The 55,801-nt window shown below is 65.3% G+C and carries 53 protein-coding genes, 1 tRNA gene and 4 pseudogenes (1 of these 58 cut by a window edge); 28 read left to right on the forward strand and 30 right to left on the reverse strand.

Annotated features, from left to right (window positions below; genetic code table 11):
• The first annotated feature begins 45 nt into the window (after positions 1-45).
• Positions 46-336: an ATP-binding protein gene (locus NED97_RS23310; protein ID WP_407075228.1), complete on the forward strand. Its 291-nt coding sequence runs from the start codon at positions 46-48 to the stop codon at positions 334-336.
• A 30-nt stretch (positions 337-366) separates the two neighbouring features.
• Here the strand turns inward: NED97_RS23310 and NED97_RS00010 are convergent, their stop codons facing one another.
• Positions 367-1,356 carry a replication factor C small subunit gene (locus tag NED97_RS00010; RefSeq protein ID WP_252488694.1) on the reverse strand — a complete coding sequence of 330 codons (990 nt, stop codon included), beginning with the start codon at positions 1,354-1,356 and terminating at the stop codon, positions 367-369.
• Positions 1,357-1,528: 172 nt separating this feature from the next.
• Here NED97_RS00010 and NED97_RS00015 point away from each other — a divergent pair, with 172 nt between their 5' ends.
• Together NED97_RS00015 and samp2 are read left to right on the forward strand one after the other, a co-directional pair.
• A complete protein-coding gene (locus NED97_RS00015; protein WP_252488695.1) occupies positions 1,529-2,611 on the forward strand; it encodes a bactofilin family protein in 1,083 nt (360 codons plus the stop codon).
• A gap of 714 nt (positions 2,612-3,325) precedes the next feature.
• Entirely contained in the window at positions 3,326-3,595 is a 270-nt protein-coding gene (samp2, locus tag NED97_RS00020) for a ubiquitin-like small modifier protein SAMP2 (RefSeq protein ID WP_252488724.1), read from the forward strand.
• Here samp2 and NED97_RS00025 read toward each other — a convergent pair.
• The 4 genes and pseudogenes from NED97_RS00025 to NED97_RS00040 form a co-directional block, all read right to left on the reverse strand.
• A pseudogene (locus NED97_RS00025) lies at positions 3,531-4,242 on the reverse strand (TOBE domain-containing protein). The gene samp2 and the pseudogene NED97_RS00025 overlap by 65 nt on opposite strands.
• Positions 4,243-4,264: 22 nt before the next feature.
• Entirely contained in the window at positions 4,265-5,032 is a 768-nt protein-coding gene (locus NED97_RS00030) for an amino acid ABC transporter ATP-binding protein (protein WP_252488698.1), read from the reverse strand.
• Positions 5,029-5,745, reverse strand: a complete 717-nt coding sequence (locus NED97_RS00035; protein WP_252488699.1) for an ABC transporter permease — start codon at positions 5,743-5,745, stop codon at positions 5,029-5,031. Before NED97_RS00035 ends, NED97_RS00030 begins: the two co-directional genes overlap by 4 nt.
• 12 nt (positions 5,746-5,757) lie before the next feature.
• A pseudogene (locus tag NED97_RS00040) lies at positions 5,758-6,693 on the reverse strand (substrate-binding domain-containing protein).
• Between the two features lie 327 nt (positions 6,694-7,020).
• On the opposite strand from NED97_RS00040, the gene NED97_RS00045 reads away from it, so the two are divergent.
• Genes NED97_RS00045 through NED97_RS00055 form a run of 3 tightly spaced genes read left to right on the forward strand, consistent with a single transcriptional unit; the run spans position 7,021 to position 8,748 of the window.
• On the forward strand, positions 7,021-7,878 hold the full coding sequence (locus NED97_RS00045) for a methylenetetrahydrofolate reductase (RefSeq protein ID WP_252488701.1): 858 nt from the start codon (positions 7,021-7,023) through the stop codon (positions 7,876-7,878).
• A gap of 32 nt (positions 7,879-7,910) precedes the next feature.
• Positions 7,911-8,327: a GNAT family N-acetyltransferase gene (locus NED97_RS00050; protein ID WP_252488725.1), complete on the forward strand. Its 417-nt coding sequence runs from the start codon at positions 7,911-7,913 to the stop codon at positions 8,325-8,327.
• A 58-nt stretch (positions 8,328-8,385) separates the two neighbouring features.
• The gene (locus tag NED97_RS00055) at positions 8,386-8,748 is read left to right on the forward strand and encodes a hypothetical protein (RefSeq protein WP_252488703.1); all 363 of its coding nucleotides are present in this window, start codon (positions 8,386-8,388) and stop codon (positions 8,746-8,748) included.
• A 209-nt stretch (positions 8,749-8,957) separates the two neighbouring features.
• Here NED97_RS00055 and NED97_RS23185 read toward each other — a convergent pair.
• From NED97_RS23185 to NED97_RS00075, 4 genes and pseudogenes are all read right to left on the reverse strand, one after another.
• Positions 8,958-9,491: pseudogene (locus NED97_RS23185) on the reverse strand (CHRD domain-containing protein); the annotation flags it as partial.
• 92 nt (positions 9,492-9,583) lie between these two features.
• A pseudogene (locus NED97_RS00065) lies at positions 9,584-10,928 on the reverse strand (tryptophanase).
• Positions 10,929-11,175: 247 nt separating this feature from the next.
• Entirely contained in the window at positions 11,176-11,322 is a 147-nt protein-coding gene (locus tag NED97_RS00070) for a DUF1328 family protein (protein WP_252488706.1), read from the reverse strand.
• A 193-nt stretch (positions 11,323-11,515) separates the two neighbouring features.
• Positions 11,516-12,694 carry an aspartate kinase gene (locus tag NED97_RS00075; protein WP_252488726.1) on the reverse strand — a complete coding sequence of 393 codons (1,179 nt, stop codon included), beginning with the start codon at positions 12,692-12,694 and terminating at the stop codon, positions 11,516-11,518.
• Between the two features lie 304 nt (positions 12,695-12,998).
• On the opposite strand from NED97_RS00075, the gene NED97_RS00080 reads away from it, so the two are divergent.
• Complete coding sequence (locus NED97_RS00080) at positions 12,999-13,442, forward strand: hypothetical protein (RefSeq protein ID WP_252488708.1); 444 nt, start codon at positions 12,999-13,001, stop codon at positions 13,440-13,442.
• Here NED97_RS00080 and NED97_RS00085 read toward each other — a convergent pair.
• The gene (locus NED97_RS00085) at positions 13,435-15,030 is read right to left on the reverse strand and encodes a DNA-directed DNA polymerase II small subunit (protein WP_252488709.1); all 1,596 of its coding nucleotides are present in this window, start codon (positions 15,028-15,030) and stop codon (positions 13,435-13,437) included. The two genes, NED97_RS00080 and NED97_RS00085, sit on opposite strands and share 8 nt — an antisense overlap.
• Positions 15,031-15,126: 96 nt before the next feature.
• Between NED97_RS00085 and NED97_RS00090 the strand changes: the two genes are divergently transcribed.
• Positions 15,127-16,176, forward strand: coding sequence for a S26 family signal peptidase (locus tag NED97_RS00090; RefSeq protein ID WP_252488710.1), 1,050 nt, complete (start codon positions 15,127-15,129; stop codon positions 16,174-16,176).
• A gap of 211 nt (positions 16,177-16,387) precedes the next feature.
• Here NED97_RS00090 and NED97_RS00095 read toward each other — a convergent pair whose 3' ends face one another.
• The gene (locus tag NED97_RS00095; RefSeq protein WP_252488711.1) at positions 16,388-18,118 is read right to left on the reverse strand and encodes a Cdc6/Cdc18 family protein; all 1,731 of its coding nucleotides are present in this window, start codon (positions 18,116-18,118) and stop codon (positions 16,388-16,390) included.
• Positions 18,119-19,498: 1,380 nt separating this feature from the next.
• On the opposite strand from NED97_RS00095, the gene NED97_RS00100 reads away from it, so the two are divergent.
• The 5 genes from NED97_RS00100 (at position 19,499) to NED97_RS00115 (ending at position 22,933) form a co-directional block, all read left to right on the forward strand.
• On the forward strand, positions 19,499-20,137 hold the full coding sequence (locus tag NED97_RS00100; protein ID WP_252488712.1) for an Era-like GTP-binding protein: 639 nt from the start codon (positions 19,499-19,501) through the stop codon (positions 20,135-20,137).
• A gap of 5 nt (positions 20,138-20,142) precedes the next feature.
• The gene (locus NED97_RS00105; RefSeq protein WP_148856824.1) at positions 20,143-20,544 is read left to right on the forward strand and encodes a DUF2073 domain-containing protein; all 402 of its coding nucleotides are present in this window, start codon (positions 20,143-20,145) and stop codon (positions 20,542-20,544) included.
• Positions 20,544-21,656, forward strand: coding sequence for an OapC/ArvC family zinc-ribbon domain-containing protein (locus tag NED97_RS00110; protein WP_252488727.1), 1,113 nt, complete (start codon positions 20,544-20,546; stop codon positions 21,654-21,656). Before NED97_RS00105 ends, NED97_RS00110 begins: the two co-directional genes overlap by 1 nt.
• Before the next feature lie 405 nt (positions 21,657-22,061).
• Positions 22,062-22,151, forward strand: a complete 90-nt coding sequence (locus tag NED97_RS23420) for a hypothetical protein (protein WP_455429865.1) — start codon at positions 22,062-22,064, stop codon at positions 22,149-22,151.
• Positions 22,151-22,933: a DUF7089 family protein gene (locus NED97_RS00115; protein ID WP_252488714.1), complete on the forward strand. Its 783-nt coding sequence runs from the start codon at positions 22,151-22,153 to the stop codon at positions 22,931-22,933. Before NED97_RS23420 ends, NED97_RS00115 begins: the two co-directional genes overlap by 1 nt.
• A gap of 33 nt (positions 22,934-22,966) precedes the next feature.
• Here NED97_RS00115 and NED97_RS00120 read toward each other — a convergent pair whose 3' ends face one another.
• The 4 genes from NED97_RS00120 to NED97_RS00135 all read right to left on the reverse strand — a co-directional run bounded on the left by NED97_RS00120 (position 22,967) and on the right by NED97_RS00135 (position 26,882).
• Positions 22,967-23,284, reverse strand: a complete 318-nt coding sequence (locus NED97_RS00120; RefSeq protein WP_252488715.1) for a nucleoside triphosphate pyrophosphohydrolase — start codon at positions 23,282-23,284, stop codon at positions 22,967-22,969.
• Positions 23,285-23,321: 37 nt separating this feature from the next.
• The gene (locus NED97_RS00125) at positions 23,322-23,900 is read right to left on the reverse strand and encodes a DUF7090 family protein (protein ID WP_252488716.1); all 579 of its coding nucleotides are present in this window, start codon (positions 23,898-23,900) and stop codon (positions 23,322-23,324) included.
• Positions 23,901-23,997: 97 nt separating this feature from the next.
• Entirely contained in the window at positions 23,998-25,578 is a 1,581-nt protein-coding gene (locus tag NED97_RS00130; RefSeq protein WP_252488717.1) for an ABC transporter permease, read from the reverse strand.
• A gap of 161 nt (positions 25,579-25,739) precedes the next feature.
• The gene (locus tag NED97_RS00135; RefSeq protein ID WP_252488718.1) at positions 25,740-26,882 is read right to left on the reverse strand and encodes an extracellular solute-binding protein; all 1,143 of its coding nucleotides are present in this window, start codon (positions 26,880-26,882) and stop codon (positions 25,740-25,742) included.
• Between the two features lie 295 nt (positions 26,883-27,177).
• On the opposite strand from NED97_RS00135, the gene NED97_RS00140 reads away from it, so the two are divergent.
• Positions 27,178-27,858: a class I SAM-dependent methyltransferase gene (locus tag NED97_RS00140; protein WP_252488719.1), complete on the forward strand. Its 681-nt coding sequence runs from the start codon at positions 27,178-27,180 to the stop codon at positions 27,856-27,858.
• Positions 27,859-28,035: 177 nt separating this feature from the next.
• Here the strand turns inward: NED97_RS00140 and NED97_RS00145 are convergent, their stop codons facing one another.
• Entirely contained in the window at positions 28,036-28,617 is a 582-nt protein-coding gene (locus tag NED97_RS00145; RefSeq protein ID WP_252488720.1) for a DUF1684 domain-containing protein, read from the reverse strand.
• Positions 28,618-28,752: 135 nt separating this feature from the next.
• Here NED97_RS00145 and NED97_RS00150 point away from each other — a divergent pair, with 135 nt between their 5' ends.
• Positions 28,753-29,379 (forward strand): metal-dependent hydrolase, encoded by a 627-nt coding sequence (locus tag NED97_RS00150; RefSeq protein ID WP_252488721.1) that lies wholly within the window; start codon positions 28,753-28,755, stop codon positions 29,377-29,379.
• A gap of 121 nt (positions 29,380-29,500) precedes the next feature.
• The gene (locus tag NED97_RS00155; protein ID WP_252490663.1) at positions 29,501-31,873 is read left to right on the forward strand and encodes an ATP-dependent DNA helicase; all 2,373 of its coding nucleotides are present in this window, start codon (positions 29,501-29,503) and stop codon (positions 31,871-31,873) included.
• On the opposite strand, the gene NED97_RS00160 is transcribed toward NED97_RS00155, so the two are convergent.
• The gene (locus tag NED97_RS00160) at positions 31,859-33,037 is read right to left on the reverse strand and encodes a thiamine ABC transporter substrate-binding protein (protein ID WP_252488728.1); all 1,179 of its coding nucleotides are present in this window, start codon (positions 33,035-33,037) and stop codon (positions 31,859-31,861) included. The genes NED97_RS00155 and NED97_RS00160 overlap by 15 nt on opposite strands.
• 135 nt (positions 33,038-33,172) lie before the next feature.
• Here NED97_RS00160 and NED97_RS00165 point away from each other — a divergent pair, with 135 nt between their 5' ends.
• Together NED97_RS00165 and NED97_RS00170 are read left to right on the forward strand one after the other, a co-directional pair.
• A complete protein-coding gene (locus NED97_RS00165) occupies positions 33,173-34,261 on the forward strand; it encodes an AI-2E family transporter (RefSeq protein WP_252488729.1) in 1,089 nt (362 codons plus the stop codon).
• Positions 34,262-34,333: 72 nt separating this feature from the next.
• Positions 34,334-34,957: a DUF5518 domain-containing protein gene (locus tag NED97_RS00170; RefSeq protein WP_252488722.1), complete on the forward strand. Its 624-nt coding sequence runs from the start codon at positions 34,334-34,336 to the stop codon at positions 34,955-34,957.
• A 13-nt stretch (positions 34,958-34,970) separates the two neighbouring features.
• Here the strand turns inward: NED97_RS00170 and NED97_RS00175 are convergent, their stop codons facing one another.
• Positions 34,971-36,257, reverse strand: coding sequence for an ABC transporter permease (locus NED97_RS00175; RefSeq protein ID WP_252488730.1), 1,287 nt, complete (start codon positions 36,255-36,257; stop codon positions 34,971-34,973).
• Positions 36,257-37,027: an ABC transporter ATP-binding protein gene (locus NED97_RS00180; protein ID WP_252488731.1), complete on the reverse strand. Its 771-nt coding sequence runs from the start codon at positions 37,025-37,027 to the stop codon at positions 36,257-36,259. Before NED97_RS00180 ends, NED97_RS00175 begins: the two co-directional genes overlap by 1 nt.
• Positions 37,028-37,637: 610 nt before the next feature.
• On the opposite strand from NED97_RS00180, the gene rpiA reads away from it, so the two are divergent.
• Complete coding sequence (gene rpiA, locus NED97_RS00185; protein ID WP_252488732.1) at positions 37,638-38,345, forward strand: ribose-5-phosphate isomerase RpiA; 708 nt, start codon at positions 37,638-37,640, stop codon at positions 38,343-38,345.
• A gap of 75 nt (positions 38,346-38,420) precedes the next feature.
• Here rpiA and NED97_RS00190 read toward each other — a convergent pair whose 3' ends face one another.
• Positions 38,421-38,837: a hypothetical protein gene (locus NED97_RS00190; RefSeq protein ID WP_252488733.1), complete on the reverse strand. Its 417-nt coding sequence runs from the start codon at positions 38,835-38,837 to the stop codon at positions 38,421-38,423.
• 308 nt (positions 38,838-39,145) lie between these two features.
• Positions 39,146-39,313, reverse strand: a complete 168-nt coding sequence (locus tag NED97_RS00195; protein ID WP_086888072.1) for a DUF1931 family protein — start codon at positions 39,311-39,313, stop codon at positions 39,146-39,148.
• Between the two features lie 264 nt (positions 39,314-39,577).
• On the opposite strand from NED97_RS00195, the gene larB reads away from it, so the two are divergent.
• From larB to NED97_RS00210, 3 genes are all read left to right on the forward strand, one after another.
• Positions 39,578-40,336, forward strand: a complete 759-nt coding sequence (gene larB, locus NED97_RS00200) for a nickel pincer cofactor biosynthesis protein LarB (RefSeq protein WP_252488734.1) — start codon at positions 39,578-39,580, stop codon at positions 40,334-40,336.
• A gap of 122 nt (positions 40,337-40,458) precedes the next feature.
• Entirely contained in the window at positions 40,459-40,608 is a 150-nt protein-coding gene (locus NED97_RS00205; RefSeq protein ID WP_252488735.1) for a DUF7563 family protein, read from the forward strand.
• Positions 40,609-40,708: 100 nt separating this feature from the next.
• Positions 40,709-40,963 (forward strand): GIY-YIG nuclease family protein, encoded by a 255-nt coding sequence (locus NED97_RS00210; protein ID WP_252488736.1) that lies wholly within the window; start codon positions 40,709-40,711, stop codon positions 40,961-40,963.
• Positions 40,964-41,495: 532 nt separating this feature from the next.
• Here NED97_RS00210 and NED97_RS00215 read toward each other — a convergent pair.
• Positions 41,496-42,089, reverse strand: coding sequence for an NADPH-dependent FMN reductase (locus NED97_RS00215; protein WP_252488737.1), 594 nt, complete (start codon positions 42,087-42,089; stop codon positions 41,496-41,498).
• Between the two features lie 129 nt (positions 42,090-42,218).
• Between NED97_RS00215 and NED97_RS00220 the strand changes: the two genes are divergently transcribed.
• Positions 42,219-43,613, forward strand: coding sequence for a phosphoglucomutase/phosphomannomutase family protein (locus tag NED97_RS00220; RefSeq protein ID WP_252488738.1), 1,395 nt, complete (start codon positions 42,219-42,221; stop codon positions 43,611-43,613).
• 88 nt (positions 43,614-43,701) lie between these two features.
• Positions 43,702-44,082: a hypothetical protein gene (locus NED97_RS00225; RefSeq protein ID WP_252488739.1), complete on the forward strand. Its 381-nt coding sequence runs from the start codon at positions 43,702-43,704 to the stop codon at positions 44,080-44,082.
• A gap of 23 nt (positions 44,083-44,105) precedes the next feature.
• Here the strand turns inward: NED97_RS00225 and cysE are convergent, their stop codons facing one another.
• Together cysE and NED97_RS00235 are read right to left on the reverse strand one after the other, a co-directional pair.
• Positions 44,106-44,615, reverse strand: coding sequence for a serine O-acetyltransferase (gene cysE, locus NED97_RS00230; RefSeq protein ID WP_252488740.1), 510 nt, complete (start codon positions 44,613-44,615; stop codon positions 44,106-44,108).
• A gap of 253 nt (positions 44,616-44,868) precedes the next feature.
• Positions 44,869-45,537, reverse strand: a complete 669-nt coding sequence (locus NED97_RS00235; RefSeq protein WP_252488741.1) for a metallophosphoesterase family protein — start codon at positions 45,535-45,537, stop codon at positions 44,869-44,871.
• 129 nt (positions 45,538-45,666) lie between these two features.
• Here NED97_RS00235 and NED97_RS00240 point away from each other — a divergent pair, with 129 nt between their 5' ends.
• On the forward strand, positions 45,667-46,833 hold the full coding sequence (locus tag NED97_RS00240; protein WP_345781214.1) for a pyridoxal phosphate-dependent aminotransferase: 1,167 nt from the start codon (positions 45,667-45,669) through the stop codon (positions 46,831-46,833).
• Between the two features lie 90 nt (positions 46,834-46,923).
• On the opposite strand, the gene NED97_RS00245 is transcribed toward NED97_RS00240, so the two are convergent.
• The 4 genes from NED97_RS00245 to NED97_RS00260 all read right to left on the reverse strand — a co-directional run bounded on the left by NED97_RS00245 (position 46,924) and on the right by NED97_RS00260 (position 51,142).
• Positions 46,924-47,652 (reverse strand): SDR family NAD(P)-dependent oxidoreductase, encoded by a 729-nt coding sequence (locus NED97_RS00245; protein WP_252488743.1) that lies wholly within the window; start codon positions 47,650-47,652, stop codon positions 46,924-46,926.
• 54 nt (positions 47,653-47,706) lie between these two features.
• A complete protein-coding gene (locus tag NED97_RS00250; protein WP_252488744.1) occupies positions 47,707-48,297 on the reverse strand; it encodes an IMP cyclohydrolase in 591 nt (196 codons plus the stop codon).
• A 172-nt stretch (positions 48,298-48,469) separates the two neighbouring features.
• Complete coding sequence (locus NED97_RS00255; protein WP_345781215.1) at positions 48,470-50,479, reverse strand: alkaline phosphatase PhoX; 2,010 nt, start codon at positions 50,477-50,479, stop codon at positions 48,470-48,472.
• Between the two features lie 243 nt (positions 50,480-50,722).
• On the reverse strand, positions 50,723-51,142 hold the full coding sequence (locus tag NED97_RS00260; RefSeq protein WP_252488745.1) for a hypothetical protein: 420 nt from the start codon (positions 51,140-51,142) through the stop codon (positions 50,723-50,725).
• A 306-nt stretch (positions 51,143-51,448) separates the two neighbouring features.
• On the opposite strand from NED97_RS00260, the gene NED97_RS00265 reads away from it, so the two are divergent.
• Together NED97_RS00265 and NED97_RS00270 are read left to right on the forward strand one after the other, a co-directional pair.
• Positions 51,449-51,521: transfer RNA gene (locus tag NED97_RS00265), tRNA-Gln, on the forward strand.
• A 126-nt stretch (positions 51,522-51,647) separates the two neighbouring features.
• Positions 51,648-52,325 (forward strand): rhodanese-like domain-containing protein, encoded by a 678-nt coding sequence (locus NED97_RS00270; protein WP_252488746.1) that lies wholly within the window; start codon positions 51,648-51,650, stop codon positions 52,323-52,325.
• A gap of 15 nt (positions 52,326-52,340) precedes the next feature.
• Here NED97_RS00270 and NED97_RS00275 read toward each other — a convergent pair whose 3' ends face one another.
• Positions 52,341-53,684 (reverse strand): oxidoreductase, encoded by a 1,344-nt coding sequence (locus NED97_RS00275; protein WP_252488747.1) that lies wholly within the window; start codon positions 53,682-53,684, stop codon positions 52,341-52,343.
• Positions 53,685-53,741: 57 nt separating this feature from the next.
• Positions 53,742-54,785 (reverse strand): NAD(P)-dependent alcohol dehydrogenase, encoded by a 1,044-nt coding sequence (locus tag NED97_RS00280; protein WP_252488748.1) that lies wholly within the window; start codon positions 54,783-54,785, stop codon positions 53,742-53,744.
• A gap of 185 nt (positions 54,786-54,970) precedes the next feature.
• Between NED97_RS00280 and NED97_RS00285 the strand changes: the two genes are divergently transcribed.
• Positions 54,971-55,801 carry the 5' portion of an amidohydrolase family protein gene (locus tag NED97_RS00285; RefSeq protein WP_252488749.1) on the forward strand. 234 nt of this gene lie beyond the right edge of the window, so 831 of the gene's 1,065 nt are visible here — the first part of the coding sequence; it begins with the start codon at positions 54,971-54,973; its stop codon lies off the right edge, out of view.

Below are 55,801 nucleotides of genomic sequence, written 5' to 3' on the forward strand. Positions count from 1 at the left end.
CGACTGTTCCGGCGGAGCGACTCCAGGGGCAGGGGTGCCGAACCGATGACGATCCACGTCGGCTCGAGTTCGAACGGGTTCTTCGTCGCCGACGACGGCGACGCGATTCCCGAATCGAAGCGCGAGGATCTCCACGAGACCGACGCCGAGGCACTGGATCGTCGCGGCGACGGCTTCGCGCTCGTCGGACGGATCGCCGAAGCCCACGGCTGGTCGGTGTCGATCGGCGAGAGCGACGAGGGTGGGACTCGCGTCGACGTCACTGGGACGGCGGTCGACTGGAAGAACGCGTTCGACGGCACCTCGCTCAATTCGGAACTCGAACTCGAGCGGTGATCGATAACCGCGGCCGGATCGCGGTCGCGGTTATTCGTCCTCGAGCGCCAGCGACGCCAGCATCGCCTCGAGTTGCAGCCGTTCGTTCGCCCCCTCGGTGATCCGGTAGTCCACTTCGCCGAGGCGCTCGAGCAGCCGAACGGTGGCCTGTTCGGGGAGGTCGAACTGCCACGCCGAACGGTGAAGCTGGTCGATGACGTCGCCGCCGGCGAGGCCGCGGTCCATCAGGAGGTCCTCGAGCGCCGCTCGGGCGGCGGTGAAGTCGCCGTCGATGGCGTGCTGAACCATCTCCTCGACCTCCTCGGGGCGGGCGGTGGCGGTGATCGCGAACACCGTCTCCTCGTCGACGGTCTCGCCCATCACGGCCGCGGCCTGCAGGGCGTTGATCGCCTTTCGCATGTCGCCGTCGGCGGCGTAGACCAGCGCGTCGACCCCGTCGTCGGTGACCGCGATCCCTTCAGTTTCGGCGATCTCGCGGACCTGCGCCTCGACGGCTTCCTCGGTGAGTTCGGTGAACCGAAAGACCGCACACCGCGACTGGATTGGGTCGATGATCTGACTCGAGTAGTTGCACGAGAGGATGAAGCGCGTGTTGTTCGAGAACTGCTCCATCGTCCGACGCAGCGCGGACTGGGCGTCGCTCGTCAGCGCGTCGGCCTCGTCCAGGAAGATGATGCGGTGGTCGTAGCCGCCGAAGGACGAACGCGCGAAGTCCTTGATCCGGTCGCGGACGACGTCGATCCCGCGCTGATCGGAGGCGTTCAGCTCGAGGAAGTTCTCGCGCCAGTCGTCGTCGTAGATTTCGCGGGCTATAGCCTGTGATGCGGTCGTCTTCCCGGTTCCGGCTGGCCCCGCGAACATGAGGTGCGGGAGGTCCCCCTGCTCGACGTAGCGTCGCAGCCGCGGGACGATGTTCTCGTGGCCCTTGATCTCGTCAAGCCGCTCCGGGCGATACTTCTCGATCCAGACTTCGGTCTTGCCGGGAGTCGGCTCCGCCGCCTCGGCGTCGGCCTCGCTCATACCGGTCGCAAGGGGCGGCCGGCAGATAAATCGCCCGAAGGGCGTCCTCGAGACGGCCCACGGAACGGCTACCGATCCAGCCGCTCCGTCCGGAACCGGAAACGCGATCGAACTGTTCTAACTGGCGACGGGTGAGACACATGTTTTTCATCTCACACGATGTGCGGTGTGTATGGGGTTTCGAACGGCCATCGGAGCGCGAGTCGCGATCGTCCTGCTCGTCGTCGTCCTTCTGGGGACGATGCCGGCGTCGGTCGCCGCCCAGTCGGACGAACGGGCCGGCGGGACGATCGTCGTCGAGGAGGGGGAGACGGTCGACGAGATCGAAGCCTTCGCGGGCACCGTGATCATCAGCGGTACCGTCACCAACGACGTCAGCGCGTTCGCGGGCAACGTCCACATCGACGGCGAGGTCGGCGGCGACGTCGAAGCCGTGTCCGGCAACGTCGAGATCACCGGCACCGTCGACGGCGACGTCAGCGGCGCCGGCGGAAACTTCGCCGTCGCCGAGGGCGCGACGATCGGCGGCTCGCTCGAGGCCGGCGCCGGAGCGGTCGAGATCGACGGCACGATCGCAGGCGACGCGGCGGTCGGGGCGGAGACGATCCGGCTCGGCGAAAACGCGGCCATCGGCGGCGATCTCCGGTACAGCGGCACGCTCGAGGGCAACACCGACGCGGTCGCCGGCGAGATCACGGAGGACTCGCGGATCGGCATCGAGCCGACGCTCCAGCCGTTCGCCGGGTGGCTCTTCGCGGCCTACGCGTTCGTGCTGAACCTGTTGCTCGGTGCGATACTGCTCGGCTTGTTCCCCCGGTTCTCCGACGGCGTCGCCCGCCGCGTCGCGACCGATCCCGTCAGGAGCGGCCTCGCGGGGCTGGGCGTCCTCGTCGGCGTGCCGATCCTGCTGGTCGCCGTCGCGATAACGATCGTCGGGATCCCCGTCACCGTCGTCGGCGCGCTCCTGTTCGTACTCCTGGTCTGGATCGGCGTCGTCTACGGCCGGTTCGCCGTCGCCGCCTGGCTCCTCTCGTACGCCGACGTCGAGAACCGGTGGCTCGCGCTCGTCGTCGGCCTGCTCGGCGGCGCGGTGCTCGCACAGATTCCCTTCGTCGGCGGGTTGCTCAACTTCCTCATCCTCCTGCTCGGACTCGGTGCGCTGGCCCGGGGACTGTACGGCCATCGGCGGACGGCGAGGGCTCGAGAGCCCGAGCGACGGGATCGGATCGGTCCAGACGAGTCGGCGAGCGATTAACGTCGACCGATCCCCTCTGCCAGCGCCCGTTACGCAGGCCCACGTGTGACTGCTGTGCGGCGAACCATCACCTCTCTCAGCCGAGCGAACACCTCGCGGTGGCGTACGCTGGGCTATTGCGAGCGGAGCGAGGCGCGAGCACCGTGAGCGCCTCGGAAGGCGAGCGGTGACCACGGGGAACCGCGAGCGAACAGCGAGCGATAGGCCGACGCCGTGCGAGGGATGAGTGAGCGAACGGGGAGAAACAACCCGTCAGCGAACGAATCGGTTGGGGAGGACGTAGACATTCCTTGGTCCAGTAGGAGTATCAGCTGAAGGGTATCGTTATATCCAGGTGAGACAATGAGCAGCCGCAATGTATCGTACAATTGTTATAATTTATAAGCCATGACAGCTATTTTCAGATATGAGTGATATTTTTCAATCTCCGTTTCGGAGAGCCATTCAGGACTGTTCCTTGGTTTAGGTCTGGGGTTTGTAATCGGGATCGGCGGGTTTGGGGAGTCTTGGCAGGAGGCGACTTTCTCCGCTATTGGGACTGGAATCGGTCTTGCATTCATTTTCTATGTTGTTTTCCCCCTAACTGTACCCGCTGATGGGTGATTCGGCAGGTGATGATACGTTCGCATCTCTACGTAACGGAACCGTGGTCGTACGATCTCGAACCCCTCGCCCAGTCGACGCGCTCAAGTCCACACTCGAGCAAGGACGACCATGCACGTCACCGTCGACGTCAAGGGTGAGGGGAGCCACGAACTCGCGCTCGAGGACGTGGCGACCGACGCGCCGGAGCCGACCTACGCGGACCTGCTCCGCGAGGTCGACCTCAGCCCCCACGAGGTGAGCGTCCTGGTCGACGGACGGCCCGTCCCCGAGGATCAGCCGGTCGAGAGCGAGCGCGTGACGGTGTTGCGGCTGATCAAGGGCGGCTCCCTGAGTCCCGTCTGGACTCGAGTCGCGTCCCCCTCGCCGCGGTCGCCTTGAACGAGGCGACGACCTCCCGGCCGGGTTCGAGCGCCAGTCGCTCGCGGCTCGAGCGCGTCACGAGCGCCTCGAGATCGACCCCTCTGCCAGCGAGAGCGTTACGCTGGCGATCTCCTCGCCCGCTTCGACGTTCGTTACCGTTCCGTCGAAGCGGTTTCGAGGCTCGTCCCGTCGGGTTCGGGCGTTTCGTCCGGGTCGGTCAGGACGACCGCGTCCGAGCGAACGCCGATCTGGACCTCGCGCGCGGTCCGCGGCACTGCTACGACCGAACCGGCGGCCGTCTCGACGGTCGCGAGTTCGCCGGTTCGCTCGTCGACGGTTCCCGTGAACACCGACTCCGTCACCGTCGCCACGCCGTCGAGTTCGGTCTCGTAGCGGTCGAACCGTCGGCGTAGCTCGTGGGCGGTATCGGTTAGCCTGGTCCCGCCGCCGCCGCGGCCGCCGCGCTGACGTTCCGTAAGCTGGCCGACCTCCGCCTCGAGTTCGACGATCCGGTTCTGGAGCCGAGCGTAGGATCGTCCCAGTTCCTCGGCCGCCCCGTGCATCGATCCCTCTCGGTCGACGGCCGCGAGCATCTCGATGTCGCGGCGATCGATCGTGACGTCGCCGGCCGAGAGTTTCGTGCTGAAGTCCTTCTCGATGCCCATCGCTGTCTCCGTGCGGTCTTGCTCAATAGAGCAGTTCGCCGTCGATAAACTTCCGGGTGCGTTCGTCCCGCGGGTCGTCGAAGACCGTCGCCGTCTCGCCGACCTCGATGATGCCGTCGCCGAGCAGGACCGCGACCCGATCGGCGACGCGCTCGGCCTGGTTCATGTCGTGGGTCGCGACGACGACGCCGATGTCCCGGTCGCGCGCCTCGAGCACCGCGTCCTCGATGACGGCCGTGTTCCGCGGATCCAGGTCCGACGTCGGCTCGTCGAGCAACAGGACGTCGGGATCGTACGCGAGCGCGCGGGCGAACGCGACGCGCTGAGCCTCGCCGCCCGAGAGCGACCCGGCGCTCTGCTCGGCGTCGTCGGCGAGGCCGACGATATCCAGCGCCTCGAGGGTGGTCCCCGCGCCGGGCGCGTCCCCGGTGAGGGACTCGAGCGTCCACTTCGCCCGCTCGAGCCAGGACCGACGGACGCGGATCCCGTACTCGACGTTCCGGCGGACGCTCGCGTCGAACAGGTTCGCCTCCTGGAACACCATTCCGATCCGTCGGCGACAGGCGAGGCGCCGCCGCTCCGAGGCGGCCCAGACGTCGGTACCGTCGTACTCGATCCGTCCGCGCTCCGGCCGCTCGAACAGCGCGAGCAGGCGCAACAGGGTCGACTTACCGACCCCGGACGGACCGATTATCGCGACGACTTCTCCGGGCGATACCGACAGCGAGACGTTCTCGAAGACCGGGTCGCCGTCGTAGCCGTGGTGAACGTCGGCGACGTCGAGCGTCACCGGTACCCCCCGGAGTCGCTCCCCAGCCGAACGACGATAGCGTTGACGAGCAGTACCAGGGCGACGAGCAGCGCCCCGAGGATCAGCGCGGTCTCGAACCGGCCCTGTCGCGCCTCGAGTTGAATCGCGGTCGTGAGCGTTCGGGTGTAGGATTCGCCGTCGGGTCCGGCGATGTTCCCGCCGACGATGAGGACGGAGCCGACCTCGCTGATCGCCCGGCCGAAGCCGGCGAGGACGGCCGTCGCGATGCCGTATCTCGCTTCCTTGATCGTGACGAGGGCGACGTCGAACCGCGTTCCGCCGATCGCGAACGCCGCGTCGCGGACGCCCTGATCGACGCTCGAGACGGCCGCGAGACTGACGCCGGTGATGACCGGCGCGGCGAGGACGAACTGCGACACGATCATCGCCTCGCGGGTGAAGACGAGTTCGAACGACCCGAGCGGCCCCTGGTTCGAGACCGCAAACAGAACGAGGAGGCCGACGACGACGCTCGGAAACCCCATCCCGGTGTTGATGAGCGACGCGAGTAGCCGCTTGCCCCGGAACTCCGCGAATCCGATCAGGAGCGCGACCGGGAGGCTACACAGCGTGCTCAGCGCGACCGCGATAAGACTCACGTACAGCGAGACGTAGACGATGCTCCGGATGTACGTCCACTCGAAGGGGAACTCGATCAACAGCGGCACCAGCGATCCGGTTCCAGGTATCATCCCTATCGCGTGTCAGTCGTCGTCGGTCGCTCCCTCCCAGTCCTCCGGAACGTACTGCTGGAAGTTCGGCTCTTCGGCCAGCGCCTCGGGGAAGAACAGCTTGTTCGCCGTCGACGGCGTACTCCTCGATGAGCCGCTGGCCCTCGGCGCTCGTGAGGTAACCGATGTACGCCATCGAGAGGTCATACTCGACGTTCTCGTGGACCGCGGGGTTAACCGCGGCGATTCCGTACGGATTCGCGAGCAGTTCCGGGCCGCCCTCGATCGGTCCCTCGACGAGAATCTCGAGGTCGATGTCCGACTGCATCGAGAGGTACGTTCCGCGGTCGGCGAGCGTGTAGCCGCCGCTCTGATCGGCTTGCGTGAGCACTTCCCCCATCCCCTGGCCGGCTTCCCGGTACCACTCGCCGAGATCGTCGTCGGTCGTTTCGGCCGCGTCCCAGATCGCGAGTTCCTTCGTGTGCGTCCCGGATTCGTCGCCGCGCGAGACGAACGTCGCTTCCGCCGCGGCGATCGCGTCGAACGCCTCGGTGGCGCTTTCCGTCCCGATCGCCGCCGGATCGTCCGACGGCCCGACGGTGACGAAGTCGTTGAACATGAGATCGCGACGGTTGACGCCGTACCCTCCCTGAGGAACTCGTCTTCGAGCGAGCGTGCGTGAACCAGGACCACGTCCGAGTCGCCGTTGCGGGCGGTTTCGAGCGCGGCACCCGTTCCCTGCGGGACCGTTTCGACGCTCACCCCGTACCGGTCCTCGAACGACGCGTTCACCTCGTCGAGCAGACCCGTGTCGTAGGTGCTCGTGGTCGTCGTGAGCGTGATGCTCTCGCCGTTGATCGCGGGTCCGTCGTCGTCTTCGCCGCCGTCATTCATGGCCGTACAGCCGGCGAGTCCGGCAGCGACACCGCTCCCGGCTAACGCGAGGAACTCGCGTCGTTGTATCGTCATAGATACCACGATCCACCGAACCGGCAAATAGTTTTGGGACGACGAGTAACCGAATGCAGTTTCGCCTCGAGCGTTCTCCGCATCCGTCGGTTCTCGAGCGGCGTTTCCAGAAGAGTTTCTACAGGCGATAACCGGATCACGTTACGGATCGGGAGAGACGATCCGGGATCCCTGCGGAGATCGGCGACGTCGCGGTACCGACCGTTCGCGCCCGGACGCGCTCGGTGCCGCCCGGTCCGCGAAGCCAAACATACGTAGCGATCCGCGTCTAACGTAGCGAGCGTCGGGAGCCTCGGTTCTCGACGCGCCGCGATCCGCACGATACGCATGACACCAGACACGGAACCGGCGCCGGGAGTGCGCGCGTTGCTCGGCGAGCCCCGATTCGAACTGCTCCCCCTCGAGGGGTTCGAGGAGCAACTGCGACGGCTGCCCGACGGCGCGACGGTCGCGATCACCACGTCGCCGTCGCTGGGACTCGAGGCGACGATCGACCGCGCCGAGACCGCGGCCGCGCGCGGCTACGCGGTCGTTCCTCACGTCGCGGCCCGCTACGTCCGCGACGAGGCCCACCTCGAGGGGATCGCCGCTCGCCTCACCGACACCGGAGTTACCGATATTTTCGTGCCGGGCGGCGACCGCGACGAGCCGATCGGCGCGTTCGACTCGTCGCACGCGCTGCTCTCGGCGCTCGCGGACCTCGAGTACGGGTTCGAGGAGGTGGGTATCACCGGCTATCCCGAGGGCCACCCCGTCATCGACGACGAGACCCTCGCCGACTCGCTGGCGCGAAAGGCGCCGTACGCGACCTACGTCGTAACGCAGCTCTGTTACGACCACGAGACCGTCCTCGAGTGGATCGCCGACCTTCGAGCGCGCGGGATCGAGCTTCCCGTCGAGATCGGGATTCCAGGCGTATTGGACTCGCGTCGCCTGCTGGACGTCTCCCGGCGAATCGGCGTCGGCGAGTCGATCAGCTTCCTCCGGAAAACCGAGGGGATCGTGGGGCTCCTCCGCCGCCTCGTCGGTGCGCGCGGAACCTACGCCCCCGACGAACTGATCGACGGCCTCGCGCCGGCCGCGACCGATCCCGCGTACGGCGTTCGCGGCGTCCACATCTACACGTTCAACCAGGTCGCAGCCCTCGAGTCGTGGCGACGCGACAGGCTAGCCCGAGACCGATGAGTTGTTTGCGCTCACCGCCCTCCGTTCGACCGATGCACGTCCGGACGGCGACGCCCGACGACGCGCTCGAGGTCCGACGGATCCTCGACGGCGCGATGCTCGACCCCGGCGACGTCGAGACGCGGATCGGCGACGGCGACGTCTTCGTCGCCGGGGACCGCCGCGGCAGAAGCGGGGGTGCCGAGGGAACGGCGGAGCGGATTCTCGGCGCGCTCGTCCTCGAGCCCCGCGAGCGCGGCGCGCACGTCTCGGCGGTCGGCGTCCGGCGTCGCCACCGGGGGCGCGGTATCGGGCGAGCGCTGGTCGAACGCGCGCTCGAGCGAGAGCGGCGGCTCACGGCGCGGTTCGACGACGGCGTCCGCCCGTTCTACGAGACGCTCGGGTTCGCGATCGAACCGATCGACGACCGGCGACACCGCGGCGTCGCCGTGGCGAGCGAGGAGCCGTGACGGAAGCCGTCGGTTGCCGGCGGAACTTTAACACCCAGCGCGTGGTACGAGCCTTCGCATGGCGATACAACGGATGCTCAGCGGAGACCCGTCGAAGAGTTCGAAGCTGTACCTCGCGATCGGTATTATCTCGCTCCTGAAGGCAATCGCGGTACGGAAGGACCGGGAACGGTTCCGGACGGAACTAATCGACGCCGGCCTCTTCATCGGCGTCGGCGTAGCGCTCCGGAAGTACAGTCAGCTCAAGGCGGAAAAACGGGAAGAGATCGAATCGCAGGTGCCGGACTGGCTGGCCAGCGCCGCGGAGTCCGAAGCGGCACGAGAGGGCGTTCGTACCCTCGCGAAGCGAAAGTTTGGTAGCCAATCCGAACCGGAACCGACGTTCCGCGGCCGCGCGAAGGACGCGATCTCGGGCCGATAGCTCATCCGCCGGCCCGCGAGCGATTTTTTTACGCCAGCCAGAATCGAGGAAGGACGCCGCCGCGCGACAAAAATAGGAGAGCGCCCCGTTACAACTCGAGGTCGCGGAGGTGGCGTAAGTCGAACGGCTCGATCTGGCCGGCAGCTCGCCCCCGGATACTCCTCGGTGTGGACGTTGACGTACGCCTCACCCGCCTCGATCTTCGCGACCAGTTGCTGGACGGTCTGGGACTCGGCCTCCGGAGCGCGTCCAGCCTGGATGACGTCGTCGGTGATCGTTCCCGCGTCCAGCAGGCCGGTGAACGTGCCCTCGACGAGTTCCTCGTCCTGCGTCTCGAAGTCGTGTAGCCAGACCGCGATGGGTCCGAGGGGCTCGTCCTCGTGGATGTGCGCCATGAACGTATTCTCGATGTTCGCGAGCGTGAGCGCGAACGTCAGTTCGCCGTCGCGGTGCTGGAAGACGGCGAGCCCGCTCGCGTCCGTTTCGACGCCCTCCTGGGGCATCAGTCGCGCGACGTAGAGGCCCTGGACGTCGGCCTCGTCGGGGCGGTCATCCGCGTTCTCGTTTTTCTTCTCGGCGTCATCGTGATCCGGTTTCTCGTCGTCGTGGTGATCGGCCGCGACGAGGCCGGAACCCGCGGTCGCGGCGGCTCCGACGCCGAGGAGTTTGAGCGCTGTTCGTCTAGTTGAATCGTGGTCAGTCATCGATCGACACCCGAAACGGGCATCGGACGATGCCACCATAGTTTTCGTTCACGTACAGTGAGCGAGCCGTCGTAAGGCCGCCGTACAGCCGCGTACGATCCACCTACAGCAGCCGCTTCGCATCGGCGGCGTCAGGGCGTGATCGGCTCGAGCGTCGCCGTGAAGTGTCGGATTTCCTTCATCTCCGGCTCGTCAACGATCTCGAGGCCGGAGACCTCCTCGCGGCGCTCGAGAACCCCGGCCGCGGTCTCGGCGACGTGTTCCAGGTGCTCCCGGTGGTACATTCGTCGCGGGACGGCGAGTCGGACGAGTTCCGGTCGATCCGTTCCCGGGAACGCGAAGCTTCCGAGTTCGACCCCGCGAACGCCGCCCTCGCGGTAGAGTTCACAGACCAGCACCTGTCCGGGGAACTCCTCGGCTTCGAGGTGCGAGAAGAGTGCGCCGGCGTCGAGGTAGACCGCGTGTCCGCCCGCGGGCGTGTACAGCGGGACGCCGACCGACTCGAGCATCGAGGCGAGTTCCTGGATCTGTTCGACGCGGTCGGCGACGTAGGCCTCGTCGACCGCCTCGCGAAGACCGACTGCCATCGCCGCGACGTCCCGGCCGGCCATCCCGCCGTAGGTCGGAAAGCCCTCGTAGAGAATCGCTCGCTGCTTGCACTGCTCGTACAGCCGTTCGTCGTCGGTCGCGACGAAGCCGCCGGCGTTCGACAGGGCGTCCTTCTTGCCGCTCATCACGAGCGCGTCGGCGAGTGAAAGCTGTTCGCGGGCGACCTCGGCGACCGAGACGTCGGCGAACTCGGACTCCCGCTGGGTGACGAAGTAGGCGTTCTCGGCGAACCGGCAGGCATCGATGACGAACGTCGCGCCGATCTGATCGGCGAAGTCCCGGACGCGGCGCGTGTTCTCGACGCTGACCGGCTGTCCCGCCGCGGAGTTGTTCGTGATCGTCTGAACGACGACCGGAACCCGCTCTGGACCGTACTCGTCGACGACCGCGCGGGCCCGCTCGAGCGAGAAGTTCCCCTTGAAATCACCCTCCACGTCCGGATCTGTGGCGTCGTCGACCGGACAGTCGACCGGCTCCGCCCCTGGTTGGCGATGTGAGCGCGCGTCGTGTCGAAGTGCGTGTTGTTGGGGACGATATCGCCCTCAGAGATCAGCGTCCCGTAGAGGACGTTCTCCGCGCCTCGCCCCTGATGGGCCGGCACCACGCGTTCGAACCCCATCACTTCCTCGACGGCGGACTCGAGTTCGTCGAAGCTCCGCGACCCCGCGTACGATTCGTCGCCACGGATCAGCGCCGCCCACTGTTCGTCGCTCATCGCGCCCGTCCCGCTGTCGGTGAGCAGATCGACGAACACGTCGTCCGAGGAGAGATTGAAGACGTTGTACCCTGCCGCTTCGAGGGCTCGCTCTCGCTGCGCTCGCGAGGAAGCCGGATCTGTTCGACCAGCTTCGACTTGTAACCGACCATACAACCGGTTCGCGCGCCATACAGTTCAATTCGAGTGAGAGGTCCTGGGCACGAACGTCACGACCCTCCCATCGGCGAATCGATGTGGAACTCGCTGTCCGAATGCTGCCAGTAGTGAGCAAAACGTCACGCTACGGGTCAGCGATCGGCGTAAAAACCGCGCGGCATCCGCGGTATGTTCAGCGGGTGGTTCGTGTCCGTGCTCGAGACGGCGGTCCGGGATCGGACTACAGGCCGTCGCCTGCTATCAGAGCAGGAACGACAGCACGGCGAGCACCAGGAACACCAGTACGAGCCACTTGGCGATGGTCATCGAGATTCCTGCGACGCCGGTCGCACCGACGGCGGCGGCGATCAGTGCGATGACGAAGAACAGGATTGCGAGTTCTAACATACTTCGAGTTTCGGGCGGACGCTAAAAGTGCGTTGAGCCTGAATCTGCCATCTGTAACTTCTCAGGAAACGTAACGGTGAGTGAAAGCGCCGGTTTCGGTGCCCTCGGCGGCCTCAGTTCCGCGTTCTCGTCGTGAAAGCCACCGTCCCGCACGAGGAGGAGTAAAACGGCCGCGATCGGACGGTGGTCGAGCCTAGAACAGGTCCTGGGTCAACTCGAGCGTCCGCTCTCGATCCTCCCAGTTGACGAAGATGGCGACGCTCGTCGCGCTCGTGATGATGTCGTGAACGTTGATACGCGCCTCGGAGAGCGGGTTGACGATGTCGCTGATGATGCCCGGCTGGTTGGGCAGTTCGCCCCCCGTGACCCGAACGACCGCCAGCGGCTCGTCGACGGTGACGCTCGAGAGTTCGTCGCGCGCGATGACCTCGCGGTGGAGGATGTTCTCGGCGCGTTCGGCCTCCTTCTCGTCGACGTAGAACGTGACGCTGTCGAGTCCGCTCGCGACGGCGTCGACGTTGATATCGCTCTCGCTGAGCGGTTTCGAGAGGTGGTTGAAGACGCCGGGCTGGTTACGGATCGCGCGGCCTGCGACCGTCAGACAGGCCAGCGGCCGCTCGCGAAGGTCGACCAGGTTGTGAAACTCGCCCTCGATGCTCGTCCCGCCGGAGAGGAGGTCGCCGTGCTGGTAGTGGACGACGCGGACGTCGAGCTTTCCGCCCTTGTAGGAGAGCGCGGAGGGGGCGACGACCTCGGCACCGCGGAACGAGAGGTTCCGGAGTTCGTCGACGGAAATCTCGCCGACGTTTCGGGCACCCTCGACGACGTTGGGATCGCCCGTCATGACGCCCTCGACGTCGGTGACGATGACGACCTCGTCGGCGTCCATGTACTTGCCCATCATGACCGCCGTCGTGTCGCTGCCCCCACGACCGAGCGTCGTGATCGAGCCGTCCGGCCCCTCGGCGAGGAACCCGGTGATCACCGGCACCGTCTCGTCGAGATCCTCGGCAACCTCGAACGCGCGGTTCTGGGTCTCCTCGACGTCGACCTCGCCGTACTCGTCGGTGACGATGGGCCAGTTCTCGCTACCGGGCTCGAGGAAGGTCGCGTCGACGTCGCGGGCCGTCAGTGCGGCCTTGAGCATCCGAACTGAGGTTCGTTCCCCCATGCTGACGATCTGGGCGCGGTCCGCCTCGTCGGTCTCGAAGGTGATCTCGTCGAGCAGGTCGTCGGTGGTCGACCCCATCGCACTCGCGACCACGGCGATCTCGTGACCGTCCTCGACGGCGGCCGCGATCGAGTCCGCGGCCCGGTTGATCCGGTCGCCGCTGCCGAGACTCGTTCCGCCGAACTTCACTACGACGCGCATGCTACCACCTCACCGAGAGGAAGCGCACTGGTGGATTGACTCATGGCAGGTGGTTGCAAGAGCGAGCAGATAACTGTGTCTCATCGTCCTCATTTTTACCCGAAGCCGGGTATACTGTCGGCTGGAAGTCAGTGTGGTTAATTCGCCGGACGACCGCGGCAAATCCCACAAACGGTTACAGTCGACAGTACGACGATCGCGTCGTCACGCGACGACTCGCGAACGCCGACGGTCGTGATGGGACCCTCTTCTATCGTCGGATGCCGACTGGATTTATGTTCGTGCGCATCATTACCACATTCGAATGAACGTACGGGACGCACTCGAGGCCGACGCCGACGCGCTGGCGGCGATCGCCGACTCACCCACCGACGTGATGCGAAATCTGGTCCACGACCGAACGGTGCGTGTCGCGGAGGACGGAACCCACGATCCGAACGCGGACGTCTCGGAATCGCAGTACAGCGGCTCGGATCCCGAGGATCTGCTCGGATTCGTCAGTTTCGACGCCCGCGAGGACACCGTTCACGTCACCCAACTCGACGGCACCCCCGAAGCGTGCAAACGGCTGCTCGCCGAACCGGTTCGGTTCGCCCGACGCGAGTCGATGGCCGTCGAGGTTCTGGTCGCGTCCGGCGCTAACCCGATCGAGGACGCCGCCGAGGAGTTGGGATTCGAGAAACGAGGACGGGGGCCGCAGTTCGAAGGCGCCTCGACGGTTCGGTTCCGGCTGGACCCCGCTAGCTGAACTTCTGGACCGTGACGTCGAGCGTGTCGAGATCGACGATAGGCGCGTAGCCGGCGTCGGGATCGATGTTGACGCTCTTCTGGAAGTCCGTCTGGGCCTGCCAGCAGCCGGAGTTGATCGCGAGCACGTCGTGGTACTTGCCGAAACCGAGCTTGTGAACGTGGCCCGTGTGGAAGATGTCCGGGACCTCCTCCATGATGAGGTAGTCCCGTTCTTCGGGGGCGAGTCGAGTGTGACCGCCGAACTGCGGCGCGACGTGACGTTTCTTCAGAAGCTGGTACATCGCCCTGTGGGGATCGTCGTAGCTCGCCTTCTCCTCCGGAAGTTCCGCGATCACCTCGTCGAGCGAGACGCCGTGGTACATCAGGACGGAGACGCCCTCGAGCGTCACCGTCGACGGGTTGCTCACGATCTGGGCGTCGTGCGCGGACATGATCCCCCGGAGCTCCTCGTCGAATCCGGGCTGAGGTTCGGCGAGGCGGACCGCGTCGTGGTTCCCCGGAATCATGACGATCTCGATGTCGCCCGGAACCCGTTTGAGATGTTCGTTGAACAGTTCGTACTGCTCGTAGATGTCGACGACGTCGAGTTCCTCGTCCTGGTTCGGATAGATGCCGACGCCCTCGACCATGTCGCCCGCGATCAGCAGGTACTCGACGTGCTGGGCCTGCTCCGTGTGGAGCCAGTCGGCAAAGCGGTTCCAGGCGTCGCCCATGAACTCCTGGCTGCCGACGTGGACGTCGCTGATGAGCGCCGCCTGCACGTGACGATCGGCGGTCGAGGGCTCGTGCGTCCGCGGAACGTCCGGGAAGTACATCGAGTCGACGAACGCGATCCCCGAGTCGTCGGCGAGCGTCCCCTCCATCGCCAGCACCTCGTCACGGAGCAGTTCGTCGACGAGGTCGACGTACTCCCGATCCTTCATCACCAGCCACGGGAAGGTTCCGGTGGCGTCCTCGAGTTCTATCAGCCAGTGACCGCTCGCCGTCGACCGGATGTCGTTGACCAGACCGACCATCGCGGCGTCGCTACCGCCGGGCATCGACTGGATGGCCGTCGCCGGCCGGTGGTTGACGCGGCCGCGAAGCTTCGACCCCAGTCGCTCGAGTCGGTCCCGGAAGACGGAGACGAAGTCGCCGTACTCTCCCGTCCCCGTACTCTCGCCGGTCATGTCGCCGACGATCTCGAGCGAGCGTTCGTCGGGATCCGACGACCTGCCGGCGCCCTGAGACACCCCCTTCGTTTCAACTGGACTACCTCCTGCAGTGGGCTGAGTATTCGTCTGCGGAGCTCCAGTTGAAGCGGAGGAGTCGGTCGGCGAGGACGGGGCATCCGGTCCGGCGGTTCGGGCGTCGTCGGTGGCGTTCGATCCGCGATTCCGTCGGTCCGACCCGCTCAGTTCGTTCGGGACCGATTCGACGTGTTCGAGACGAACGACCAGCGCGTCCGACGGAAGCTCCTCGATGACGCGCTCGAGCACCGTTACCGGGTCGTCCGCGGACGCAATTCGGGTTACTGCCTCGCGTTCGGCGTTGTAGCCGCGGCTCGTGAGTTCGCTGACGATCCGGGCGGGCCCCTCGAGTGGCACACGCCTCGCATTCGCGACCGGGGGCAAAAGGATAGCGGATGCAGATCGGTACGGCGAACAGAACCTTGATTGTCGGTCCCGGAATAAGACGGGACGATGAGCGGTCCCGACCCCGGAGACGTCGACGACAGCAGCGATAACACCGGTGAGTCCAGCCGCCACGATCCGCACGACGACCGATCGGACGGGACCGGCGATCCGGACCACGGTAGAGCGCCGCCTCCCGACCAGGACGAGATGACCGCCGGTGGGACTCGTCAGGGCGTCCCTGACGGCGCTCGAGACGGGAACGCGGCCGCACGCAACGGGCGCGCAGATAACGGCGACGGCGCCGGCGTCTCGATCGAGGACGACGGGGTCCTCCGCTGGTTCCTCAAGACGAACGACGACTCCGCCGTCCTGGTGCGCGACGTCCTGAGCAGCGTCGCCATCGTCGTGGTCATCGGACTCCTCCTCTTTGCGGTCAGTGGCATCTGGCCGCCGCTGGTCGCCGTCGAGAGCGGCAGTATGGAACCGAACATGGAGAAGGGTGATCTCATCTTCGTCGTCGCGGACGACCGCTTCGTCGGCGACGATCCCGCCGGCGAGACCGGCGTCGTCACCCTCGAGAGCGGCCAGGGGAACGGCCACGAGAAGTTCGGACAGCCGGGTGACGTCATCATCTTCGAGCCGAACGGCGACGAGTTCCGGACACCCGTGATACACCGCGCTCACTTCTGGGTCCAAGAGGATGAAAACTGGGTCGACACCAAGGCGAACGAGGAGTACGTCAACGGTGCGACCTGCGAACAGCTTCAGACCTGTCCCGCCAATCACGACGGCTTCGTCACGAAGGGTGACGCCAACAGCTACTACGACCAGTACCAGCAGGGCCCCGGCGCACAGACTGACGTCGTCCAGCCCGGGTGGGTCACCGGAAAGGCGACCTTCCGGATCCCGTGGCTCGGCTACGTCCGGCTGACGTTCGACTCGATCCTGGGTGAACTCGTCGCGCCTCAGCCGACGATCGAAACGGTCAGCAGTCCGCTCGAGAACGAGGCGGGACTGTCCGACGAAAGCGCCGTCGTCGGCGGAATCGGTGCGACGGGCGCCGCCGCAACCGGAACCGGCGTCGCGATGGCCGCCGGCCGTTTCCGCCGCGAGTAATCCCGCCGCGCGTAACCCCGTCTGGCGTAACACGCCATCGATCCCCCGTCTCGCTCGGTTTTTCGGCCGTCCGTATCGATCGAACGCTCGCCCAGCCTCTCGTGTCGCTCGTGGTCTCGAGCAGAATGCTGGCGGTCTCGAGTCGCCGAAACGGTCGATCCGAACCGGTCTCGAGTCGAAATGAGGGGTTCCGGGACGCCGTTCCCGATCGTCAGTTCTCGAAGCGGGCCTGTACGAACGGCTGAACGTCGTCGATGTTGCTCAGGCGCGAGTCGCTCAGGAGGACGGCCTCGGTCTCGTCGATCGGAACCGAGAGACTGATCTCCTTCGTTCGGCCGTACCGTCCCTTCGAGACGACCACGGCGTTGACGATGCCGAGCATGTCGAGTTCGCTGATGAGGTCGGTGACGCGGCGCTGGGTCAGGACGTCGGCGTCGATCTCCTCGCAGAGGCGCTTGTAGATGTTGAACACCTCGCCGGTGTTGATGCTGTGAACGCCGTTTTTCTCGAGCAAGATGGTCGAGAAGAGGACGAGTTTGCTCTGAGTCGGGAGCGTGCGGACGACTTCGACGACGCGGTCGAGTTCGATCTTGTCCTGGGCCTGCCGGACGTGCTCCTCGACGATCGTCTCGGCCTGAGATCGCTCCGCGAGTTCGCCCGCTGTCCGGAGGAGGTCGAGCGCCCGACGGGCGTCCCCGTGTTCCTGTGCAGCGAAGGCCGCACACAGCGGGATCACGTCGCCCGAGAGCGCGTTCCCCTTGAACGCGACCTCCGATCGGTGCTGGAGGATATCTCGCAACTGGTTCGCGTCGTACGGCGGGAAGACGATCTCCTCCTCGCCGAGACTCGACTTCACGCGCGGATCCAGAAAGTCGGTGAACTTGAGGTCGTTCGAGATGCCGATGATCGAGACTCGCGAGTTCTCGAGTTCGGAGTTCATCCGCGAGAGGTTGTAGAGCGTGTCGTCGCCGCTCTTCTCGACCAGTTTGTCGATCTCGTCGAGCATGATAACGACGACGCGCTCGTCGTAGTCGACGGCGTCGAAGAAGACGCTGTAGACCCGATCCGTCGGCCACCCCGTCATCGGGACCTCCTCGAAGGACTCCTTGTCCGCCTCGAGGGAAGCGATTCGATCCTCGACTTCGGCGACGGCGGTAAACGGCGTCGACTCGAGCGGATGCGTCGGCGATGGTTCGTCCTCGACTGAGTCGGATGTAGACCCCCCTGTTTCTAGTGGAGAATCACGGGACACAGCGTCGGTTTCGGTTGCAAACGAAACGCCACTGCCGTCCGTTTTTTCCTCGCCGGTGAGCGGGTCGCCTTCGGCGGATCGGCCCTGCTGGACGGCGGACTCGAACGGGTCGTCGCTCGTCCCGCCGTCGGTCGGTGATCCATCCTCGGATCGAGAGGGGGCCTCGTTCTCGTACTGTTCGACGGTCTCGAGGAGTTCCTCGAGGGAGGCGACCTTTTCGTCGATTCGCGCCTTGTTCTTCTCGATGAACTTGTTCGCGAGCTGTGCCAGGACGCGATACTGGGTGTCGGTAACCTCGCAGTTGATGTACTCGACGTCACAGGGGACGCTGTACTTCTGGGAGGTGCTCTCGAGTTCCTTGCTGACGAACTTCGCACTCGCGGTCTTCCCCGTTCCCGTCTTGCCGTAAATCAGGATGTTCGACGGCGTCTCGCCGCGGAGTGCGGCGACGAGGATCGTCGCCATCTTGTTGATCTGATCACTTCGATGCGGGAGCTCGTGTGGCGTATAGGAGGGTCTGAGAACCTCCTTGTTCTCGAAGATCGGCTCCCCGCTGAGCAGGTCGTCGAACAATCCCTGATTCGGCTCGTCGTCGCCGATTGCCGTTTCCTCGAGCGGCGTCGAAAATCCGTGTGTTCCGTCGGGTTCGACCTCGTCCGCCCCTGGTATCTCCGAGTTGTCATCTGACATCAGTCGTTCGAGTACCCCCTTGTTTCGTGTGGAACACTGGTCCAGAAAGCAGGAATATCGGCGCCAGGATGGCCATTGAAGCCGATCCAGTATGACGGTTACCCGATCCGGATCCAGTTGATGCAAACGAAACAGAGGAAGACCGAGATATTAAATTCTTCCCTTTCACTCACGCACAGTGTAACGTGTTTTTCACGCGGGCGGGCACATCGGTTAGTAGTGGAGGCCGAGTACCCCCTCTACAGGAACTGGAACCGGCTATTGCGGCGATCAATCTATCTCCGAACGACTCGTGTTCGTTTCGCCCCGAAGCGTTTAGCCGACGTCGGATCGGTTCGGGTACCTCTCCTTCACGTCGAACGCGACGATCACCGCTGCACCGAGTCGAACGCTAACACATCGTACCGAACGCTGCGTCGATCAGCGCTCGAAAACTGACGGTGGCGGCTCCTCCGTTTGCTCGGTACTCGGTCACTCCGAGAGAGCGTCGAACCAGCCGGCCGTGAGTAGCGTGTTCCAAGGTCAAAAAGAGCGGAACGCCGGAAAAGGATGGAGCGAGCGCTGGAACGTACCGGGCAATTCGTGTGATAGCGAATCCTCACGTCGTGTGTCTCCGAAGGTGTCATCACAGATAGTGTAGTGGTCGATCGATAGGTGAGCGGGATTCTGCCGGAAGGAGAGGAAGATGACCACGGGGAGTGATAACGCTGGTCACGATGGACGGGGTAACCCCCCACCCCTTCGTTTCAGGTGGAACCGTCCGAAGGAGGGGGTGGGAACGAGAGTTTTTGGGATGGAAGGTTTTATAATAGTAGGGCAGAAACAATATCCGCAGCACTAGCAAAAGAGCGCTGTTACTAGGAGAGGGCGTTTATATTACTAGTTACTACTAGAATTCTCTTTCTAACCCGCTCGAGTTACTAGTCCCTTCGTTCTCCCCGAATTTCCGGTCGAGACGGCTCGAGCGCCCGTCTCGAGAGGAAACCAGGGTCTCTCTCGAACCGTTCTCCACCGATCCTCCCCCATACCATCGTCACTCTCCAGTTGAAACGAAGGGGTGGGGGTGGGTCCGCCGGGATAACACCCATCGAAATAGCGATCGACCACTACCGATAACGTGAACTCGACACTCTTACTGTAGAACGGTACCATCCTACTATCGATTCATGTTACCGCCCCTCTTAGATGGTGACTGACTACATCTTTTCGCAGGTTACTGCAAATCGACGATTCGGCCGTCGCTCGCACGTATTCGATCAGTTCACCGCGGATACTGATAATTCAAATCCGTTGGATAGTAAACACGTCTGACGTAGGCTTAAGTGGGTTCAGTTTGTAGTACGCGCAGATGCACCCCGCGGTGCTGGAGGGCCCCAAAGGATGGGATTGTTAACAGAACTCAAGGATAGTGTCTCCCGGGTTACGGATCGGTTGTTTACCGACGCGGAACCCAAACGAATCGGTATCTACGGACCGCCCAACGCTGGAAAGACGACCCTCGCGAATCGGATCGCTCGTGACTGGACGGGCGACGCGATCGGTACGGAGAGTCACGTTCCACACGAAACACGCCGTGCACGCAGGAAAGAAGACGTCGAGATCGAGCGCAACGGCAAGTCGGTGTCGATCGATATCGTCGACACGCCCGGTGTAACGACGAAAGTCGACTACGAGGAGTTCACCGACGAGATGGAAGAGGAGGACGCGATTCGTCGGTCTCGCGAGGCGACCGAGGGGGTCGCCGAGGCGATGCACTGGCTCCGCGAGGACGTCGACGGCGTCATCTACGTACTGGACAGCGCAAAAGATCCGATCACGCAGGTCAACACGATGCTGATCGGCATCGTCGAGTCACGCGATCTACCGGTACTCATCTTCGCGAACAAGATCGACCTCGACGAGTCGAGTGTCAAACGAATCGAGGACGCGTTCCCGCAGCACAAGACGGTGCCGCTGTCTGCAAAGGAGGGAGAAAACATGGACGAGGTCTACGACAACATCGCAGAGTACTTCGGGTGATTACGATGCCGAAAGCAACTAACGCAGACGACCTGGACGGCCCGGACGGTGTGCAAATCGACCTCATCAGCGGCGAGCGGATGGATCGGATGGCGACGACGGAAAAGATCCGGATGATCCTCGATGGGGTCCACGACGGAAATATCGTCATTCTCGAGGAGGGGCTGACCCCGGACGAGGAGAGCAAACTCATCGAGATGACGATGGCCGAGATCAGCCCCGACGGCTTCAACGGGATCGAGATCGAGACGTATCCGAAATCGGAGACGCGTGATTCGTCGCTGCTCGGCCGCATCATGGGGTCGAACGAGTCGACTGCGAAGCTGACGGTGATCGGGCCGGCGAACCAGATCGAAACGCTCCACAAGGACGAAACGCTCATCAGCGCGCTGGTGTCCCGTAACTAATGCCACACCAATGCACGAACTGCGGCCGCACGTTCCCCGACGGCTCCAAGGAGATGCTCTCGGGCTGTCCCGACTGTGGCGGGAACAAGTTCCAGTTCGCGCCGAGTTCGGGCACGACGGCCGCTGGTACCGCTTCTGAACCGAATGCTGAAGCCGGTGGAGAACAAACGGGCGCGGCCGAGACGCCGTCCGGGGATGAGTCCGAACCGAACCCGGACGGCGTCGCGTCCCGCGCTGCGGAGACAGTTCGTGGATGGGTCTCTTCGGGGTCGAGCGGCGGGTCGACGGCAGACCCAAGGGTCTCTTCGGGGTCGAGCGGCGGGTCGACGGCAGACCCAACGACGACAGATCCGGCGGACACGACGACAGCGGACGCAGCGACGACGAACGCAACGGCGACAGAGACGACGGACGCCGAGTCACCGTCGACGACCCCCGAGAACGCCGAGCAGCGGCGTCCGTCGGAGCCGGCATCGTCCTCGAGCGAAACCCAGTCCGGGACGACGTCGGCTGCCGAGAGCGACGGGTTCTCCGAGTGGCCGGACTCGGCTCGCCGCCCGGAAGACCGGTCGTCCGGAACCGAGTCCGGAGACGATCGGTCCGTGACTACACAGTCGTCGACCGAGCAGACTACGGCTCCACGGTCTGTGACGAACGATCAATCCGCTGGAGTAGCGAACGATCAGCCCGCTGGGATAACGGAGGTCGAGACGACCGTACATCCGGTCGAATCAGAGGACTCTGCACAGGCGAGCGCTCGTAGCGAAGTCGTTCCGGCGGACGATCTCCCGACGGACGCCGGACAGGACGGCGGCTCCGGAGTGGTCACCGATGTCGGCGGAAGCGCGGAAACCGGCGCAGGCAGCGAGGACGACCAGCCGCCGAACGACGGCCGGGTCGTTAGCGAGCCGTCAGGTGAACAGCCGTCGATCGAGGATCTCCGGGCGGAACTCAACGAGCAGTTCGAGAGTATCAAGATCGTTCGTCCCGGACAGTACAAGCTCAACCTCATGGAGCTCTACAACCGCGACGAGTACATCATCTCTCTCCAGGAGGACGGGCGGTACGTTATCGACGTCCCGGATTCGTGGCACGACGGCGCGGACGAGTAACTTCGATCGCACCGATTTCGTTCGACCGATGGTGCCGACCCTCATACCGCACCGCTCTCCCTTTAGAGCACTCCGATACGACCGTACTTATAGCACCAACTGAAACGATTTACACACCGATCGCACTGTCCGCGGTTCTCGCTTGCGTCGCTCGCTCCGAACCGCGCTCCTGTCGTGCGATCGGGTGTGCACTGATTTTCAGCGACTACTATCGTTTCCTTCCCGGCTCGAGCCCGGTTTCGAAAATCACCGCCGTGTGGCCTCGTTCCGGGGAAACGATGCCCTCGGGTCCAGTCCGGGAAGGACGATCCCCGGGAGACAGCGACGGCCCGTTAAAACGCCGATCCGGGCGTGATTTCGGCCGAGACAGATGGATTTAAGCGACGCGACCGATAGCCTCAGCATATGAGTACTGCAACCAAGGTCGTCCTCGCGACGGTCGCTGCATCGGCGCTGCTGTCGGCCCTGACAATCTTCCAGACAGTCTTCGTCTGATGTTCGAGCTTCGAGAGCTCTCGAGCCCGGTCGAGGCGATCCGGGCGGAGCACGCGCCCGACGCCGTCGTCGTCGACTGCGAGCGGGACTTCGAGACGCTCCCGCCAGCCCAGGCCGAGGACGTGGGACTGTTCGTCGACGCGCTCGAGCCGACGAGCTACCCTACCGAGTGGCTCCCGACGGACGCGCCGAAACTGCTCGCTCGCTACGCGGGTTCCGATTTCACGATCGGAATGCCGGGCGACGGCAGCATCGCCTGGACGCGCCAGACCGAACCGCCGACGATCATCGTCAAACCCCGCGTGGGGGGATCGCCGGAGCCGTTCCTGAACTTTCTGCTCGCGGAAGCGCTCGTCGAGGTCGGACTCGACGTTCCAGAACACTTCATCGGTTTCTTCGAGGAGGAGTACCGCGCGCTCGATAGGGCGACGGCCCTCGACGCCGGCGGTACCTATCAGGTCGCCGCCGCGCTCTACGACGGTTGGAAGGGACTTCACACGCGCGAGGTGTTTGCCGGATGGCGCACCGACCATCCCGAACTCGCCGACGCGTGGCAGGACGCCGGAACACGACTCGAGGACCGCGTCTCGGGGCTCCCGCGCGCCGTCGCCCGCGGCGAGACCGACTTCGCGGACGCGACGGAGCTAGCCTGTGCGGCGCTCAAGCACGCGATCGAACTCCCGGCGCCGTTCGCCGCCCTCGACACCGAGGCCTACCGGGAGCACGGCCCCGACTACGCGATCACGTGGGCCGAGAAGACGTTCGACGCGCTCGAGGAGTAGCGAGCGTATTTTCGCGACGGAGACGGCGCCGACTCAGTCGTCCTCGACGCGCTCGAGGACGATCCGCTCCTCGAACCTCCCGCGTTCAGCTCGCTTTTCGCGACGCGTGCGTTCGATGGATTCGCGGGATCGATTCTGCGCCTCGAGAATCGCGTCGACGACCTCCAGCACGTCGGCCAGTTCCTCGGGGTCTCTCGACTCCTCGAACTCCCTCGCCTCCTCGAGAAGCTTCGCCGCGAGTCTGTCGGCGTACTCCTCGTCGTCGGCGACGTGCGTTACCGGGCGCTCGTCCTGTTCTTCGATGATCTCGGGAATGCGATCGCGGACGAGTTTGTTGTACCCAGTGGGCATGAGTGTGGTGAACGGTGAAATACCGCGGCTCGTGCGTTCAGAAGCTCGCGTCGACGCTGCCGTCCTCGTCGAGGTCGATGGTACCGTCGAACAGCGCGCGGAACTCGTCGACGAACGCCTCGTCGTGTGGATCCTCCGAGAGGTGGAACAGTCCGACAGCGTCGTGTTCCTCGAGCAGCGAGAGGATCCGCTCGGCGGCGGAAAGGGCCTGTTCCTCGCCGGCGTAGTAGGCGAGTTCGGTGACCGAGTCGAAGCTGATCCGGAGTTTGCCGTCGTGATCGTCGAGGAAGCCGTCGATGTGGTCGACGATGCCGTCGACGTCGTCCGGTGCGGCGACGTAGTGAACGGCGTCGCTGGAGCGTCGCGAGTAGCCGCGTTCGATGCTCAGCGTGTCGAGAATCTCGGCGCGGTTCTCGTCGACGTCGTAGTACTCGAGTTTCTGTCTGACTTCGCGGGCGGTCGTCCGCGTGGAGACGACGAGAAAGTTGTCGGTGTCGGTCTTGAGGAAATCCGTGTCGATTCGGTCCGTCTCACCGGTGCTCGGGTGAAGCAAGAGAATCCCGGTCCCCCCTGGAACCGTCTCGGGCGTCCCGTCGATCGCCAGTTCGTACTCCATATTGCGTGATCAATTTCCGGAACGGACTTAATACTGCGGATGTGTCTCGCGGGGGCACGGGCGGTCGGTTCGTGCGATACAACCCGATTCCGGACCGTCAGACGTCCTCCTGGCGCAAAAGCACGAGCATCGACAGTCCGGAGATAACGACGAGGATGAGCGCGGGAAGCGCGGCGTACCGGTAGTGGGCGGTTCCGTGGGCGCTCCAGATGAGGGTCACGAGCGTTTCCATTCCGATCGGTTGCAGCATCAGCGTTGCCGGAAGTTCCTTCATCGTGGTCAGGAAGACGAGGACGCCCCCGGCGACGACCCCCGGCGCGATTAGCGGCAGCGTTACTCGGCGGAAGGTTTCCAGTCGACCGGCGTTCAGCGTTCGCGCCGCTTCGGGGAGTCGATCGTCGACCTGGAGTACGGACGTCCGCGTGCTCCCGACGGCTTGCGGGAGGAACCGAACGACGTACGCGAACACGAGAAGGACGACGCCCTCCCGATAGATGAACGGAACGTAGTTCGCACCGAAAAAGACGAGCGCGAGACCGATGACGATTCCGGGGACTGCGAAACCGACGTACGTAACGCGTTCGAACAGTCGGGCGAGTATCGATTCTGACTGCGACGACAGATAGCCGACGGGAATGGCAAACGTACAGGCGATGACCGCGGCGAGGCCGGCGAGATAGACCGAGTTGAGGGCGTACTCCCACTCGAACGCGTACGTCGAGGCTTCGGCGCCGATCCCTCGAACGATCCAGACGCCGAAGATCGCGATCGGCACCGCGAGCGTCAAGATACCGATCCCGGCGACGGTGCCCATCGCCGGCCACTTCCACCGGCCCAACCGAATTTGGGATCCACTCGGAGTTCCGCCGCTCGCATCCTCATCGCGTCCAACGTTCGCCTCGATCAGGAGGACGATGCCAGTTACCGCGAGCAACTGCAGCGACAACAGGGCCGCGTACTCCACGTTGAGCGCGCCGAACTCCCAGTAGATTGCACTCGTGAACACCTCGACGTGCATGAACGCCGGCGTTCCGAAGTCCGAAATCGCATAGAGCGCGGTCAGCAACGCGCCGGCGGCGATCGCCGGCCGAATCTGCGGGAAGGTCACGCGACGGAACGCTTCGAACCGGTCCGCATTCAGCGTCCGTGCGGCGTCGACGAGCGAGGCGTCCATCGACAGAAGCGCGGCGCGTGCGGTGAGAAAGACGTACGGATACGTATACAGGGTGATGACCAGGACGGCGCCCCAGAACCCGCGAACGTGGGGCATCGGAACACCGAGGAGCGAACTCACTTCTCCGTACGGACCGAACGCGGAGACGAACGCGAACGCGCCGATATAGCTCGGAATTACCAGCGGCAGCGCGGCGACGATGGTCCAGAACCGGCGAAATGGAAGATTCGTTCGGGTCGTCAGAATCGCCAACGGGAGTCCGATGGCGACCGAGAGGACGGTCACCGAGACCATGAGCCCCAGACTGGTAAGGAGAATACCGGCGGTCCGGGCTGAAAATACCAACTCGCCCGCTCGAGTCGGATTCACCTGCAGTGCCCGCAGGACGATCCACAGTAACGGCGACGCGACGAGCAGCGCGATCAACCCGCTAATAATCGTCAAACCGGGGTATGAGACTTTCTCGCCCGCGTTCGACAGTTTCTCGAATCGGTTCGATGCCACGATAGTAGTTCGACCGGTGTGTTTCGGCGGAACGGATTTAGGGCTTCCTAAAATTACCGGTCAGCCGGATCGTTCGAGTCCCGGTCTGGACGGCGGCGATTCGCGCCGCTGAACGGAGTGCGGACCGCATCGGAGACGGAGAACCGGCGCGAGATGTCCGATTAGACCGTCATTCCTTCTTCGCGGAGCAGGTCGATGGCGGGCTCGACGTCGCCGAGTTTGTTCAGGTCGAACTCGAGCGGATCGATCTCGTCGAGGGTCGGGAGTTCGCCGACGTACTCGACGCCGTCGACGACGGGATACTCTCCGTTGACGTCGACGAAGAAGTCCTGTCCCTGTTCGGCGATGATGTGGCGGGTAAACTCCGCCGCGAGGTTCGGCTTGTCCGCTCCCTCGAGAATGGCGACGCCGGAGACGTTGAACAGGCAGCCGGGATCGTTACTGGTGAACGTCACGTCGAGGGGAGCGTCCGGATCGTCGTCGACGATGCGGCCGGCGTAGTACTGGTTGCCGAGCGCGATCTCCTGTTCGCCGCTCGCAACGGCCTCGGCCTGGTCCGAGCCGCTACTGTACAGCGTCGCGTTCTGATCCTCGACCATCGCGCGGACCCATTCGCGGGTCGCGTCTTCGCCCTCTTCCTCCATCATCGCGACGATGAACGAGTGGAAGGTCCCCGAATTCGGGCGCGTCGAGATAACGTCCCGGAATCGCTCGTCTTCGGCGTACGCGAAGATGTCGTCCGGAAGATCGTCGCCGTCGAAGTGGTCGGTGTTGTACTGCACGGCACGAACCCGGCCGGACGCACCGGTCCACTGTCCGTCCGAGTCTCGGTAGTTGTCGTCCACCGCGTCGATAACGTCTTCCGGCAGCTCGCGCGCGAGCCCTTCGTCCTTGAGTCGCGCGAGTTCGCCCGAGGATTGCGTGTAGAAGACGTCCGCCGGGCTGTTTTCGCCCTCCTCCAGGATACTCGCCAGCTGATCGCCCTCGTCGTCGTAGTCACGCTTGATCGTGAAATCGTCGTACTCGTCCTCGAGTTTCTCGAACAGGGGATCGATCTGATCCTGGGTCCGAGCGGAGTAGATCGTCAGTTCGCCCTCGAGGTCGCCGAGGTCGTCCCAGGAAACGGCGCTCGATTCCGCGGCCGCTTCCTGGGGCTCGTAACTATCGAACGGGTCCTCGTCTCCACCGCCGAGACCGTCGAGACAGCCGGCGACGGCGAGCGTGCCGACCGCAGCCGAACCCGCGCCGAGGAATCGCCGGCGGTTGATCGTCGTTCCCCGCCCGCTGAGATCGTGTCGTTGCATATATAGTTTAGGCCAGCCTAAAACACTAATACCTTCCGGTTACCCGCAGCAGAGCGGTCGAGAGGGTGAGACAGCGAACGCTGTCCGATCGCCGGCCGTCCGATGCCCACGGTTTTCGGCCGACCTAAACCTCTCCGGTCACACCTTTTTAGGCCAACCTAAAGAATCTGTCGGTCACTACTTCGAGCGGAGCCACCCGGCCGCGTGTACGCCTCCGATGCGACGGAGCAGACCGCTCTCTACGGCCTGTGCTCGAGTCGAACTCGTTTTGATGCTCTGGGCTGATGAGTCTCGTATGAGCGTTCGCGAGGAGTTCGACGACTGGGCCACGAGCGGAAAGGACAGGGGGATGGAGGAGCGCCACTGGCACACCGCCAAGCACGCGCTCGCGCGGATGCCCGTCGAACCGGGCGATACCGTCCTCGATCTGGGCTGTGGCAGCGGCTACGCCGGTCGGGCGCTGCGAGACACCAAGGGTGCGGGCCGAGTCTACGGACTCGACGGCTCGCCGGAGATGGCCCACAACGCCGCGGGTTACACGGACGACGGCCAGGTCGGCTACGTCGTCGGCGACTTCGGTTCGCTCCCGTTCGCCGACGACTCGATCGATCACATCTGGTCCATGGAGGCGTTCTACTACGCCGCCGATCCCCACGAGACGCTCGAGGAGGTCGCCCGCGTGCTTCGTCCCGGCGGAACGTTCTACTGCGCGGTCAACTACTACGAGGAAAACGTCCACTCCCGCGAGTGGCAGGAGTTCATCTCGATCGAGATGACCCGCTGGGACCGCGACCAGTACCGCGAGGCGTTCCGCGACGCGGGACTCCTCGTCGCCGAACAGGACAACGTTCCGGACCGCGAGATCACGATCCCCGGCGAGGCCGAGTTCCCGCTCGAGGACTGGGACACCCGCGAGGCGATGGTCGAGCGCTACCGCGAGTACGGCACCCTCCTGACGGTCGGCGTAGCCCCTTGATTTCGGGTCGAACGGCGCGGCGCACCCCTTGGTTTCCACTCGAACCGGGCTCGACGCTCCGCTCTATTCGGCTCACGTCAGTCGATTCACACCCTTCGTGCAGCTTCGAGCCGATACTGCTCACTCGGGCTCGCTCGAGTCGAAACGATCCCCCGTGTCTCACTCGCACTGACTGCGTCAGTTCGATTCGAACCCCTCGCCCGCCGGAATCGCGATCTCGAGCCAGTTCTCCTCGGGGGGCAGCGGACAGTCGAAGGTCTCACTGTAGGCGCAAAACGGCGTGTACGCGAGGTTGAAGTCGACGACGAGTTCGTCGCCGGTCTCGAGGTCCCGATCCGGCGCGAGTTCCATGTATCGCCCGCCCCGGTAGCTCTGCTGACCGGTCGTCTTGTCCCGGAACGGGATGAAGATCGGCTCCTCGTCGGGGCTCTCGAGTTGATAGCCGGCCAGTTCGAACGTCCCGTCCTCGAGGTCCTCGTCGTCGCGTTCGAGTTCGAACTCGAGCGTGACGGTCCGAAGATACCGCATCTCTCGATCCGCGGTCGTATCCATCAACACGACCTCCGGATCGTCGTGGACCGTAGCGGTCGCGGCGACGCGGTAGTCCGAGTCCGGGCTGAAGTACTCGAGCCCGTCGAAGCCGTCGCGATCCTCGGGCGGAATCGGCGACTGGGGATGCTCGGCGAAGAACTCGTCCTTCTCGGCGCGCTTTGACTCGAGTTCGTCGCGCCACTCGTCGACGTCGATAGAATCGCTCATACGGTCCGTTGGAGGAAGATTGGAAGGCGTTGCGTTTGCCGTCTTCTCGTCCCTCGCGACCGGGACGTCTGTCCCCAACGATCGTTACTAACTCGGGAAGAACGATTATTATACTGGCCGCCCGAGGGTCAGATCATGTGGCCGTGGGAACACGCAATCGTGGGGTATCTCGCCTACTCGCTGTTCTGTCACACCTACTACCGGGACTCTCCCGGCGGCCTCGAGGCGTTCGCGGTCGTCTTCGCGTCGGTGCTTCCCGACCTGATCGACAAACCGTTGACGTGGGAGTACGAGATTTTCGAGGTCGGATACGCGCTCGGCCACTCGATCTTCTTCGCGATTCCGCTGTCGGTCGCCGTCGGTGCACTCGCCAGGTCCTACGACCGACCCCGAACTGGCGTTGCGTTCGCCGTCGGCTACCTCCTGCACCTGCCCGCTGACATCGTCGACGGCTACGTCCGGAACGACCACCTCATCTTCTGGATCGTCCTGTGGCCGGTCGAGAGGGGCGACGCTCACCTCCACGCCCACGAACACGGTCCCGGCTTCATCGACCAGTTCTTCGTGTTTTTCACGCATTACCGACACGAACTGTTCTCGAGCGATCCCTCGACGTACATCCTGCTCCAGTTCGCCATGGCCGCCTTCGCCGCGCTGATCTGGCTCTACGACGGCGCACCCGTCCTCCGCGAGTGTCTGCTCGGCGGAAAGCGACTCGTCGAAGCGACGATCGAACGAGCAACCGAGTCCCGGAACCGGTAACCCGCTGCTGCTGTCGCCCGCCAGCGGGCGATTGCGCCAGCCGGTCCGCACGTTTATATTCGAAGCCGCCGCAATCGCAGTTCGTCAACGCTATGGACGACCGACGATGAGTACGGCAAGAATGACGGACTGGCGCTCGATCTTCGGCCACGAGCAACCCTACGACGAGCAGGTCGACGGTATCGAGACCGCAATCGAGACCGCTCGAGACGACGGCTACACCGTCGTCGAGGGGGCCTGTGGCACCGGAAAGACGATGATTGCGCTCAGCGCGGGGATCGACCTCGTGCGCGATCCCGACACCGACTACGAGCGCGTGTTCGTGCTCACGAGCGTCAAGCAGCAACTGCGCCAGTTCGAGGCCGACCTCGAGACGATCAACGCGAACCTGCCCGACGACTGGAACCCGATCTCGGGACTGACCCTCGTCGGCAAGGCCGACGTCTGCCCGTACAACCGGGAGGGAGCGGGCGGGATCGACGACGGCAACGTCTACGACCGCTGTGAGACGCTGCGGGACCGAACCCGCGACCTCACCGGTGAGGGCGGGGAGACGACGGCCGGCACGCTGACCGCGCGGGCGCGCCAGCAACAGACCGGACTCGCCGACAGCGGGACGGCCGGAACGACGGGCCGGTTCCTCGAGACCGCCGGGGAGACGGCCGCTTATCCGCCGGAAATGCCGACGTACGGCGACGGGGGAGCGGTCGGCGCCGAAACCGAGTACTGCCCGTTCTACGCGCAGTACCTCGAGGACCTGCCCGAAGAGGAGAGCGACGGAGACGCCTCGGAGGCCGTCCCGTTCGACTTTACGAGCGCCGGCCTACTCACTCCCGAGGATCTCGTCGCGCGATCCGTTCGACACGGCACCTGCCCCCACTCCGTGATGGGGGCGCTGCTCGGCCACGTCGAGGTCGTCCTGGGAAATTACTACCACGCGTTCGATCCGACGACGACGAACACCTTCACCGGCGCGCTGCTCGACGACTCGACGTTCGTCGTCTGCGACGAGGCCCACATGCTCGAGCCCCGGGTGCGGGACCTGGTCAGTGACGGCGTCGGCGACACGACCCTGCGCGACGCCGAAACCGAACTCTCGCGGGTCATCCAGCCGATCAGGTTCGAACGCGAGGGACGCCAGGCGGAGGGCGGATCGAAGACGGCCGACGCCGAACTCGTTCGCGGAGAACTGGCGGACAGCGACGTCTCGTTCGAGGAACTCGCACGCACGCTCGAGTTCGTTCGAGACCTTCGGCAGGAACTCGACCGCCGGGTCACCGCCCATCTCGACCGGACTCACCGGGGGTGGAAGTCGAACCTGACCGAACTCGCGGACGACGAGATCCCGCTACGCGACCCGCAGGAACCCGCCGAGGACGAACTCTCCGAGTGGGCCGTCGACGCCGGCTACAGCGACGCCGTCTGGGTTCGCGCCGAGGCCGCCGGCGCCGTCGTCGAGCGCGTCCTGAACGAGGCCGAGGACGAGGAGCGCACCCGCGCCGCGCCAGCCGTCGGTCGCGTCCTCGGCGAGTGGTACCGCCGCGACCACACCGACTACTTCCGGGAGATCGAACTCGAGCGGACCTGGGACGACACCGAACCCGCCGACTCGTGGCGCCGGGCCTACACCGCCCGACTCGCCCTGCACAACTGCGTGCCGAGCGACGCCATCGGCGAGCGCCTCGGGAGCTTCGGCGGCGGGATCCTGATGAGTGCGACACTCGAGCCCATGGATGCCTTCACCGAGGTGACGGGCCTCGACTACCTCGCTCGCGAGGAGGACCGCCCGGTCGTCGAACGGCGGTACGGACTGCACTTCCCGGAGACGAACCGCGAGAGCTTCGCGGTCGCCGCGCCCAAGTACACCTACGAGAACCGGGGGCGACCCGGAGAGACCAATCCGACCAGAACGCACTACGCCGACGCTATCGCGAAGGTCGCTCGTCTCCCCGGAAACGTCCTCGTCGGCATGCCGAGCTACGCGGAGGCCGAGTGGGCCGCGGGCGTCGTCGAGGAGCGGATCGAGAAACCCGTCCTGCTCGACGCCGCGAGCGACGACGAGACCACCCAGTCGCTCAAAAGCGAGTTCTTCGCGGGCGACGGGAAGGTGCTCGTCACGAGCCTCCGGGGGACGCTCACCGAGGGCGTCGACTACAGCGGTGACCGGCTCTCGGCGGCCGTCGTCTGTGGCGTCCCGATCGTCAACACCTCGAGTCCCCGGACGAAGGCCGTCCGCCGAGCCTACGACGACGCCTTCGAGGACGGGTTCACGTACGCGCTGACGATTCCCGCGGTGCGGAAGGCGCGCCAGGCGATCGGTCGCGTCATCCGCTCGCCAGAGGACGTCGGCGTTCGCGTGCTGTTGGACGAGCGCTACGCTCGCGATAGCTGGGATTCGGTTCGACCGTACCTGCCCGACGACGACGAGTTCCAGCCCGTCAGTCCCGATATGCTCGAGCACGGCCTCGAGCGGTTCCGGTCACGGTTGTCGTAACGACGGCTGCTCTTCGATGGTGTCCACCGCGCCGCCCTCGACCGCGCTGCTCCAGTTACCGAGCCACTCCTCGAGGCTGCCTCGCAGTCGATCGTATTCGATAGTCACGGACTCCGCGGGAATCTCGGCGCGCTCCTCGAACCCCTCGTCGAGATCGACGAACGCGTTGCTGACCGCGGGAATCTGGGCCCGTCGTTCGGCGAGTTCGACCTGCACCTCGCTCGAGAGGGCGAAGTTGAGGAAGTCGTAGGCGAGATCGATCTTCTCGGCCTGATCGAAGATGGCCACCCCGAGGGGTGTCTCGTACCCCTGTTCGTCCGGGAACGCGACCCGGTAGCGGTCCGGATCTCGATCCTCTCGATCGGCGATCACCGGATCGGTCGAGTAGGCGACTGACAGCGGTCGCTCCGCCGCCGCGTAGAGCTCGTCGGACGCCGCCCAGCCGTCGGTGATCCGGGCGCCGTTCTCTCGGAGTCCGCTCCAGTAGTCGAGGTAGCCGTCGGTTCCGAAGGCGTCGATCGTCCAGAGGAGAAACGCCAGCCCCGAGTCGGCGCGCTCGGGATGGGGAATCAGCAGCGTCTCCTCGTACTCGGGCTCGGTCAGGTCAGCGAGCGTTTCGGGGGCCTCGAGTTCGTCGTCATCCGCGTGGAGGAGACAGCTGTATCGCACCCCGGAGGGGAGAACGCGACCGTTCGGATCGCCGAACTCGAGATCATCGCGGATGCGGTCGGTCGCTGTGATCCGATCCTGGTTGAGTTGGCGGAAGAGTTCGCGCCCCTCGAGTTCGCGGTCGACCGCTGCGAGCGCGGCCGGAGTGAGCCCGAAGTAGACGTCCGCGTCGATTTCGGCCTCCTGGTGGACGCGCCGGACGTAGTGATCGAGGCCGGCTTCCGGGATCGTCCACTGGAGTTCCGCGTCGGGAAACTCCTCCTCGAAGAGTTCCCTGAGTCGCTCGTCGGCGGCTCGCTCGCCGCGGACCATCGACTCGGTTGTGGCGATCCGGAGCGTCCCGTCGAGGTCGGGCTCTTCGGGCTCGGGGTCGTCCCGGTCGTCGACGTCGGCCGGTTCCGCTTCCTCCTCGTCGTCCGCTTCGCGGGTGAAACAGCCGGCTAACCCGGCGAGCCCACCGCCACCGACGGCCCGTACGACCGAACGCCGTTTCATAGCGGTAGTGATACGCCGTATCGCCTTAAGCGCCGGGATCACCCCGTATCGACCGACGTCCGTCTTCTCGCGGCGATTTCCCCGGCATCGGGTCCGGGACAGAAAGGTTTTATCCGACGGCTGAGACTCACCGGTGTGACAGCGAACGCGAACGGAGCGCGACGACGCCGCCACGTGCTCGCTGGTGTGGTTGCTGCGCTCGGCGTCGTAACCGGGGCGATCCTGCTCGAGGTCCTCGGAACGATCCTCTTCGCGCTGACGGTCGCCTACGTTCTGCTTCCCGTACAGGGATGGCTGGTCAGGCGGGGGCTCTCCGAGTGGACGTCCGCCGTCGCCGCGACGCTACTCGGTTTCGTGGGCGCGGTCGCCGTCTTCTCGCCGATCGTCCTCACGCTGTACTTCCGAATCGACGAGGTGATCGCCCTCGTCGAGGACGTTCCGCCGGAGATGCCGGTCACGGTGCTCGACGTGACGTACACGATCGAGGCAGGGGAGGTCCAGACGCTCGCAGTGACCTTCCTGCGCGACCTCGCCGTCTCCCTCGCGTCGTCGCTTCCGGTGCTCGCGATCAAGTTCGCCCTCTTCGTCATCCTGCTGTTCGCGCTACTGTACAAGGGCGACGCGGCCGGACGAGCGGCGATCGCCCCCGTTCCACACGAGTTCCGCGACGTCGTCCACGCGCTCGCCACTCGAGCCCGGGAGACGCTGTACGCGATCTACGTGCTGCAACTCGCCACGTCTGTCGCCTCGCTGCTGATCGGCTACCCGCTGTTCCGGCTGCTGGGTTACGAGATGGCCTTCACGCTCGCGCTCTTCGCCGCAATCTTGCAGTTCGTCCCGATCATCGGCCCGAGCCTGCTCGTCGCACCGATCGCGCTCTACCACGTCGCCGCGGGCGAACTGGCCGCAGCGGCGCTGGTCGGCGTCCTCGGAATCGGGCTGGTTGCCTGGTTTCCCGACATCGCCGTTCGACCGCGACTCGCCCGCCGCTCCGCCGGCTTGCCGGGCAGTCTCTACTTCGTCGGCTTCACAGGCGGCCTCTTTACGCTCGGCGCGATCGGAATCGTCGTCGGCCCGCTGATCGTCGCGGTCTTCGTCGAGGCCGTCGACCTGCTCGCCGAGGAGGTCAACGGCGACACGACGCTCGAGGACTTCGCGAGGCCGGAGTCGGAGACGCCGGCCGAACCCGTCGAGGCGGAACCTGGCAACTCGTCCGACGACTGACGCTCGAGTCCGCGTCTCGTCCCCAGCCCACTCAGCCGTCCAGCTTTTCTATCTGCCCGTCGTCGGTCACGTATGGCCAGTGGCCGAACGATCATCAACGCGATCATCGGTGCCGTCGTCGGTATCGTCCTCTCGTTCGTCCCGTTCTCGACGATCATCGGCGGCGCCGTCGCAGGATTTCTCGAGGGTCCGGACGAGCGCGACGGGGCGCTCGTCGGCGCCCTCGCCGGCGCGGTCACGTTCGTCCCGATCGCCGCCGTCGCACTCCTCGCGATCGGGGTCGTCGGCTTCGGGATGGGCGTCGCCGCCGCCCCGGCAGAGGGATTCGCGTTCGTCGTGCTCGTGATCCTCGCGCTCGTGCTGTTCGCGTTCCTCTACACCGTCGGACTGTCGCTGCTCGGCGGGTATCTCGGCGCCTACCTGGCGCGTGAGTATCCGGAACGGCACGCGAAGACGCGAGAGACGATCGGAATGAGCGGGCGCGAGTCGAGGCGGAAACGAACGCCGACGACCGACGACCGACCTCGATCGGAGACGCGAGAGCCGCGGGAGCCGTTCGAGACCGACCGCGACGATCCGGACCGCTCGAACGTATCGAACCGCGAGGACCGGCCGGAAGCCGCCGAAGGCGCCGAATCCGATCCCTCCGACCCGCTGCGATGGCACGAGGAACACGAGTCCGACCGGGACGAGTGACGCTCGCGACGACTCACTCGTACCGGAGCGCGTCGATCGGATCCGTCCGCGCCGCCCGCCAGGCCGGGTACAGTCCCGAGAGGATCCCGACGAGGATCCCGACCGCGATCGCGAGGGCGACGTACTCGTAGGGGTAGACCAGCGGGAGATCGATGTACCACGCGCCCACGTAGCCCGCGACGAGACCGAGCGCCGTTCCCAGTACGGCGCCGATGACGCCCAGAATCACCGCCTCCGTGAGAAAGAGGCCGAGCACGTCCCGGTTCTGTGCGCCGACCGCTTTCATGATCCCGATCTCGCGGGTGCGCTCGGTGACGCTGACGAGCATGATGTTCGCGATGCCGATCGACCCGACCAGCAGGGAGATGGCGGCGATGCCGACGATGAAGTTCTGCAGGAGATCGAGAACGTCCTGCAGCTGCTGGAGCAGCTCCGTGCTCGTCCGGAACGTTATCTCGAGGTCGTTGCCGAGGAACTCGCTCGCGTCGGCTGCGTCGCTCTCGAGGTACGCGACGGCGCTCTCGCGGGCGGCGTCGATATCCGCCTCGCTGGCGGACTCCCCCTCGATGATGATGGCGATGAAGCGGGCGTCGCCGGTCTCCGCGGTTCCGTCGGCTTCGCCTCCTCCGGCGTCTCCCCCGATCCCGGCCGCCCGCTCGACGTAGTAGGGATCGGTCGGGACGTAGATCCGCGGCGACGATTCGAACCCCTCGAACGGACTCAACCCCTCGCTGTTGTCGGTGATTCCGACGACTTCGACCGTGATCCGCTCGCCGCCGATGACCGTGATCGCGAGTTCGTCGCCGACGGTGACGTTCTCCTCGAACTGCTCCGCGGCCGCGGGGTTGATCACCGCCTCGCGTTCGCCCGTCTCGAACTGTCTGCCGTCCGCGAGTCGCTCCTCGCGGATGTACGACGGCCCGGACGCGACCAGTCCGTCGCCCTGGGCGATCTGCTCGTCGCCGTTCGACACCGACTGGCTCTGGATCGGCGCGTAGCCGTAGGCCGCCTCCACGTCCTCGAGTTCCTCGACGCCCTCGAGGTCGTCCTGACTAAATACCGGTTGCGCGCCCGCCAGCGGTCCGCCCTCGGTATCGGGGTCGGCGGCCCAGCCGTAGACGTTGCGCTGGTCGTCGGGGCTGATGTCACCGATGATCCCCGCCTGCAGGCTCGCGCCGAGCGTGACGAAAGCGATCACCGCCGCGATTCCGATGACGACTCCGAGCGTCGTCAGCGCCGAGCGAAGTTTGTGCCCGCGGATCGACCGCCAGGCCAAGCGAAGACTCGCACGCGGTCGCATCAGCGGTTCGCCCCGTCGGTCGTTCCGGGACCGTCGCTCGCGCCGGTGTCGTCGTTCGTGCCGGTTCCCCCGTTCCCACCGCCGAGTTCTTCGACGCGGTCGATCGCTCCGTCGAGAAGGTGGACGATCCGTTCGGCGCGCTCGGCGACGTGGCGTTCGTGGGTGACGACGACCATCGTCGTGCCGGCGTCGTGGAACTCGCCGAAGAGGTCGAGCACCTCGGCTTCCGTCTCGGTGTCCAGATTCCCCGAGGGCTCGTCGGCCAGCACGATCGACGGATCGTTCACCAGCGCCCGCGCGAGCGCGACTCGCTGGCGCTGGCCGCCGGAGAGTTCGTTCGGCCGGTGGTCCTCCCGGTCGGCGAGACCGACCCGCTCGAGCAGTGTTCGCGCTCGTTCGCGGCGGTCGTCCCGGTCGGCGCCCTGGAACAGCCGCGGCAGCGCGACGTTCTCGAGGGCGGTCAGCCGGGGCATGAGGTTGAACGTCTGGAAGACGAAGCCGACCTCCGTTCCCCGGAGGTTAGTCCGCTCGCGTCCGCTGAGGCTTCCGACGTTGCGATCGTCGATGAACACCTCTCCTTCGGAGGGCGTGTCCAGACAGCCGACGAGATTCATCAGCGTCGACTTTCCCGACCCGCTCGGCCCCATGATCGCCGTGTAGGAGCCGCGATCGATCTCGAGCGAGACGTCGTCGAGCGCGTGGACGGGTTCGCCGACGCGGTAGGTCTTGCGGACGTTCGAGAGCGAGACTGCCGTGTCGGTGGTCGCCATAGGGTCCCGTCTACGGAATCAAGGAAAAAGATTCGTCACCGAAGGGGTGGTGAGCCGCGTCGCTCGAACTGTCCGTACGGATCGGTTCGGTAGTTGTTCGAACGTTGCGCGCGGAGCCACGCTCGCGTCCAAACCGCGGGACTCGAGGCAAAGAGGGGCGGCTGAGACCTCCGATGGAAGATTGTGACGTCTGACGACCGTAACTCACCGTGTGGCCCCAGCCGTTTCGCACTCTCGCCGAGAACGACAAGTATCTTCCCTTCAACACATGTTACGCGGTATGAAACAGGGATCTCGTCTCGACGGACTCGAGTTACGACCGCGCGATCGCGCAGCGCTGGCAGACGGCTTTCCGAACCGATATCGGAGCAAGCGTCTCACAGAGTGAAAGTATACGAATAGTACAAAACAGACGGCGTCGAACACCGAGATGGCCACAGGGGATGGCCAGCAGGGAATACAGCCAGCCACGCGCGTGGCGTTCGAACCATCATTTTTGTCGAAACCGTCGATACCGCTCGAGCGTCGAGTGAGCCGCTCGCCGACGCTGGTTCGCCGTCTCGTCGGAACGACTGCAACGTTTTTGCCGCCGGGGTTCGCTTCAAGACGTATGAAGACCGACGGAGGAGCCGACGCGGCGAAGCGACGCGCGGGTGAACGCGCGGCCGAGGAAGTCGAGGACGGATTCGTGGTCGGACTCGGAACCGGCTCGACGACAGCCTACGCGATCGAAGCGATCGGGCGAGCCGTCGACGAGGGACTCGACGTGCGCGGTATCCCGACCTCCTTTCAGTCCCGTCGGCTGGCGCTCGAGGTCGGCATCCCGCTGACTTCTCTCGACGCCGTCGAGAACGTCGACCTCGCGATCGACGGCGCCGACCAGGTCGTCGACGACGCCGATGCGGCGGCGTTCGGCACCCTGATCAAGGGCGGGGGCGCGGCACACGCGCGCGAAAAGTTCGTCGACGCGGCGGCGGACCGGTTCGCCGTCGTCGCAGACCCGTCCAAACTGGCCACCCGACTCGAGCGTCCGGTTCCAGTCGAAGTCCTCCCCGACGCCCACACCGTCGTCGCCGACCGCGTCGGCGAACTCGGCGGCGAACCGACGCTGCGAAGCGCCGAAGGGAAGGACGGTCCCGTCGTCACCGACAACGGAAACCTGGTGCTCGACTGCGAGCTCGGCGCGATCGACGATCCCGAGGCGCTTTCGAACTGGCTCTCGAGCGTTCCCGGGGTCGTCGAGCACGGCATCTTCGTCGGACTCGCGGACGCGACCTACGTCGGGACGGACGACGGGGTCGAAGAACGGCGGTACTGAGCGCGCCTGCGACACCGGAGCGCCGCGACACCCGCCACCCGATCACCGTCTTGGTCGAATCCCAACCCGTGCAGCTCAGTTCTGGTGGCGGTCGACGTCTCGCGTCGAGTCGTCGCCGAACACCGAGAGCGAAACGACGATCAGGTACAGCACGCCCAGGAGGCGGGCTGCGGGCTCGATCCACGGTTTCAACTCGAGATCGTCGACGTTCTCGTAGACCAGCCGCTGGCTCAGTTCGATGATCGGCTGCGGGAGGACCACCAGCATCACCCCGGCGAGTCCGAGAAGCGTGCTGACGATCGTCGATCCTGACTCCCGGCGAGCGAGCAGCCAGACGAACACGGCGCCCTCGAGTCGAGCGCCCTGAAGCGCCCAGGGGCGCAGTTTCGCTTCCGCAGGATTCTCGAGCCCGATCCGTTCGCACGCGTCGATAACCGGCTGTGGCATCGCGATCTCGAAGATGCCGAAGGCGATCAGTAGTTTGCGCAACATACCCGCTCCCGCTGTTCGTCGGGGATCGTCAAAAAATCGATCCCGGCGTTCGATCGGCGCGATATCGATCGATACGCCCCCGGACGTCGAGTACGTGGTCTTCGCCGAACGACAAAGACCTCTCGAGCAGCACCGCTAACGCGTCTATCACTCCGTTTTGGCCGCCGGAACTCGGTGTGAAGCAGTGTGACTCTCGGAACCACTGGCAGGAACTGCGTCTCGTCGACAATTTCGCATATCAATCCGTTATACCTTCAGCCAGCGCTATCCGGTCGTTGCGTCGATAAAAATTGTTTCGAGCGGACGCCTTACAGGTCGCGAGGCTGGACCGTCTTCCGGTCGTTGGCCTCGGCGCGTCGAGCGGCGTCCTCGAGGAGCTGGTCGACTTCCTCGTCGAGTGCGTCGTAAAAGTCCGAAGCGACGTTCTTGTCATCGAGCGCTTCCTTCACAGCGGCTTTGACGATAAGGTCTGCCATACGCTGTATCCGTTCCTGTTTCCCTATTATAAGTGTTGTGGTTATTTCGCGGGATACCGGGGTTGCAGCGGTTAGTTCGCCTGTTTGGCCACCTCATTCCACCGGAAAATATATGTTTGATGAGTTCGGCGACCCGATTTCCCGGCGCTGGAACCGGAGGAACCGGCTCGCGCGCGGTCTGGGTCCGCTCGCGCGCGTTTCCGAAACCGATCCGACTCGACGGTCGGTCGACGGATTCGAGTGGATCCGTCACCGAGAGCAGGTATGCGCGAACTCCTCGAGGCCGTCGCCGACGGCTCGCTCTCGCCGACCGAGGCGGAGGCCGAACTCAGAGGCTACGTGACCGGAGACGCGGGCCGGTTCGACGCGGCCCGACAGCAGCGTCGCGGAATTCCGGAGGGCATCTTCGCGGCGGGCAAATCCGCCGCCCAGGTCGTCGCCCTCGCCGAAACCGCACTCGAGACGACCGGCCGAGCGCTGATCACCCGGGCCGACGACGACCAGATCGAGACGCTCGAGTCGACCCTCCTCGAATCGTTTCCCGACGCCACGCTCGAGCGGTGGAGCTCGACCGTCCTCGTTCGCACGGCCGGCCACGAACGACCGTCGCTCGAGGCGACGGTCGGTATCGTCACCGCGGGAACCGTCGACGGACCGGTCGCAGACGAGGCCGCAGCCGTCTGCCGGGACGCCGGAGCGGCAGTCGACCGCGTCGACGACGTCGGCGTCGCGGCGCTCGATCGCATGCTCGACCAGCTCGAGCGGCTTCGCGAGACGGACGTGTTGATCGTCGCCGCCGGTCGCGAGGGAGCCCTGCCGACGGTCGTCGCCGGCCTCGTCGACACGCCGGTGATCGGCGTTCCGGTCTCGAGCGGCTACGGCCACGCCGGCGACGGCGAGGCGGCGCTTTCGGGGATGTTGCAGTCGTGTACGGTCCTGTCGGTCGTCAACGTCGACGCGGGATTCGTCGCGGGCGCACAGGCGACGCTGATCGCGCGGGCGCTCGACGACGCTCGAAACTGACCCGATCGATACCAGTTTACTAAAAATATTCTTCCGCCGTTCGAAATCTAGACAGTGTATGGGAAAGGCTATTTATTCATACACCCGGTAGCTTTGGGTACCGGCTGAAGCCGGTGTGACCAATGCCCAAGTGTGACCACTGCGACGCGCACGTGTCCGAACGCTTCGCACGCGTTTTCGCCGACGAGTACGGCGAAATTCACGCCTGCGTGAGCTGTTCGGCGAACGCTGGGATCGCGGAAGCCGCGAAGGAGCGCGCTCGCGGCTCCTGACGTTCGAGCATCGCCACTGAACACGAACCCGGACCCCGACCCTAGCCACCGAACCCGCGGACGAGACGCTTTTTACGAGGCGGCGCCGTACTGTCGCTCGATGGCCGACGCCGACCACGTCGTCTACGTTCTCGAGTGCGCCGACGGCTCCCTTTATACCGGATACACGACCGACCTCGAGCGACGCGTCGCCGAACACGACGCGGGGGACGGAGCGAAATATACCCGCGGTCGAACGCCGGTCGAACTCCGCTATCACGAGGGGTACGAGTCGAAGTCGGCCGCGATGTCTCGCGAGTACGAGATCAAGCAGCTAACGCGGGCGCAGAAGGAACGGCTGGTCGACCTCGAGTAAGTGCCAGTGCCCGTCGGTTCGAGTTCGTTATTTGATGTTTCAGATGTACTCCGAGCCAGTCGATCCGTTGCGTAGCGGTGCGAACGTACCAGTGCTGTCTTTGCCGGAGTCGCTGAGAATTCGAGCGCCCTGCCCAAACTGGCGACAGGGGATCGCCACGTCCTCCCCAGCCGATTCGTTCGCTCACGGGTCGTCCCTCCCCGTTCGCACGTTCATCCACCGTCAGAGCAAGCTCTGACGAGCGGCTCAAAAACCAGAGATCACGGTTCCCTGTGGTCACCGTCTGCTCACGGGTGCTGCGCACCCGTTCGCGTGGTCCGAAGGACGCTTTGCGTCCTTCGCTATTCGCTTCCGAGGTGCTCGCAAGCTCGCACCCGATCGACAGCGCGCGCCACCGCGACGCGGATCGATCGGTTCGGGCGATACGTGGTTCGCTCGGACGCAATAGCCGGTCCGCGGTCGAGTAAAGGCGTGAATCGCTCGGAGTCAAGCCCCGAACTCTCCGATACCGCTTGGAAAAACGGCGTTCTGATTACTGCGATTCGTTCGTCGCCGTTCGCGGCGAACTCACGTCGGGTTCGATGAAGGCGTACTCGGTGAGCATCCGCCCGAGCTTTCTGGTTCGCTCCTCGAGTCGCTCGTCGACGAACGCGCGGCCGTCGATGGCGTCCGGATCGGCGTTGAACTCGCCGGACGCGCCGCGGATGCCGACCTGGTGGGGGAGCGTCCAGCCGTGAACGCCGCGAACGGTGATCCGGAGGTGATCGAGCGTCGAACCGTAGCTGCCGCCGCCCGCGGTCGCGAGCAGGCCGACGGTGGTGTCCTCGTACTCGTCGAAGCCGCAGTAGTCGTGGAAGTTCTTCAGCGCGCCCGAATAGGAACCGTGGTAGACCGGCGTCCCGAGGGCGACGGCGTCGGCCTCGCGGACGAGTCGCGTCACCTCGTCGCCGTCGCCCTGCCCGTCGAGGTCGGGATCGTAGACCGGGAGGTCGTACTCCTGTAAGTCGAGCAGGGTCGTCTCGGCGCCGGCCTCGTCGGCGGCGTCGAGAACGTATCGCAGCGCCGTGCGAGTGTAACTCTCGTCGCGAAGGCTGCCGGAGACGGCGAGAACGGAGGGTGCGTTCATACTGATAGTATCGGACTGATCGCTAAAACAGCGTTGGCTTCAGATGCGGTCCGGCCACCTCGAGCGACTCCCGCTCGGCGCCGCGATTCCAGCGTCGCCTTTTTCGCACCGGACGATGAGGGGGCGAGTATGGAGACGATCTCGTTCGGAACCGACGGATGGCGGGCGACGCTCGAGGAGTTCACGACGCCCCGAGTTCGGATGGTCGGCCAGGCGGTCGCGACCTACCTTCAGGACGAGGGTCGCGAGGGACCGGTTGCGATCGGCTACGACGCGCGCGAGACCTCCCGCGGCTTCGCGGAGGAGTTGACGCGCGTGCTGTGTGCGAACGGCTTCGACGTGCTCCTGCCGGGCCGGGATCGTCCGACGCCGCTGTTCGCCCACGCGATCGTCGAACGCGACCTCGCAGGGGCGCTCGTCGTTACCGCCTCGCACAACCCTCCGGAGTACAACGGCGTGAAGTTCATCCCCGAGGACGGCGCGCCGGCCCTGCCCGAAGTAATGGACGCGATCGGGGATCGCCTCGCCGAACCCGACCCGCTGCCGGCCGAGGAACACGGCACCGCCGAGGAGGTCGACTTCGTCGAGCCGCACGCCGACGCCGCGCTCGAACTGGTCGAGGAGACGACCGGAAGCACCGATCTCGACGGGCTGACCGTCGCCTACGACGCGATGCACGGCAGCGGCCGGGGGACGACAGACGCGCTGCTCGAACGAGCAGGTGCCGACGTCGACCGTCTGCGCTGTGACCAGGATCCCGACTTCGGCGGCGGTGCGCCCGAACCCGCACCGAAGAATCTCGAGGAACTCGTCGAACGGGTCGCCGACGGAGAGGCTGACCTCGGCCTCGCCAACGACGGCGACGCCGATCGTATCGCCATCGTAACGCCCGAACGGGGCTACCTGGACGAGAACCTCTTCTTCGCCGCGCTGTACGACTACCTGCTCGAGAACGAGTCGGGACCCGCGATCCGGACGGTGTCGACGACGTTCCTGATCGACCGGGTCGCTGCGACCCACGACGAGGACGTCCACGAGGTGCCGGTGGGATTCAAGTGGGTCGCGAAAGCGATCGCCGACCACGACGCCCTGATCGGCGGCGAGGAGTCGGGCGGGTTCACGATCCGCGGGCACGTCCGCGAGAAGGACGGCGTCCTGCTGGCGCTGCTCGCGGCGGCGATGCACGCCGACGAGCCGATCGACGACCGCGTCGACCGACTGCTCTCCGAACACGGCACCGTCGTCCAGGACAAGATCAGCGTCGCCTGTCCCGACCACGAGAAGGTGCGGGTACTCGACGACCTCGAGGACGAGATCCCCGACGACGTCGCCGGTACGCCGGTCGAGAACGTCAACACCGCGGACGGCTTCAAACTCCAGCTCGAGGACGGCTCGTGGCTGCTCGTTCGCCCCAGCGGTACCGAACCGAAGCTGCGGGTCTACGCCGAGGCGACCGACGAGGAGCGCGTCGCGGAACTGCTCGAGGCGGGTGAAGGACTGGTCGAGCCGCTCGTCGAAGCGTAAAAAACCGACACACGGCTAACCCGTCGCTCGAATTTGTGGTTGCGTACTCCGGGCTCACGTTTACCCGCTCACACACCGACGCCTGATTATGAGCAAACGAAACGAGGACGCGGCGTACACGGAGTTGACGCCGGACGCCTGGCATCAGGAGGAAGGAAACTACTCGATCGACTGTCCGGAGTGCGGCTCCAAAGCGACGCTGATGAACGTCGTCAAACACGGCCGTTGTAACGGCTACCTCAGTAAGCACGAAGCGGACACCGAACTCGACACGCAGCCGATGGACTGTACGGCCAAGCTCTGGTTCGAACTCGGCTACGTCTCCGATCCCGAAGAGGAGATGACCGACGACGCCGTCGGCGAGACGGAGTCCGAAGCTGAAGACGACAGCGTCGAGAACGAAGACGGCGTCCCGGCCTCGGATCAGCCGCCAGGATCGGAGGGGACGGTCGACGAGGAGCAGACGTAGCGGCCGCTCTCGTACGCATCTCGTCAGTCGATTCGCTTCGCGGGTATTCCTGCAACCGTCGTCCCGGGATCGACGTCGTCGGTGACGACCGATCCCGCACCGACGGCCGCATCTTCGCCGATCGTGATGTCGCCGAGCAGCGTCGCGTTCGCGCCGATCCGAACGCCGTCCTCGACCGTCGGATGACGCTTGACCGGTTCGTTCGTATCCCCGCCGAGGGTAACGCCGTGATACATGTGGACGTCGTCGCCGACCTCAGCCGTCTCGCCGATGACGACGCCCATCCCGTGGTCGATGGTAACGCGCTCTCCGACCGTCGCGGCGGGATGGATCTCGACGCCGGTCAGCAGGCGGACGAGGTAGGCGAATACGCGGGCGATGAGCTCGAACTCCCGGTTCCAGAGCCGGTGTGCGATTCGATGGCCCCAGATGGCGTGGACGCCCGGGTACGTCAGCCAGACGACGCGACACCCCGTCGCCGCGGGGTCGCGATCGCACATCGCCCGAACGTCTTCGCGAAATTTTCCGATCATCGTCCCTCGAGGCGGTCGGCGAGTTCGACGTGGACTATCCTCGCGATCGATAGCGTTGATTCGGAGCGACGACAGCGGGCCACAGCGAGTGCCGAACGGTTGCCGTCGATACACGCGGTGTGGCCGGGAAGAGGCATTGCTGGCACTACTTCGAGCGACGGTCTAAAGTGGATCGCTTCGTCGTTTCGGTCGGAGCGGTGTGACACGAGCTGTCGGTAACACCGAACGGTCGCCTCCGGCGCGGGAGGCCGGGTTACTTGCCGCGCTCGAGGCGCGTCCCGATTCGCGTCGGCAGTCCGGCGGCGGCGACGGCGTCCGCGACCGCCTCGATATCGTACTCGACGCGGTGGGTTTCTACGGTCATCCCGTCGAGGTCGACGACTGCGTAGGCCGCCCGCGGATCGCCGTCACGGGGCTGGCCCACGCTGCCGGGGTTGACGACGATACCCTCCGCGTATCGCTCGGCGTGCTGGACGTGAGTGTGGCCCAGCACGAGCACGTCCTCGTCGTCGAGCAGGCGCGGCGAGAACATATCCGGATACGTGTACCGCGTGTACCGTTGCGGGTCGTCCGGGTGTCCGTGGACGAGTTTTACCCGGCCGTCGCACTCGAGGCGTTCCTCGGGGAGGTCGGCGAGCCACGCGAGTTGCTCGTCCGACAGCTGCTCGATCGCGTGCTCGACGCCGGCCCGTGCCATGCTGTTGAACCGGAATGCTGTCCCGTCGGCGACCGCGGCGTCGTGATTACCGACGACGGTCGGGACCTCTCGTTCCTGGACCTCGTCGACGCACTCCGCGGGCCAGGGGTTGTAACCGACGACGTCGCCCGCACAGTAGAGCCCGTCGACGGGCGGCATATCCTCGAGGACGGCCTCGAGGGCGACCCGGTTGCCGTGGATGTCGGAAATGAGCCCGACGTTCATGCTCGAAGCTAACAGGGGCCAGGTGTATGTAGGTTAGCCGAACTCGACGACCGATCACTGACGAGCCGGAGACGGGCCACCGATTTCCGCCATCCAATCGCTTTTGCAGCGGACCTCCGTCTGTGACGTATGCCCACACCGACCGATCGAGTCCGCCGGGCCGAACGCTCGAGTATTCGCACTATGTTCGATCTCGCGGAACGGCACGACGGAGACCTCGTCCGACTCGAGGTCGGAGAGCCCGATTTCGATACGCCCGAACACGTCGTCGACGCGGCCGCGCGCGCCGCTCGCGACGGGGAGACGCACTACACCTCGAACGCGGGGCTGCCGGCGTGTCGGCGCGCCATCAGCGACGCGCTGGCCGACGATTTCGACGTCAGACACGATCCGGACGAGATCGTCGTCACGGTCGGCGGGATGGAAGCGCTCCACCTCGCGGTCCTGGCGACGGTGTCCCCCGGTGAGGAACTCGTCGTCCCCGGACCGACGTGGCCGAACTACGAGACGCAGGCGTTTCTCGCGGACGGATCGTTCCGCGAGGTGCCGATGCCGGCCGAGACGGGGTTCGACCTCGACGCCGACCGCGTCATCGATGCGATGGGCGACGACACCGCGGCGGTCGTGCTCACGACGCCGTCGAATCCGACCGGTCGCGTGTTCGAGCCGGCCGAGTGTCGCGCGGTCGTCGAGGCCGCCGCCGAGCACGATGCGTACGTGATCGCCGACGAGGTGTACCTCGGACTCACCTACGACGGTGCGCCGGAGGGGATCGCGGCGCGCACCGGCCACCCCGATCACGTGCTGACCGTCGGCTCCTGTTCGAAGGCGTACGCGATGACCGGCTGGCGACTGGGGTGGCTCGCGGGCGACGGTCACCTGATCGACGAGGTCGTCAAGGTCCACGAATCGACGACCGCCTGCGCCTCGAGCGTGGCCCAGCACGCCGCGATCGCCGCACTCACGGGCCCACAGGAGCCGTTCGAGGAGATGTATCGGGCGTTTCGGGAGCGGCGTGACCTCGTCGTCGACCGCGTCGCGGACATCGAGGGCCTCTCCTGTCCTCGACCGGAGGGAGCGTTCTACGCATTTCTCGACCCGGGTCTCGAGGACGACAGTCTCTCGATCGCAAAGTACCTGCTCGAGGAGCACGGCGTCGTGCTCGCTCCGGGAGACGGCTTCGGCGACACCGCTCCGGGACGGCTGCGACTCTCGTTCGCGAACTCCACCGACCGCCTCCGCGAGGGGTTCGACCGACTCGAGGCCGGCTTGCGGGGGTACCGCAGTACCAACTAACGATTCACACACCGATCGCACGACGGCCGTGCCATCGGGCCTGCACTGACGTTCAGTGGCTCCTATCGCCGCAGCCGTCGGGAGCGCTCGTTACTGCATCAGTTCGCCGCCGTTCACGTTCAGCGTCTCGCCCGTGACGAACGTCGCGTCGCGGAGATAGGCGACCGCGTCGGCGATATCCTCCGGTTGACCGTACCGGTCGACCGGGATCCGGGCCAGTTCCTCCCGCTTCTCCTCGGGCGTCCGGTCGGCGGTCATCTCCGTCTCGACGTGCCCCGGAGCGACCGCGTTCGCTCGGATGTCCGGCGAGAAATCCTGCGCGTGGCTCCGCGTGAGCGAGAGGAGCGCCCCCTTCGAGGAGGCGTAGTGACACTCGACCGCCGCGCCGGTGTGGGCGAGGATGGAGGAAACGTTCGTCACCGAGGGGTCGTCAGTCGACTCCCGAAGCTGTGGGAGCGCCGCCTTCGTGACGTTGAACGCGGAGTTGACGTTGACGTCCATGATCCGATCGAAGTCGGCCGGCTCGAGATTTTCCGTGTACACGTGCTGGTCGATCCCGGCGTTGTTGACGACGTGATCCAGCCCGCCGAACGCGTCGGCGGCGGCGTCGACCAGTCGAGCGGCGGCGTCGGCGTCCGAGACGTCCGCGCCGACGACGATCGCCTCCCGTCCCCGGTCGCGGATCTCGTCGGCGACTCGTCTCGCAGCGTCCTCGCCCGAGTGGTAGTTGACGGCGACGTCGTAGCCGTCGGCGGCGAACCGACGGGCGATCGCGCTGCCGATTCCTCTGGACGAACCGCTCACGAGTGCAGCTGGCATATCGGTACGAGACGCGGGGAGCGGCTTTGTAGTTCCGGCCGCTCGCCTCGCCGTTCAGTCGCCGTTCTCGATCGCCGTCTCGAAGCCGCCGTCGGTTCGGGCGACGCCGGCCGCACAGACCGAATGCTCGAACTCGAGGTCGTAGACCTCGCTCGCGGCCGCGGCGGCGGTGCCGGCGTCGAGGTCGATCGACACCGGCGCGTCCTTCTCGTAGGTCGCGACCAGCGTCGGCTCGTCGACGGCCTCGACGAGCAGGGCGTCCTTCCGCACCGTGCCGATCAGGGCTTCGCCGTCGCCCCCGATCGTCGCCGCGATGCGGGGCGTGTCGTAGTCGTCCTTCTCGTAGTCCAGCGCGAGCAGGCTCTCCGCGAGGGCGTCTCGAGCGGGGTAGCCCAGCTCGAGTTTCTCCGCGATCGGATCGACGTGCGAGCCGTTGCCGAAGGCGGCGGTCTCGCCCGTCGGCGTCTCGACGACGCGCAGGCAGTTGTAGGAGACGTACGGGTTGTCGGTCTCGGGAGCGTCCTCGGTGGGGCCGACGGTGAGCGCCTCGTCTCGAGCGGTGATCTCGCGGTTCGGGAACGATCTCGAGGAGACGCGGTAGGCGCCGACCTCGGGGCCAACGACGACGAATCGTCCGACGTACATACCGGAGCGTGGGCGGGTCGCGGGAAAAGGGGTGTCGATTCGTCGCCACGCGCTCGCGCCCGTCGAGGTGGACGGGGCGCTCCCTCGTCGCGAAAAACGGAGAAACCGGAGTGGCGGGCGGTCGCGCGTCGCGACCGATGCGCCGATTACGGGCGCCGGAACGTCGTGCGGATCACTCCCTGTTGCAGTCGCGTCGCCCCTTCGGCCCCGCCGGTTCGTAGACCCACAGGTTGTCGTTCGGGTAACTCCGGCGGAGCGGGGAGTTGTCCTCGCAGAGCAGGACGCGCCGGTCCGGTAGCACCATCACGTTGTCGATGTTGATGATTGCGTCGTCGGCGACGCTGGCGGGGTCGGCGGCGTCGGCGCCGACGACGACCGGTTCGAGCCGGGAGACGTTGTAGTCCTCCTCGAGTTCGGCCCGGTAGACGACGCCGCCGTCGACGCGCTCCATCCGGAGGTCTCCCTCGTCGTCGGTCATCCCGTCGTTCAGCTCGGAGATGCCGATGTACAGGTAGTCGCCGGGCCGGGCATCGTCGATCGTGTCTGTCCCCTCGGCCTTGCGGAACTCGATGGTCGCGCCGATCTCCTTGGCCGCCGCGCGGGTCTCCAGGAAGGGGACTCGGCGGAGCTCCTCGTCGACGCCGTCCGGACCGTGTCGTTCGTACTGGTCGGCCCACTCGACGATCTCCTCGTCGGTGACGTAGTCGCGGTTGCCGTCCTCGGCGACGGCGCGGTCGGCTTCCTCGAGCGCGGTCTCGAGGTCGTCCTCCCAGTCCGTTTCGGCGTGGGTTTCGAGGTAGTCGACCTGCGTGACGTCGTCGTAGTCGGCGATCCAGGACTCGATCTCGGCGTTCGTCGCGGTCCCGAGTTCGAGCCACTCGACTCCGAGGTTGACCGCGGCGGGCGGGAGGCTCTTCGCGGCGCGCTTGTTGGTGACCTTGATCGCGTACAGCGTGCCTCGAACGTCCATCCGGTCGTCGTAGCTCGAGATCGGCTCCTCGGCGACGAACTTGTAGACGCCCTTGTTCGCCCCGTCGGAGGTGAGATACACCGTCCGCTCGTCGGGCATGACCTCGGGACACTCCCAGGCGGCCCGTCCCCAGTTGTAGTGTTTGACCGGCGTCGGCTCGTCGGCAGTCGGCTCGGTGATCTCGACGCAGTAGCCGGTCCGGTACGGGTTGGGGTAGCCGTCACCGAGCGGCTCGCGCGTGTTCTCGCCGTCCTCCTGGTCGACCGGGTCGGCGCCGAGGTGGTACGCCAGCATCTCCAGGCCGCTCAGCGCCCACGAGCCCTGGAGCGACCAGCTCTCCTCGCCGTACAGTTTGTCGACGGCGTCCTGGGCCTCGGACGGGTTCGGACGGTTGAAGAACGTGCGCGCACCCCGGAAGCCGACGCCGGATCCCGCCTCGAGAACGTCCGAGACAGTCGCCGGTCCGGAGACGCGCGTGTGGACGTAGTCCTCCTCGCCGGAGATCGGGTTCCCCCACGGCGCGAGGTCGCCGTAGCAGTTGATCCGGGTGCCGCCGATCGCGCGGAACGCCTCGGTGTTCTCGAGGTTCATCGCGTCGTCGAGGTCGGCCTCCCAGCCGTCCTCGTCGCGGTAGATCGGCGTCCGGACGATACTACCGGGGCTGGTCTCGACGTTCGTGAAGAGGTAGCCCTCGAGTCCCTCCTCGTCGGTCGGGACCAGGAAGTTCATGTCGGGGTTGCTGCCGAAGGCGCCGTACCGCGTGCCGGCGAACTCGGCGACCGGCGTCCCGTCCGGCGTCTCCGGGTGCCCCCACATCGAGGTCCCGTCCTCGATCGGGTCGCCGTTCTGGACGAAGACCTCGAACTCGCCGCCGGCGACGCGAACCTTCTGCTGTTCCTCGTTGGTGCGTGGCGTCTCCAGTTCCTCGAACTCGTCGTTCCGGCCGTTGTACTCGAACTGGTGTCCGGACAGCCAGCCGACTCCCGCCGTTCCCCACGGTTCGGAGTTGTCGGTGCTGGGGTGCTGGAGGCTGAACAGCATCTCGCCGTTCTCAAACACGAACGGGCCGGTGACCTCGGCGCCGAGGGCCGTGTGCGCCAGTCGATCGATCTGACCCTTGACCATGGGTGCGCCACCCGTGAGCGAGTCTTCCTCCGCGCTCGCGACTCCGACAAAACCGGAACCGACCGCCGTGGCGACTGACGTCTCCATCAGCGTACGCCTGGTAAATTCTACCATGCGAATAGAAAATCGCGAATCCTGCACATTAAATATTCTAATACTATTAATTAATATTTTATTTGATACTGTAATACTCCGGTCGGATCATTTCACTATATAGCGGTATTCTCCGTCTTTTTCGGGAGAAATTCCGCTCCGAATACATGTCTATCGGCTAGAAACAACGCCGCGATACCGGTCTCGCCGGCGCCCGAGGAAACGATGGGAATTCGATCACTCGATGCCCTCTTCGCGGGCCGCCCGCCGAACCTCGTCGGCGCGGGTGCGGACCCAGGAAACGTACGTGTCGATCTCCTCGTGAGTCGCGCCGAAAAACGAGGCGACCCAGTCCTTGGACGTCTCGGGTTGGGCGAGCATGTACGCGGCGATCACGTCCATCCCCGACTGGACGATGGCCGGCGGGATCCCGATCTCGCCGGTCCCGTCCTCGCGAAACCCGTTCGTGTCGAAGTAGACGTCGGCGTAGAGCGTCGCCTTGTCGGCCGTCTCGAACTCCAGGCCGGGATGTTTCGGCGCCTCGAACCGATACCGCGGCCCGTCGTCAGGTGATTCGACTTCGAGAATCCGGACGCCCTTGATATACTCCTCGTATACCGTCTCCTCGTTCGTCGCCGATTCTACCGATCGAGACATACGTTACTTTCCGATGAATTAGTACTTAAATCCACGCAATAGGTGAACGGGAGGCTGTGGACGGTAATAGAGGCCGTTGCATCCGTCGGTATTCGGAATCCGTCGGGTTCTTCGCCTCGGATTCGATCGAGACCAGTCGACTGCTGCGTGGTCACCTTCTTGCGGTGTACATACTTCTTATACGGCGCTTCGCCGCCATACACCGCTCGTCCGCTATGCGGGTTGATATCGCACGGAACACGACCGATCCCCACGACGCTCGGAAAACGACAACGTTTAGTTGTGGACCACCTTTCGTCCACGTAGAGTCCCATGGGGTAGCGGCCAATCCTGAAGCCTTCTGGGGGCTTCGACCCAGGTTCGAATCCTGGTGGGACTATTTCGTTATTTTCGACTCGAGTTATCTCCCAGCGCCGTCTCTCGGTTTCCAGTCGAAACGAAGGGGTAGCGAGACGACCTCGCGCGCCACCAGAAGTCATATCTCTCCCTCGTTGCTATGTCGCGTATGGACCGACGGACGTTTCTCGCTGTCGGCGGAACGACGGCGCTCGCCGGGGTGGCTGGCTGTCTCGGAGACGACGGGGAGTACGAGACGGAATCCTACGAGGGAACCGAGGTTCCGCTCGCGCCGATCGACGACGTCATCGAGTGGTACGAAGCCGACGACATCCGCGTCGTCGACACGCGCGGGCGGGACCAGTACGAGGAAGTCCGGATCGCGGGAGCCGTCTTCTCGCCCGCGCCGGACGGTACCGACGACGATCCGACCGTCGACTGGTCGGCCGACACGCGGATCGTCACCTACTGCGGCTGTCCTCACCACCTGTCGGTGATGCGCGGTGCGACGTTGATCGACGAGGGTTACGAGAACACCTTCGCCCTCGACGAGGGTCTCCAGGAGTGGTACGAACGCGAGTACCCGATGGAGGGATCCGGGATCCAAGTCGAACGCCAGTCCTACGAGATCCGCGGGATGAGCGATCCCGACCACGCAGGCGAGATGGTCACGCTAGCGCAGGTCAACGCCGACCGCACCGAAGCCGCGCCGATCGCCGACGACGGCTCGTACGCGCTCACCCTCCACTACGCCGGCTCGACCGACTCCCGGTTTGAACTCGAGGCGCCGGATTACACGCACGAGGCGACGCTCGCGGAACTGACGAGCGACGTCGTCACGGCCTGACTGCTACGGCTCCGGTCAGTCATAGGCACCCGCCCGCTCGAGTTCGCCGCGCTTCCGGAGCACCGCCGGCGTCCGACAGATCCCCGGCGCGCCGGTCACCTGCGGCACGGTGCAGTTGTTACAGCTCTCGCAGAGCGCGCGAACCCTTGCGTCCGGCCGCTCGTCTCCGCGGCCGGTCTCGAGCAACCGCGCCCCGAGTCGCGGCTCGGCGTAGAACGGCCGCGCCATGCCGACCGCGTCGCAAGCGGCGGACTCCGCCCCGCTCCCTAGGAGTCGATCCATCTCCTCGCGTTCGCGAATCCCGCCCTCGGCGAGGACGGGGACCGACACCCGCTCGCGAACGCGGCGACAGAACTCCTCGTTCCAGGCCGGCTCGAAGTCGTACTGCAGCGACTGGACGCGATTGGCCAGGGAAACGAGTCGCTTTCGCGTCGTCCCGCCGAAGGCCGCGTCGTACCCCTCCTGGAGGACCTCGTTCTCCCACGCCCGATCCGGGTACTCGCCGCGGGTGATACTCATGTCCCAGACCACCGACGTCTGAACGGGAACGACCGCGTCGTAGCCGATTCTTTCGAGCCGTCGGGCGATTTCGACGCCGTCGCCGAGCGACAGCTTTCGCCGGACGAGCGGCGCCGGCGGGGCGGGCGTCTCCGCGGGCACCTTCGTGATCACGGGGAGGCCGCCGGCCCGGTCGTGGATCTCGTCGTGAACGACCGCGAGAAAGCGGAGGCGCGCCTCGGGAGACCCCCCGAATTCGTCGTCGCGCCGGTTGTAGAACGGCGACAGGAACTGCTGAACGATTCCCATGTTCGCACCCGCGAGGTGGATGCCGTCGTATCCTGCTTCGGCGGCGTAACCCGCCGCGCGACCGAAGTCGGCCGCGAGTTCGTACACCTCCTCGGCCGTGAGGACGCGGGGGTCGTACGAGAGGAAGCCCGCTCGATCGAGCAACTGCAACTGCCAGGGCGGCTCCGAGACCGCGAGCTGCTCGAGTCCTGAATTCTCGCGTCGGTACTCGGCGTGCCAGGTCTCCATGCTCCGCAGCCCGCCGTGCTCGAGTTGCAGGAAGATCCGCCCGCCGTGGTCGTGGATCCGCCCGGTGAGTTCCGAGAGCCGCGAGACGAAGCCGGGGTCGTGGACGCGAGTCATCCCCGGCGCCGCACAACCGCCCTCGCCGCGGACGATGGTCGCACCCTGACAGACGAGACCGACGCCCGACGCGGCGGCCGGTTCGAGATCCTGGATCAGCGTCTCGACGGCGTCGGGCCCGTTGCCGGCGCACTCGAGCAGCGGCGCGCGGTAGAGCCGGTTCGGGATCTCGACGCCGCCGATCTCGAGCGGATCCTCCAGGGTAGCCATGCGCGATAGGTTCGGGCGGCCGATACAAGAGCGTACGGCCGATCCTCGATTCCCGCCTCAGGGAGGTGTGATGACCGCTCTGCCCTCGATCTCGCGGTGCTCGAGTCGCTCGGCGACCGTGTTGATATCGTCGAGGTCGTAGCGTTCGGTTCGTAACTCTACGTCGCCGCGGTCGACGAGCGCGACGAGTTCCTGTAACTCGGCGTACTTGCCGACCAGCGTTCCTCTGAAGGCGAACTCTCCGTTGACCAGCGCCTGGGAGGGTTCGTGGACGTGGCCGCCGTAGCCGATCACGTGGTGGTCGCCACCCGCGGCAACCATTTCGGGTGCAGTGCCGGTCGTCTCGTCTGCCCCCACGAAGTCGAGGACCTGCTGGGCGCCCTCGTCGTCGGTCAGATCCGTGACGGCGCTCGCGAGGTCCTCGTCGGCCGAGTTGATCGTGCGGCGGGCGCCGAGGTCCTCGGCCAACTCGAGAGCTTCGTCCTTGATGTCGGCGGCGACGATGTCGGCGGCGCTCATCGCGTCGAGACACTGCAGTCCGATGTGGCCGAGTCCGCCGACGCCGATGACGACGCAGGTGTCGCCGGGATTCAGCTCGCGGACGGCCTTTTTTGCGGCGTGGTAGGCCGTGATTCCAGCGTCGGCGTGAGGGGCGATCTCCGTCGGATCGGCTCCCTCGGGAAGCGGGATGACCGCACGCTCGTTGGTCTGGAGGTACTCGGCGAAGCCGCCGTCGGTGGTGAGTCCGTTGAACGCGCTGTTCTCGCAGTACATGTCCTCGCCGAGCCGGCAGGGTCGGCAAGTGCCGCAGGTCTGGACGGGGTGGCAGATCACCGGGTCGCCCTCCTCGACCAGCGTCACTTCGTCGCCGGTCTCCGCGACGATGCCTGCGTTCTCGTGGCCCAGCGTCATCGGCAGGTCCTGTGGCGCGTACTCCTCCCACATTCCCTCGATGATGTGGTTGTCCGTCTGGCACCAGCCGGCGCCCTCGACTTCGACCAGGACCTGATCCGAGCGTTCGAGGTCCGGCCGATCGACGTCGTCGATCTCGAGGGCGTCGCTCATCTCGTCCGTATACTCGTGGAGGCGGGCTGCTTGCATGGTAACACACCACAGTTCTCCGTACTCACAGAAAACATTCGCCCAAACTGCCGCCGGACGTAAAATTCAGCCTTCAGGGTAGGTGCTCCCTCCCTGAACGTGCGGAACCCAGACGTATTCGTTCGGGTAATTCTGCTTCCGCTTAAAAAGAAATAATGGCCATTGTTACCTATTCTCATAATGCGATGTACCAGCAAGACGACGAATCGGTCTTCGTCATCGACGCGCACGTCCACCTGTGGGACGCGACCGAGGAGAACATCAAACACGATGGAGGGGAAGAGTTCATCCAGTGTTTCTACGACTACCACACGACGTTCACGCCGGAGGACCTCCAGTGGGGAATGGACGAGTACCGGAAGTACGGCACCGAGCGGATGGTCGAGGATCTGTTCGAGAACGCCGCCGCGGACATGGCGATTTTCCAGCCCACGTACCTCACGGACTTCTACGAGGACGGGTTCAACACGACTCACCAGAACGCCGAACTCGCGACCGAGTATCCCGAGCGGTTCGTCCTCAACGGCTCGTTCGACCCCCGGGACGGCGAGGAAGGAATCGAGCACCTCGAGGAACTGCACGAGACGTACGACATCCAGGGTGTGAAACTCTACACGGCCGAGTGGCGCGGCGAGTCGAAGGGGTGGCGCCTCGACGCCGAGGAGTCCTTCGAGTTCTTGGAGCGGTGCGAGGAGCTCGGCGTCGAGAACATCCACGTCCACAAGGGGCCGACGATCCGGCCGCTGAACCGCGACGCCTTCGACGTGAAGGACGTCGACGACGCGGCCTCTTCGTTCTCCGGGCTCAACTTCATCGTCGAACACGTCGGGCTTCCCCGATTGGACGACTTCTGCTGGATCGCCGGCCAGGAGCCGAACGTTTACGGCGGGCTCGCGGTCGCCGCGCCGTTCGCCCAGAACCGGCCCGGCAAGTTCTCGGAGATCATGTCGGAACTGCTCTGGTGGCTCGGCGAGGACCGTCTACTGTTCGGCTCGGACTACGCGCTCTGGAATCCC

Source organism: Natronococcus sp. CG52 (genome assembly GCF_023913515.1).
GTDB classification, from domain to species: Archaea; Halobacteriota; Halobacteria; order Halobacteriales; family Natrialbaceae; genus Natronococcus; species Natronococcus zhouii.

Excerpts from the sequence above, each read along its gene's own strand:
- NED97_RS23310 (WP_407075228.1), top strand. The coding sequence starts at position 46 with ATGACGATCCACGTCGGCTCGAGTTCGAACGGGTTCTTCGTCGCCGAC.
- NED97_RS00010 (WP_252488694.1), bottom strand. The coding sequence starts at position 1,356 with ATGAGCGAGGCCGACGCCGAGGCGGCGGAGCCGACTCCCGGCAAGACC.
- NED97_RS00015 (WP_252488695.1), top strand. The coding sequence starts at position 1,529 with ATGGGGTTTCGAACGGCCATCGGAGCGCGAGTCGCGATCGTCCTGCTC.
- samp2 (WP_252488724.1), top strand. The coding sequence starts at position 3,326 with ATGCACGTCACCGTCGACGTCAAGGGTGAGGGGAGCCACGAACTCGCG.
- NED97_RS00035 (WP_252488699.1), bottom strand. The coding sequence starts at position 5,745 with ATGATACCTGGAACCGGATCGCTGGTGCCGCTGTTGATCGAGTTCCCC.
- NED97_RS00045 (WP_252488701.1), top strand. The coding sequence starts at position 7,021 with ATGACACCAGACACGGAACCGGCGCCGGGAGTGCGCGCGTTGCTCGGC.
- NED97_RS00050 (WP_252488725.1), top strand. The coding sequence starts at position 7,911 with ATGCACGTCCGGACGGCGACGCCCGACGACGCGCTCGAGGTCCGACGG.
- NED97_RS00055 (WP_252488703.1), top strand. The coding sequence starts at position 8,386 with ATGGCGATACAACGGATGCTCAGCGGAGACCCGTCGAAGAGTTCGAAG.
- NED97_RS00070 (WP_252488706.1), bottom strand. The coding sequence starts at position 11,322 with ATGTTAGAACTCGCAATCCTGTTCTTCGTCATCGCACTGATCGCCGCC.
- NED97_RS00075 (WP_252488726.1), bottom strand. The coding sequence starts at position 12,694 with ATGCGCGTCGTAGTGAAGTTCGGCGGAACGAGTCTCGGCAGCGGCGAC.
- NED97_RS00080 (WP_252488708.1), top strand. The coding sequence starts at position 12,999 with ATGAACGTACGGGACGCACTCGAGGCCGACGCCGACGCGCTGGCGGCG.
- NED97_RS00090 (WP_252488710.1), top strand. The coding sequence starts at position 15,127 with ATGAGCGGTCCCGACCCCGGAGACGTCGACGACAGCAGCGATAACACC.
- NED97_RS00095 (WP_252488711.1), bottom strand. The coding sequence starts at position 18,118 with ATGTCAGATGACAACTCGGAGATACCAGGGGCGGACGAGGTCGAACCC.
- NED97_RS00100 (WP_252488712.1), top strand. The coding sequence starts at position 19,499 with ATGGGATTGTTAACAGAACTCAAGGATAGTGTCTCCCGGGTTACGGAT.
- NED97_RS00105 (WP_148856824.1), top strand. The coding sequence starts at position 20,143 with ATGCCGAAAGCAACTAACGCAGACGACCTGGACGGCCCGGACGGTGTG.
- NED97_RS00110 (WP_252488727.1), top strand. The coding sequence starts at position 20,544 with ATGCCACACCAATGCACGAACTGCGGCCGCACGTTCCCCGACGGCTCC.
- NED97_RS23420 (WP_455429865.1), top strand. The coding sequence starts at position 22,062 with ATGAGTACTGCAACCAAGGTCGTCCTCGCGACGGTCGCTGCATCGGCG.
- NED97_RS00115 (WP_252488714.1), top strand. The coding sequence starts at position 22,151 with ATGTTCGAGCTTCGAGAGCTCTCGAGCCCGGTCGAGGCGATCCGGGCG.
- NED97_RS00120 (WP_252488715.1), bottom strand. The coding sequence starts at position 23,284 with ATGCCCACTGGGTACAACAAACTCGTCCGCGATCGCATTCCCGAGATC.
- NED97_RS00125 (WP_252488716.1), bottom strand. The coding sequence starts at position 23,900 with ATGGAGTACGAACTGGCGATCGACGGGACGCCCGAGACGGTTCCAGGG.
- NED97_RS00135 (WP_252488718.1), bottom strand. The coding sequence starts at position 26,882 with ATGCAACGACACGATCTCAGCGGGCGGGGAACGACGATCAACCGCCGG.
- NED97_RS00140 (WP_252488719.1), top strand. The coding sequence starts at position 27,178 with ATGAGCGTTCGCGAGGAGTTCGACGACTGGGCCACGAGCGGAAAGGAC.
- NED97_RS00145 (WP_252488720.1), bottom strand. The coding sequence starts at position 28,617 with ATGAGCGATTCTATCGACGTCGACGAGTGGCGCGACGAACTCGAGTCA.
- NED97_RS00150 (WP_252488721.1), top strand. The coding sequence starts at position 28,753 with ATGTGGCCGTGGGAACACGCAATCGTGGGGTATCTCGCCTACTCGCTG.
- NED97_RS00155 (WP_252490663.1), top strand. The coding sequence starts at position 29,501 with ATGACGGACTGGCGCTCGATCTTCGGCCACGAGCAACCCTACGACGAG.
- NED97_RS00160 (WP_252488728.1), bottom strand. The coding sequence starts at position 33,037 with ATGAAACGGCGTTCGGTCGTACGGGCCGTCGGTGGCGGTGGGCTCGCC.
- NED97_RS00170 (WP_252488722.1), top strand. The coding sequence starts at position 34,334 with ATGGCCAGTGGCCGAACGATCATCAACGCGATCATCGGTGCCGTCGTC.
- NED97_RS00175 (WP_252488730.1), bottom strand. The coding sequence starts at position 36,257 with ATGCGACCGCGTGCGAGTCTTCGCTTGGCCTGGCGGTCGATCCGCGGG.
- NED97_RS00180 (WP_252488731.1), bottom strand. The coding sequence starts at position 37,027 with ATGGCGACCACCGACACGGCAGTCTCGCTCTCGAACGTCCGCAAGACC.
- rpiA (WP_252488732.1), top strand. The coding sequence starts at position 37,638 with ATGAAGACCGACGGAGGAGCCGACGCGGCGAAGCGACGCGCGGGTGAA.
- NED97_RS00190 (WP_252488733.1), bottom strand. The coding sequence starts at position 38,837 with ATGTTGCGCAAACTACTGATCGCCTTCGGCATCTTCGAGATCGCGATG.
- NED97_RS00195 (WP_086888072.1), bottom strand. The coding sequence starts at position 39,313 with ATGGCAGACCTTATCGTCAAAGCCGCTGTGAAGGAAGCGCTCGATGAC.
- larB (WP_252488734.1), top strand. The coding sequence starts at position 39,578 with ATGCGCGAACTCCTCGAGGCCGTCGCCGACGGCTCGCTCTCGCCGACC.
- NED97_RS00205 (WP_252488735.1), top strand. The coding sequence starts at position 40,459 with ATGCCCAAGTGTGACCACTGCGACGCGCACGTGTCCGAACGCTTCGCA.
- NED97_RS00210 (WP_252488736.1), top strand. The coding sequence starts at position 40,709 with ATGGCCGACGCCGACCACGTCGTCTACGTTCTCGAGTGCGCCGACGGC.
- NED97_RS00215 (WP_252488737.1), bottom strand. The coding sequence starts at position 42,089 with ATGAACGCACCCTCCGTTCTCGCCGTCTCCGGCAGCCTTCGCGACGAG.
- NED97_RS00220 (WP_252488738.1), top strand. The coding sequence starts at position 42,219 with ATGGAGACGATCTCGTTCGGAACCGACGGATGGCGGGCGACGCTCGAG.
- NED97_RS00225 (WP_252488739.1), top strand. The coding sequence starts at position 43,702 with ATGAGCAAACGAAACGAGGACGCGGCGTACACGGAGTTGACGCCGGAC.
- cysE (WP_252488740.1), bottom strand. The coding sequence starts at position 44,615 with ATGATCGGAAAATTTCGCGAAGACGTTCGGGCGATGTGCGATCGCGAC.
- NED97_RS00235 (WP_252488741.1), bottom strand. The coding sequence starts at position 45,537 with ATGAACGTCGGGCTCATTTCCGACATCCACGGCAACCGGGTCGCCCTC.
- NED97_RS00240 (WP_345781214.1), top strand. The coding sequence starts at position 45,667 with ATGCCCACACCGACCGATCGAGTCCGCCGGGCCGAACGCTCGAGTATT.
- NED97_RS00245 (WP_252488743.1), bottom strand. The coding sequence starts at position 47,652 with ATGCCAGCTGCACTCGTGAGCGGTTCGTCCAGAGGAATCGGCAGCGCG.
- NED97_RS00250 (WP_252488744.1), bottom strand. The coding sequence starts at position 48,297 with ATGTACGTCGGACGATTCGTCGTCGTTGGCCCCGAGGTCGGCGCCTAC.
- NED97_RS00255 (WP_345781215.1), bottom strand. The coding sequence starts at position 50,479 with ATGGAGACGTCAGTCGCCACGGCGGTCGGTTCCGGTTTTGTCGGAGTC.
- NED97_RS00260 (WP_252488745.1), bottom strand. The coding sequence starts at position 51,142 with ATGTCTCGATCGGTAGAATCGGCGACGAACGAGGAGACGGTATACGAG.
- NED97_RS00270 (WP_252488746.1), top strand. The coding sequence starts at position 51,648 with ATGGACCGACGGACGTTTCTCGCTGTCGGCGGAACGACGGCGCTCGCC.
- NED97_RS00275 (WP_252488747.1), bottom strand. The coding sequence starts at position 53,684 with ATGGCTACCCTGGAGGATCCGCTCGAGATCGGCGGCGTCGAGATCCCG.
- NED97_RS00280 (WP_252488748.1), bottom strand. The coding sequence starts at position 54,785 with ATGCAAGCAGCCCGCCTCCACGAGTATACGGACGAGATGAGCGACGCC.